The organism is Acinetobacter sp. FDAARGOS_559 (assembly GCF_003940475.1).
Lineage (GTDB): Bacteria > Pseudomonadota > Gammaproteobacteria > Pseudomonadales > Moraxellaceae > Acinetobacter > Acinetobacter baumannii.
The window spans coordinates 1-57,671 of the sequence record NZ_RKJG01000005.1; the positions used below are offsets into that span (position 1 = coordinate 1).

Genomic DNA, 57,671 nt, shown 5'->3' on the forward strand with positions numbered 1-57,671 from the left:
AAGTGAATTAAACCTCAACGTGAAAAGGGTGCAGTCATCCAAGGTGTTGTTGTAAATCGATAGTGACTGGTTACTGTTGACACTGCCTTAAATCTGAAGGCATTGTTGACCGTGCTGAATTTTTAAATGAACAACGTGAACTTGAAGTTCAGGTTGGCGATACTGTTGACGTAGTTGTTGAAGCTCTTGACAACGGTATGGGTCAAACAGTTTTATCACGTGAAAAGCTAAACGTGCTGAAACTTGGACTAAACTTGAAAAAATCTTTGAAGATGGCGAAATCGTTACTGGTGTTATCTCTGGTAAAGTTAAAGGCGGTTTCACTGTTGACATCGGTCCTGTTCGTGCGTTCTTACCAGGCTATTAGTTGACACTCGTCCTATCCGTGACACAACTCACCTTGAAGGTAAAGAGTTAGAAAGTATCAGCTTGATGCTAAACGTAACATTGTTGTATGTCGTTGTTATGGAAGCTGAATCTTCTGCTGACCGTGAAGCATTACTTGCTCAACTTGAAGAAGGTCAAAGTTACAGGTACTATCAAAAATCTACTGATTACGGTGCATTCGTTGATCTTGGCGGTATTGATGGTCTTCTTCATATCACAGATATGGCTTGGAAGCGTATCAAGCACCCTTCAGAAGTTGTTGAAGTTGGTCAAGAAGTTACTGTTAAAGTACTTAAGTTTGACCGTGAACGTAACCGCGTATCTTTAGGTCTTAAACAATTAGGCGAAGATCCATGGTTAGCGATCATGAGCCGTTACCCTAAAGGTTCTATCGTTAAAGCACGTGTTACTAACTTAACTGACTACGGCTGTTTCGCTGAAATCGCTGAAGGCGTTGAAGGTTTAGTACACGTTTCTGAAATGGACCACACTAACAAAAACATCCACCCATCTAAAGTTGTTCAGATCGGTGACGAAGTTGATGTTATGGTTCTTGAAGTTGACGAAGAACGTCGTCGTATCAGCCTTGGTATCAAACAAACTCGTGCTAACCCATGGGAAGAGTTTGCTAAGTCTCATGAGAAAGGCGAAAAAGTTTCAGGTACAATCAAGTCTATCACTGACTTTGGTATCTTCATTGGTTTAAATGGCGGTATCGACGGTCTAGTTCACTTGTCTGATATTTCTTGGAACGAACAAGGCGAAGAAGCTATCCGTCGTTACAAGAAAGGTGACACTGTTGAAGCAGTTATCTTGTCTGTAGACGCTGAAGGTAACCGTATCAGCCTTGGTATCAAGCAATTGAACAGCGATCCGTTCAATGATTTCTTAGCTGCTAACGAACGTGGTGCTTTAGTTAAAGGTACTGTAACTGCAGTTGATGCTCGTGGCGCAACTGTTAAGTTAGCTGACGAAGTAGAAGCTACTCTTAAAGCTTCTGAAATCAACCGTGACCGCGTTGAAGACGCAACTAAATTCTTAGAAGTTGGTCAAGAAGTTGAAGCGAAAATCATCAACGTTGACCGTAAATCTCGCTCTATCAACTTGTCTATCAAAGCGAAAGACGAAGCTGAAGAGAAAGAAGCAGTTGCTAACTTGCGTACAGCATCAGCTTCTCAAGACAATGGTCCTAAGACTATTGGTGACTTGATCAAAGCACAAATGAAGTAATAAGTTAACAAAGTACAGTTTCATGTAACGAAATTGTACTTTTTATACAAATTACTGTAAACGGTAGCGTAGTATTCAACATACTGCGCTACCGTTTTGTATTTAAACAGGTTATTATCAAACGACTTAGAGTAGTAATAAATAACGAGGTCGTAGATGACTACTGAAGCTCTTAATAAGTCTGATTTGATTGAACGCATTGCGCTAAAAAATCCACACTTGGCTGAACCATTGGTGGAAGAAGCGGTTAAGATTATGATTGACCAAATGATCGAAGCTCTTTCGTCTGACAATCGTATTGAAATCCGTGGTTTTGGTAGCTTTGCATTACACCACCGTGAACCTAGAGTTGGTCGTAACCCTAAAACAGGTAAGTCAGTAGATGTTGCAGCGAAGGCTGTTCCACATTTTAAACCAGGTAAAGCACTCCGTGATGCAGTGAATGAATCTGGAAAATAAATAAAACTCATAAGTGGGGTGCCTATGCGTTATATTCTAATTGCATTACTCATTATTGTATTTGGCTATTCTTTAGCACTTGTTTTGCAGAACCAACAGAACTTCCTGTTGATTTATTATTTACTCAAGTTCCTGCAATGCGTTTAGGTTTATTATTGTTGCTTACCTTAGCGCTTGGAATTGTGGTTGGGCTTTTATTAGGTGTACAAGTTTTCCGAGTTTTCCAAAAAAGCTGGGAAATTAAACGTCTCCGCAAAGATATTGATCATTTGAGAAAAGAACAAATTCAAAGTGCTCAATTGGCGGCAGCAGAAGCAGCTGCAAATGTAAGACATGAAAAAACTGTTGTAGATATTTATCCCCAAGATAAAAACTCTACTCCTTTATAATTTTTGGTACTACTCTTTATCTCGTCATAAAGAGTAGTATTTTCCCTTCTATATTCCTCATTATCCTTCTAGTTTAAAATCACTATTTCCTCATTTAAGAATTTGGTTCAATAGATTTCTTTATTACTGGCTGACTTGTCTATTATAATAGCGCTGATTTTGTGATGGAAGAAAGTCTCTTGAGTATCATTGTTGCGTTGGACGCTAAAAGCCAATATGACGCTTTAAAAATTGTTGAACAACTTGATCCTACTTTATGTCGCGTAAAAGTAGGTAAAGAGCTTTTTACTCATGAAGGCCCATCTGTTGTAAAAAAACTTCAAGAAGAAAATTTCGAAGTTTTCCTAGATTTAAAATTCCATGATATTCCAAATACGACGGCTCAAGCTGTATGTGCTGCCGCAGACTTAGGTGTATGGATGGTTAACGTACATGCATCAGGTGGCCGTAAAATGATGGAAACCTGTGTGGAGCGTTTAAAAGCAGGTAATTATCAAACACAATTAATTGCGGTAACAGTTTTAACTTCTATGGGGCGTGAAGATTTAAAAGATATCGGGTTAGATATTGAACCTGTAGAACAAGTTAAAGATTGGCGAAACTTACTAAGAAAGTGGTTTAGATGGTGTAGTTTGTTCTGCTCAAGAAGCTAAAATTCTTCGTGAGTTAATTGGACAAGATTCTCTTTAGTTACTCCGGGAATACGTCCTGAAGGTAGTAATGCAGATGACCAAAAACGTATTGTAACTCCGAAACAGGCAATGCTTGATGGGTCTACACATTTAGTTATTGGTCGTCCGATTACTAAAGCAGAAATCCAACTGAAATGTTGAAATCAATTCTTGCTTCAATTGTTTAAAAGTTTAAAACACAGTAATTAAAAGTGGAGCGAGTAGACTTAAGAGTAAGCCACTCATCATGGCATGTGGTACATAATGTGTGCCACATGACTGTTTTACCATTGCTAATGTTACATCCATTGAGGTAGCGCCAGCACTTGAAATCGCTGGACGTGGAAACCGCCAACCCATTGTATACATGAGTAAAATTGCAACTATCTCTCTAAATAGATCTGTGAGCAAGGCAATCCCACCTAACTCAGCTGAATGTAGCTGTGTAAATAAAATACTGACATTGGAATACCAACCATAGCCTTGGCCCAAAGCTAATATTTCATTAAGTGTAAACTCATGACCAAGTAAGGAATAGTTGAGAAGCCCAGCTAAGCACGAGCCTATAAAGGCGGCCAAAGGTACAATAAGAATTTCCAACTTAACCATGTACGATTAAAATGAGTAAAAGCAAGTTCGATTCCGATTAAAAAAATAAAAAGTAATAGTAAATACCAACTATTAAAGGGAATATGGGTATGTAATTGGGTAAGAAGAATGCTAAAATCACGCCTATTGTTAAAGCTAAAAATGCCTTGGCAATATTTTTTAATGCATTCATAAAAAGTTGAAGCGAAATTTTCCCTTTAACACTTTCTTTATCAAAAATTGTATAAGCGAATAAGCAAGTAAAAAAGAACCAAGAGAAGTGGTTAATGCAATTAATAGAGCAGGTGGAAGTATAGTTGAGGGATTATCAATTTGGTCAAGGGCGAGTGTTAGTTCTAAAGCTACACTGGTTAGTAAAATATAAGAAAAATAAGGCAGGATTTTAAAAATAAAATGCCGAATATTATTGAGAGTTTAGGACCTAGAAAATAACCAAATGCTAATACAAGAAAAATTTGAATAATGAGACTAATGGACTGCATATAATAATAGATAGATTGTTATCAACCTATCTATTATGTATTGAACATATTATGCTGCATAGCTCTGTGAGCATTTATTTAATAACAAATAATCTTTAGGATTAATTTTACGAGTGTCTAGCCAATATTTCCATGTATAAGTTGGCCATAAAGAAAAGTTCTTTCCATCGGCAGCTTGATACCAGCTGCTACATCCGCCAGCTTGCCATACAGTACCTTGAAGTTGTGTTTGTATTCTTTCATTGAAGGAATCCTGAACTTCCGGTTTAATTTCTATAGCGTGCTGTCCAGATTTTCAACTAGATCAATAAGCTGTAAAATATAATTAACTTGTGACTCAATCATAAATATAATCGAGTTATGACCTAAAACGGTATTTGGCCCGACCAGTTGAAATAGGTTAGGAAAATTCTTGGTCATAATTCCATAATAACTTTCTGCACCGTTTTTCCAAGCCTGTTTCAATTCAATTTGATTGCGACCAATACATGTAAAATGTTTTAAATAAATACGTGGATCGGTAACAAAACCAGTTCCATAGATTAAACAGTCAATTGGTCTTTCTTTTCCATCCTTTGTAATAATACTGTTCTCTTTAATTTCTTGAATACCCTCGGTCACTAATTCAACATTTTTACGGTTAAAAGTAGGGAAGTATTTATTTGAAATAAGAATGCGTTTACAGCCCATCACAAAGTCTGGTGTAAGTTTCTTGACTAAATCTTTATCTTTAACTTGGAAACGTATAAATGCCTCAGCTAATTTTTGTCCATATTTCATGATTTGCGGCTGAACTATAGGAACAACGCGGATTCATTACTCCAATAAAGGCGGCTGCGATGAATTTGTCGATAGAAGTTTGATTTTTTAAATAGAGCTTTGCTCAAATTAGAGTATTTACGCTCATCTCGTGGGATAACCCAAGCTGCTGTACGTTGGAATACATATAATTGCTTAACGTCTTTTGCGATTTCTGGAATATATTGAATTGCACTACCACCAGTACCAATGGAAGCAACTGATTTACCTTCTAGACTGTAGTCATGTTCCCATTGGGAAGAGTGAAAAACTTTACCCTTGAACTTTTCAATACCTTGAATATGAGGGATTTGTGGAATATGTAGTGGACCTGATGCAAAAACTACAAATTGTGCTTCGAGAGAAGGTTGGTTGCAAAATCTAGTGTCCATATATGGCGCACTTCATCATACTGTACATGAGTAACCTCATGGTTAAACTTACAGTAGTTTTTAATTTGATATTGATTGGTTATATCTTGGATATAATCGAAAATTTCAGGAGCTTCTGCATAACGTTTTGACCAGTCAGTTTTAGGTGCAAAAGACAAAGAGTACATATGTGATTGAACATCACACGCAGCTCCTGGATAGCGGTTTTCACGCCAAGTTCCACCGACATCATTAGATTTTTCTAAAATAAAAAATCTGATTGTTGGCTTTGTAACAGACGAATAGCCATGGCAAGGCCACCGAATCCAGCACCAATAATTGCGATTTTAGTTTTTTGAATAGCATGTTGTTTTGCGTTTAGCATTGGAAACCCTGCATATGCGGTAAAGAGGATTGCAGGCAAGACTAACGTTTTTTAAACAGTTTAAACATGATTGTATCGACGTGAAAATTGATAGATTCGGCAATTAATTTTATCACTTCTTTATAGTAAAACATTTCAGTCTAGGGAAATTGATAAAAGAATGAAACGATCGGCACTTGGTTTAATCTATTTAATTCAAGGAATGCGCAATGCGGGCATTGATGTCGACTCACGTTTGGCAGATATAGGTATTAAAGTAGATTCCTTGGACCCAAGCTCAACAATTCATGACAGTTTGGAATGGGATATACAGCAAATTATTAGTGAGAATGTTGACCCAGAGAAAGGATTATTTATTGGACAACATTACGCATTGGCAGGTTATGGTCCTTTACTCATGTTACTTGTGACCAGCCATGATATACAAACAGCCTTAGAAAAAGGCATACAGTATCAAAAGCTTACTCATTTATTTGGTACTTTGAGCTTACAAGAAACTGAAAATCACATTATTTTGAACTATTTACCGGTCGATTTAAAAACAGAAATCGGTTTACTCCGTGCCCAATGCGAAATTTCGGGTACTTATAAGTTTATTCAAGATATTTATACCATGATGGGCTTAAAAATGCCTGACATGCGTATAGATTTACCATTTCCGAAACCCTCTGATCCAGATACCGTTGCTCAATATTACGCATATTATGGAGATGATCTACATTTTAATTCTACACATGCAGCATTTAGCCTAAGTAAGAATGTGCTGGAAATAAAAATTCCTTCAGCAGATATTATTACTCATCGTATCTATGAGGCTAAATGTATCAAAGAAATAGAAAGATTAAATGAACAAGATCATCAAATACCGCCTATTATTCAATATGTGCAAGATTATTTAGAGCTACAACAAGGAATTATCCCGAGCATGGCGGAAACCGCTTTTGCTTTGAAAATGCCTGAAAGGACATTAAGGCATCAATTGCAGCAGCTTAATACGAGTTATAAACAAATTCGTGAACAGATTATTAAGAATAAGGCGCTTAAACTTATGGAATATAAAGAGTATTCAATAGAAGTTATTGCAGAAGCACTTGGTTATTCTGAACCTGCCGCTTTTAATCATGCATTTAAAAGATGGTTTGGACAGAGTCCTCGGCAATATGGAAAAGAGTTTTACTGAGTGTAACTCTTGATGCTAAAAGCTAATGTGGTCGGACAAAATGTTCGCTATACTCTCTTCAGTTAAAATTGAAATAAAATGATATGTTAAATTTAAAATCTTCTCATAGTACTGCATTTACTCCGTCTTCCCCAGCAGAGCGCTATGCTGAGGCATTGGCTTCAGGCCAGTTTATGGCAGATGAGGCACAAGCACAGGCAGTGCAAGAATTAGATCGTGTATGGAAAGAACTTTTAAATCGTTATAAGGCTTCTAAAAAAGCTTTCCGTCGTTTCCGCCGCCAAACTTCTCCAAAAGGTGTATATATGTGGGGCGGTGTAGGACGTGGCAAAACTTGGCTTATGGACCAATTTTATGAGTCTGTACCATTTCGCCGTAAAACACGTATGCATTTTCATCACTTTATGCAACATGTTCATAAAGAGTTAAATAAACTTTCGGGTCAACGTAATCCACTCGATATCGTAGCTGATCAAATTTATAAAGATGCTGTCGTTATTTGTTTCGATGAGTTTTTTGTCTCGAACGTAACTGATGCAATGATTTTGAGTGACTTATTCCAAAAGTTATTTGTTCGTGGTGTAACACTCATTGCAACTTCAAACATTGCACCAGACGGTTTATATAAAAACGGGATTCACCGTGATCGTTTTATTCCTACAATTGAAATGGTTAAAAAGAACTGTGTCGTTTTAAATGTAGATGCAGGGGTGGATTACCGTTTACGTGTTTTAAAACAGGCTCAATTGTTTAAATCACCATTAGGTAATGAAGCTCAAAGCTGGATATCAGAGCGTTATACTGCTTTAACTCATACTCAAACCAATTCTCATGAACCGATTGTGATCAATAACCGTGTTGTTGAAACACTAGGGCATACGGAAGATGTTTTATGGTGTGAGTTTTCTGAACTTTGCTTAAAGCCGCGTAGTCCAGCAGACTTTATTGAAATTGCCAATATTTATAATACGGTTTTAGTCAGTAATGTTCCTCACTTAACAGACTTCCTGTCTGAAGGCACACGTCGTTTTATTTATCTAGTCGATGAATTTTATGATCGTGGAGTGAAACTACTTTTAACCTCTCAAGATAGTATTATTGATATCTATCAAGGCGAGAAATTGGCTTTTGAAATTGAGCGTACTCGTTCACGTTTATTAGAAATGCAGTCAGATGAGTATTTGCATTCTGAACATCGACATATTGATGCGACTAAAACTTCTTAAGAAATCAGATATGAAGAGCGCTCTAAATTGAGCGCTTTTTTTACAACAAAAAAAGATAAATTTAGCGAAATAGTACTTTTTCATTGTGCAAAGTTTGATATAACTAAATACGCTTTAGAAAAAAACAAGATAGTGAAATTTTTTGTCTGTTAACAAAAAGTCTAGTTTCAGTATCTTTAAATATTGAATAAATTGTTGGGAATCCTAGTTAGAATTTTAATATTTTCCTATATAGAAAAATTTATCTTTGTCAATAGTTATGCAAGGGAAAATGCTTACTATTTAGGAATGTGATATTAGTATTCAGCTTAATTTAAATCGGTATACTAGGATTCTCTTGGTATAAAAAGTAGCAACTTCAGGAAAGACAATGACTGCACGTATTCAAAAGGCAAGTTAGCGATTGCTAAAGAACTTTACGATTTTATCGAAAATGAAGCTTTACCAGGTTCTGGTTTAGATAGTGAAACTTACTGGAAGAACTTTGAGCAAGTTGTTGTCGACCTTAGTCCAAAGAATAAAGCATTATTGGCTAAGCGTGATGAATTACAAGCAAAAATTGATGAATGGCACCGCAACAATAAATTTGAATTAGGTGCTTACAAAGCATTTTTAACTGAAATTGGTTATTTATTACCAGAAGTTGAAGACTTCCAAATTACTACTGAAAACGTAGATGAAGAAATTGCATTGTTAGCAGGCCCACAATTAGTAGTACCTGTACGTAATGCACGTTATTGCTTAAATGCAGCAAATGCACGCTGGGGTTCTTTGTACGATGCACTTTACGGCTTCGATGTAATTTCAGAAGAAGGCGGTGCAGAAAAAGGAAAAGGATATAACCCTGTACGTGGTGCGAAAGTTATTGAGTTTGCTAAAAACTTCTTAAATGAAATTTTCCCGCTTGCGCAAGGCTCACATGCTGATGCAACTAAATATGCAATCGAGCAGAATAAACTCGTTGTGAATTTAAAAGATGGTACTAAAACTGGCTTAGCTCATGAAGCTCAGTTTGTGGGTTTCAATGGTGAAGAAGCGAACCCTTCAGAGGTTGTTCTTTTGAGTAATGGCCTACATGTCATTATTGAAATTGATGCGAATAGCCCAATTGGCCAAACTGATTTAGCGGGTGTTAAAGATCTAACACTTGAAGCTGCGGTTACAACAATTCAGGATCTTGAAGACTCTGTAGCAGCTGTTGATGCAGAAGAAAAAGTTGAAGGTTATCGTAACTGGTTAGGTTTGATGAAGGGTACTCTTCAAGAATCTATCGAAAAAAATGGTAAAACAATTGTTCGCGCTTTGAATAAAGACCGTGAAATTAAAAATTTGATCGGTGGCACAACCAAACTACATGGTCGTTCACTTATGTTACTTCGTAACGTAGGTCATTTAATGACGAATCCAGCGATTTTAGTTGATGGTGAAGAAATTTTCGAAGGTATTATGGATGCGTTGGTAACACCATTGTTGTCAATTGCTGACATCCGTAGTGAAAACGAAAATAAAAACTCTCGTAAAGGGTCTATGTATATTGTTAAACCAAAAATGCATGGTCCTGAAGAGGTTGCTTTTGCTGTTGAGTTATTTGAGCGTGCTGAGCAAGCCTTAGGATTACCAGCGAAGTCTTTAAAAATCGGTATTATGGATGAAGAACGCCGTACATCTGTAAACTTGAAAAACTGTATTGCTGCTGCTAAAGATCGCACAATCTTTATTAACACTGGGTTCATGGACCGTACTGGTGATGAAATTCATACTTCTATGGAAGCTGCTCCAGTTGTTCGTAAAGAAGCGGTTAAAACACAAAAATGGATTGCTGCTTACGAAAACCGTAACGTTGCAATTGGTTTGAAATGTGGTTTACAAGGTAAAGCTCAAATTGGTAAAGGCATGTGGCCAAAACCAGATAGCATGAAAGATATGTTGGCAACTAAAGCTGCTCATCCAAATGCTGGTGCTTCATGTGCTTGGGTTCCATCACCAACAGGTGCTGTACTTCATGCGATGCATTACCATCAAGTAAATGTAAAAGCACGTCAAGATCAGTTAAAAGCTGAAGAAATGTTGTCATTAGATGACTTGTTAACTCCTCCATTTGCAACTGATACAAACTGGTCAGCAGAAGAAATTAATAACGAACTTGAAAATAACTGCCAAGGTATTTTAGGTTACGTTGTTCGTTGGGTTGACTTAGGTGTAGGTTGTTCAAAAGTTCCTGATATTAACAATGTGGGCTTAATGGAAGACCGTGCAACATTACGTATTTCTTCTCAACATGTTGCCAACTGGTTACGTCACGGTATCGTGACTCGTGAACAAGTTGAAGAAGTGCTTAAACGCATGGCAAAAATTGTTGATGAACAAAATGCGAATGATCCATTGTATAAACCAATGGCAGCTAACTTTGAAACTAGTATTGCTTTCCAAGCGGCTTCAGATCTTATCTTTAAAGGTTGTGAACAGCCTTCTGGTTATACTGAGCCATTACTACATGCGGCTCGTTTAAAATTAAAAGGTTATACAGGTGACTAATTTTAACCTGTTATAAAAAAGCCTCTTCGGAGGCTTTTTTTATTTTTGGTATATTTTGTGCTTATAGATAAGGCGTGAATTTATAAATAAAGGATTTCAAGTTTGATTAACTTAAAAAATCTTGATCGTGAGAATTGGCTTCTATGCGCAAAATTATCATTAGATGATTATCAAAAGGACTATGTCGCGCCAAATGTATACTCTATTGCTGAGTCTAATGTTGAGGAATACTTTAAAAAAACGCTAACTGAGAATTCAAGTTAGCGTTGAAGGAAATGGAATTAACTAAAGTTAAAAGCGATATTAATTGCTACTCACAATCCCAATTTTAGTTACACCTAAACGCTGCGCCATAGCCATGACCATCGCTACATTTTTATATTCAGCCATTTGGTCTGGTTTAAGTTTGATTTGGTCTTGATCTTTTTTGGCGACAACACCTTGAAATAAAGTCTCTAGTGCCTTGCGGTCAGAAACCTGTTGGTTATTCCAAAATACTTTGCCTGCTGCATCAATTCTTACATCAATGATTTCAAGTGGCTTTTCATTTGTTGGTGGCGGTGTGCCATTTGGCAAATTAATATTAATCGCATTGTTTGGTGCAGGTATAGTAATAATAAACATAATAATGAGTACCAGCATGACATCAATAAGCGGTGTCATGTTCACCTCTAGCATTACATCGTCATCATTATTTGAGCCAACATTCATACCCATAAAATTCTCCTTAAAATCATTACGGGGAGGCTGGAGGGGTAGTAACAAAGGCAATTTTGCCAATACCAGCTTGTTTGGTCGTACTAATGACCTGATCTATCGCTTCAAAATGGGTAAGCTGATCTCCTCGAATATGTACCTCGGGCTGCGGTCTTTTTTGTGCCACAGCTTGTAATTTTGCTAACAATATTTCTTTATTCGGTACATAACTCTCGTTCCAGAAAATATCGCCTTTCTTATTAACTGAAAGTTGGATGTTTTCAGGCGTGGTCGCGTACGGAGTATTTTTTTCTTCTGGTAGTTTCACCGGAACTGTATGCGTAACTACCGGAATAGTAATAAGAAAAATAATAAGTAAAACCAACATGACATCTACGAGAGGTGTCGTGTTAATCGTTCCAATCATTTCGTCATCATCTTCAGAACCAACACTCATACCCATAATGTCTGCTCCTGATTATTTAATGCTGCGATTAATTGAATTGTTGGTATTAATTTCTCCGCTTAATAAAACTGCATGTAAATCTGAACCAAATGAACGAACATTTTCCATCACTGCTTTATTACGACGAGTCAACCAGTTGTAACCCAGTACAGCAGGTACTGCGACCGCAAGACCAATAGCTGTCATAATGAGAGCTTCACCAACTGGGCCTGCAACTTTATCAATAGATGCCTGACCTGAAATCCCGATTGCAGTTAAAGCGTGATAGATTCCCCATACTGTTCCGAAAAGACCTACGAAAGGTGCTGTAGAGCCAACTGTTGCTAAAAAAGCGAGACCGCCGCCTAAATGGTTTTGTACTTTTTCGATAGCACGTTGTATTGAAATGCTCACCCAAGTATTAAAGTCAATGCGTTCAAGTAGTGAGCCGCCGTGTGATTTAGTCGAGTTAATGCCTTTTTCTGCAATAAAACGGTACGCGCTACTTTGTTCTAAACCTTCTGCAGCATTATCAAGCGAAGTTGCCTCCCAGAAATGTTTTTCAGCTTCTTTACCTTGGCGTTTGACTTTACCTTGTTGTAATAATTTAGAGATGATGATGTACCAAGTACCAATCGACATGAGTACTAAAATAAATAAGGTAGACTTAGCGACTAAGTCACCTTCACGCCAAAGGGCTTCTAGACCATATGGATTTTTAACAGTTTCACTTGTTGCAGGCTTTGGTGGTGGAGTTGGAGTAGTTGTATTTGAAGTAGCTTCAGTAGTTGCTGTTGCCACAGGAGCATTGCTCGTTTCTTCTGCGAAAACTGAGCTTAATGGAAGTAATGAGCAAGCTGCGATTAAACTTGCAGAAGCGAAATGTACTAGTGGTTGAGTTGATTTTTTCATCATATATCTCCAATATTTTTTAATTTCTTGCTAATTCAATTGTTTATTCAATTACGAATGGATATTCAATTTCATACCAGTCTTGCTGAGGTACGCCATCTTTCATTGCTGGTTTGAACGTACATAAGCTGTAGGCTTTAGTTGCTGCTTTATCTAAAATTTTGCTGCCACTCGATTTTTTTACTTTGGCATCAATGACTTTGCCGGATGTATCAACCAAAACACGTATACGCACTGTTCCTTGCTCTTCGTTCATGAGTGCTTCACGTGGATATTCTGGTTTTTCACAGCCCGCAGAGCCTTCTGAAACACCACGAGTTACACCAGCGGGTTTAGGTGCTGGTGCAGCCGCCGCCACTGGAGCGGGTGCAGCAACAGGGCTCGGAGAAGGAGTACTAGGTGCAGCAGGAGCCGGAGTAGCGACTTTAGTCGGTTGAGCTACTGGCGTCGTTTTTTGTACTGGTGTTGCTACTTTCTCTACTTCTTTTGGTGGCTCAGGAACCTTGGCAACTTTTTCTACCATTTTTGGTGGCTCAGGTGGTTTTTCCTTTGGTTTCGGCTCTTCCGGTTTTGGTGGAGGAGGTGGCTTAATATCCTGAATAATTTGTAATTCCACAGGTTTTTCTGCTGGTTTTTGAATATTGTTTGCTAAACCTGACATCAGAATATAGGCAACAAGAAGATGCAGAAAAATGACTGCAGCAATACCAATTAGGCGTTTGGCAGATTTATTTTCTATGTCTGTAAAAGTCATGCCCATAGTTACTCCTGAAACTGTAGACAAACAATTTTTAAATTAATGTTTGGCTAAGGATGAGTATTCGGTCTGCAAACACGATCTCTAAAGTCGTGTTTGCAAAATAACCACTTAGAACTTGTATGTACCACGTAAATAGTATGTACGTCCTGTTGGGTCACCATACCGAGGGTCATATCCGTATTGGAAATTATCTAAAACGTTTGAAGCAGATGGGTCTTCGTCGAAAATATTTTTAATACCCGCTGTTAGCTCAAGATTTTTAAAGCCTTTATAGGTACCAGAAATATTATAGAGGGTATAATCACTAACTTTGTGATGATCATATTGTTCTTCACCTATCTGATTTTGATCATCGTAACCACGTACAAACTGTTGTTCAAAAACTAATTTCCAATTTTCATATGCCCAGTTAATATTAGCTGTGTGTTTCCATCTGACGACAGCAGGGTCCTCATATAGACCAACCTGTCCTGTCCATGGCTCACCTTTTGAGTCGCGATAATCTAGTTTGGATACATAAGTCCCATCAATTCCAAAGCCAAAACGGCCAGTGGATGTCATTGGAGTTAAATAATTTAGGCTAATATCAAAACCTTCTGTTTTTATGCCACCAGAGTTGAATAAGTTGGTTTTTATATAGTCGATAGTACCATCAGCATTTCTTACAAAAAGAGCAGAGTATTTTTCAGGTTCCCCAAAGATGGTGGCTTCTCCCACCTGAGCAATTAGGTCGTCAATTTTAATATTGAAATAGTCAACCGTTAGTACAAGATTTTTAATTGGTTCAAAAACAAAGCCGGCAGTAAATGATTTTGATTCTTCTGGTTGTAAATCTTTTGAGCCTCCCTGTAATTTCATAAATTGAGTATTACAAAAGTCATTTTTATTTTTCCCTTCTACGACCTCACCGCCTGGGCAATAAAATGGGTCATTATATTTTGCACCAGTATAAGTTTTGCTTTGAGCAGCATTAATCTCATATAGGCTTGGTGCACGGAAACCTGTGCTATATGAAGTACGGAACATGAGTTGTTTTAATGGTTCCCAACGGATCGCGAATTTAGGATTAAAAGTATCGCCAAAGTCACTATAGTCATCGTAACGGGCTGCAAGTTGTGCTTCGATCGTTTTGGTTATAGGTATTTGTAATTCAGCAAATGCAGAGGTAATGTCTCGGTCACCGGAATTATCAGGTTTACTAGGGTCTGTACCACTACTAGGAGCTTGACGGACTAAATCTGCATTAATATGTTGTTTCCAATCTTGATTAGTAAAGCTGCCTCCTAAAGCAAAACCAACCTCACCAGCAGGTAAAGTAAAAATAGGGCGGCTAATACTGAAGTCAGCAGTAGTGGATTCTAAAGTTGCTTCATTATATTTCCCTTTAACTGATAAATTATTCCAGATATTAGGATCACTACTTTCACCAAATGGGTTTAATGTTCCGTTATTTAATGCATCTTGTAATTTAGTCTTATTTAATTGACCAGTAACGAAATTATCTGAGGCTTCACTTTTTGCATAGGTAACACCTGTGTTTAAATCCCAGCCCCATACGTCACCTTCCAAACCTGCAAAAAGCCGATGTGATTCATTAATTGATTTAGCTATACGGTTTCCTGCATGTGATCGTAAATAGAGTTCAAGGGGAGCACCACTTAACCCTTTAACGCTAGGAACAATACCATTGCCTGGATAATATGGACTATCACTTGGAAGGGTGACGCGAGTTGACAGATTACTGCGGCTAAATGGGTCAGGGGCAACAGAAGTGATAACTTCACTACGTGAATAAATATATTCACCAATAGCATTTAAATTATCGTTAACTTTGAATGTACCACGTCCTAAAACAGAAACGTTTTCTACATCTGGTTTGATACCTATCAAAGCTTGAGTATTTGCATAACAGAATCCTTCTTCTGCTGACTCTGCGGGACCCAAACATTGACCATTTTGAGCATAGGGATTTCCTGAAACTCCAGATATAGGGTCATAAAAATTTGAGGTAAAGGCATTAGCAGAGCGTCCATCAAGACCGAGTTCTGGTAATACTCCTCCACGTTCAGAAATTTTTCGGTCTTTCGCCATAATGCCGTTAGTACGACGATAATCTACAACACCGAAAATATTAAAACCATCTTCATCTAAGTCGCCGTAGCCACCAAAGATAGAAATATCTTGTTTATCACCACCTTTGTGTTCTGGTTGTAATAAACCTGCGCTAATACCTACACCTTGATATGTTTTTTTTGTAATGAAATTAATAACCCCTGCAACAGCATCAGCACCATAAACTGCTGAGGCACCATCACGTAAAACTTCAATACGATCAATCATTGCTAAAGGAATAATATTTAGGTTTACAGTGGAAGTACCAAAAGGGTTCGCTGCGAGGCGTCGTCCATTAAGTAAAACGAGTGTTTTATCACTACCTAAACCCCGAAGGTTAGCAGTAGAACCATCGGTATTACTGGCACCCACATTCTGGTCAGTTGAAAAACCTGCCTGATTTGAACTTACACGGGTTAATGCTTCTTCAACTGTAGTAACGCCAGCATTTGCGAGATCTTCGCCTTTAATAATGGTAATTGGCGAAGCACTTTGTGCCGCAACCCCTTTAATTGAAGAACCTGTAACGGCAACTTTTACGACTTTTGTTGGTTTTTCATCGGTACTTGATTGTTCGGTTTCTGCTGCTTGTGCCATGGTAAGACACATCATGCTTAAACTAAGGGTGCTTAATTTAAGAATTGTTTTGCCAATCTTGGGGGTTGCCTGAGATCGAACATTGTATTTTTTTTTCATCGTGGACTTGATCCCTTTTTGTTGTCGTTAGCGATATTGCTGGAAAGTTTTTAAGCAAAGCAAGTGCCAACTATATATTTTTCTTTTTTTAGTTTATGCAAAATGTTGATAAATATTGATTTTATTATGCTTGAGTATGATGCTTTAGCTTTTTTGATATAAAAATAAATTTTCCGTTTGGAAAAATTTTTGTTGTTGGCGAAAAGTTTCAAAATTATTTGTATAAAAAATATACATTACTGGACTCTTCACATGCTTATTAAATAAAAATGTATCGTTTTAGAGCCTTTAAATATGTAATGTTATAATATTTATCAATACATGGTTAAATTATATTTTTATTATTAATCAATATATTGTTTTAAAAATATCTGTAATTTAGGCTTGATCTAATGTGGATCATAATTAATTTTTAATGTATTTTATTTGTGCATTTAAGGTATTAGATGATTAACTTATATGAATATAATATTTGGCAAAAAGTTACTTTTATTTATATAGTTCAAAAGTTTTTAAGTATCTAATAAAAATATGAATTTTTAATGTTTTTAAATATTTTAATATGGATATTAATAAATGGCATGAAATTCGCTTTATATTCAATGGTTACAAAACACTAGGTATTTGAGTTTATTTTTCCATTTGATCAAATCGAAAGAGCATAAAGGAAAGCAAATTTCAAATCCTAAATAGGCCTATCTGTTGAAAAAGAACTTTTCTTATGCAGATTTAGATGTTACTCAAAAGGATAATATCTTTTAAAAAAACTAATTACGTGGGTATGAACTTGAAATTAAAATTTTTTAAGCTCGCCATTTTAAGTCTGGCTATTACATCAGTTCCTTGTGCTTACGCAATTACGCCAGCGCAACCAAACAAAATTTTGCATGTTGCCTATGAGGCCCCAGATGATGGCTTCGATATGGTCAAAACCACCAATTTCTATAGTGCTAATATTGCTGAGGCAATTTTTGAGCCTTTACTCAAATATGACTATCTAGCGCGTCCACTACAGTTAGTTCCCAATACTGTAGAAAGCCTGCCCAAAGTGGAACAAGACGGTAAAGTTTATATATTTAAGATTAAGCCGGGTATCTATTTTACCAATGATCCAGCTTTTAAAGGTAAACGCCGTGAGTTGGTGGCTGAAGACTACGTCTATACAATTAAACGTATTTTAGACCCTAAAAATAGAGCGCCTTCTGTTTCTTTTATTGATGGTAAGTTACAAGGTGCCGATGCGGTTGTAGCTCAAGCAAAGAAAACTGGAAAATTTGATTATGCTACCCCAATTGCTGGAGTTAAAGCTCTTGATCGATATACTCTACAATTTACTTTGACTCGCCAAGACTATAATTTTCCTTATATTCTTGCCTATATTGCATTTGGTGGTGTTGCTAAAGAGGTTGTTGATTATTACGGTGATCGTATTGGCATGCATCCAGTAGGTACTGGTCCTTATATGTTAAGTAAATATGTACCGAGAAGTAAGGTCGAGTTAGTTGCTAATCCTGATTATCGTGGTTTTGTCTGGAATTTTAAGTCAACAGGAACACCTTGGGATAACCAACTTGTTAAGGAAATGTTTGGAAAGAAAATGCCACAAGTTGGCAAGGTGGTGGTCAGTATTATTGAAGAAGAGCAGTCACGATGGTTAGCTTTTCAGTCTGGACAACTAGACTTTGATAAACTCACAGCGAATGCTGTTCCTCAAGCTTTAGATGGAAATCAGCTTAAAGCTTCTTTTAAGAAGAGAGGAATTAAGCACTATCCAAATAAGGATCCTGAGATTACCTATACTATGATGAATATGCGGGATCCGGTGATCGGTGGTTTTAGCCCAGAAAAAATAGCGCTTCGTAGAGCAATTACTCTGTCATACAATCAAAAAGAAAGCATACAACAAGCTTATAAAAGTCAGGCCGTTAGATCACAAATGTTTATACCTGAAGGTGTAAACGGATATAACCCGAAGTATAAAAGTAGCGTAGGATATAATCCGCTGTTAGCAAATAAACTACTTGATCATTATGGTTATAAAAAAGGGGCTGATGGCTACCGGACCTTACCAAATGGCAAACCTTTAATTTTAAAAATCAATACAGAAAATAGCTCAGCATCGGTTATTCATTCAGAACTCTGGAAAAAAAATCTAGATGCGATTGGCATTCGAGCTGACTTTAAGGTAAGTAACTTTGCAGATAACTTAAAAGCCGCTACTCAATGTAAATATATGATCTGGAGCGGTGCATGGATTGCTGACTATCCTGAAGGAGATAATTTTGCACAATTATTATATGGACCAAATGCTGGGCAGGGAAACCATGCTTGTTATCAGTCTAAAACATATGATGCTCTTTATACTCAGGCCATTCATTTACCACCTCAACAACGTCTACCATATTACGAAAAACTTAACCGTCAGATAGAAGCTGATAACCCTTGGATTATTCATGTAACACGAATTCGTAATTGGTTGATACAGCCTCAAGTTCAGGGGTTTAAAGCTCACCCAATGATGAATACAAACTGGCAATATCTTGATATTACCCCTATTAAAAAATAATTTTAGATAAAGATCATCATGACCGAAAATTTAAAACAAAAGCTTAAGCACTGTAGTGTCGGCCTATTCTTTGCCGGAATGGCTTTAACGGGTTCTATATCTATTTTTGCGAAAAGCCCAGCCGATCCAAATAAAGTTTTGCGTTATGTATTCCCAACAGCTGAAACAGGCTTCGACCCAGCTTATGTACATGACTTATATTCAGCGCATGTACTCACATCTATATTTGAAACTTTATATACCTATGACTATTTGGCAAGACCAGCAAAATTAATCCCACACGTGGCTACGGCTATGCCAGAAGTGAGTGCAGATGGTCTGACTTATACCATTCATATTAAGAAGGGTATTTACTTTACAGCCGACCCAGCGTTTAAAGGTAAACCTAGAGAGTTAACAGCTTACGATTATGCATATTCTTTTAAGCGGTTATTGGACCCAAATTTACGCTCACCCAATAGTTGGTTATTGGAAGATAAAATTGAAGGTATGAATGCTTTAGTCAAAGCAGCCAATAAATCCGGAAAATTTAATTACGATCAAAATGTAAGTGGTTTACAAACACCTGATAAGTACACTTTGGTGATTCGGTTAGTAAAACCAGACTATAACTTTCCTTTATTACTGGCCCATGATCCGACAGGTGCGGTGGCACGTGAAGTCATCGAGAAATATAAAGATAAAGCTGGTTTTGTTATGGGGCATCCAGTAGGAACCGGACCTTATATGCTCAGTAAGTGGATACCTGCCTCACGTATTGTTTTAAAAGCAAATCCTGAATATCGAGGTTTTACCTGGAACTTTAATGCCAGTAGCCCCGGGGATGAAGCAATTGTAAAGCGCCTTAAAGGTAAACAAATGCCTCAAATCGGCACAATTGATATTCAGGTGATGGAAGAAAACCAGTCACGATGGTTAGCATTCCAGCGTGGTGAGGTAGATATCATTCAGCTTGAAGGACAATTAGTTTCAAAAGCGATTAAAGACGGTAAATTAAGACCCGAGCTTGCAAAAGAAGGCGTGCAATTATCTCGTATTGTTGATCCAGAAATTAGTTATATCTATTGGAATCTCAAAGATCCCGTTGTTGGAGGAATGAGTAAAGAAAAAATTGCCTTACGCCGTGCTATTGCGATGTCCCGTTCAATAGATCAAGAGATTAAATTGGTAAGGAATAGTGATGCAGAACGTCTTCATTTCCCAGTTCCACCTGGTGTAGTGGGATATGACCCACAGTATAGAAGCAGTACACCATATTCAGTAAAAGCAGCCAATCTGCTGTTGGATCGATATCACTACAAAAAAGATGCTTCTGGTTGGCGTACACAACCAAACGGCAAGCCGCTCGTGGTCGAATATAAAGCGCGCAATGACAGTATTGGCCAACAAAGTGCTGAACTTTGGAAGAAAAACTTCGATAGCCTACATATTCGCATGGTGTATAAGCCAATGCTTTTTTCAGACTTACTTCGATCACAGAAACAATGTGAGGGAATGTTTGGTTCTTCTGCTTGGATCGCTGATTATCCGGATGGGGATAATTTTATGCAGAATTTTTATGGCCCAAATACTCATATGACGAACTGGTCTTGTGGTTCGATACCAGAGTTCGATGAGTTGTACCGCCAGTCTCAACAAGTGAAGCCAGGCCCAGAAAGAGATGTGTTATATCGAAAAATGACGCGTTTGTTAGAGGTTTATATGCCTGTGCAAATGTCTTATGCACGCTATCGCAATATGTTGGCCCAACCACGAATTATTGGATATAAGAAGCATCCGATTTTACATGCTGAATGGATGTACTTCGATATTGATACAAATACGAAATCTAATCATTAAATGAAAAAAATTGGAGATACGATGAAAAATAATACACTGAAAATGACTACATTATGTATGTTGACCATAGGTATAAGTCAATTTGCATCGGCTGAAGCGACGCGTGCGACATTACCATTACTCAAAGCAGAGCAACTCCCAGCATGGTGTGATTCTAATTTAAAAAAAATTCAGCAAGAGATTTCTAGTTTTGAAAAAACGCCTGTTAAAAACGATGCTGCCGCTGCTCCGATATTAGCCAAGTGGGATAAAATTTTTGCTCATCTTGAAGATTTTTCGGGGCCCATAGGTCTATATAGTAACGTCGACCCAGATGCGAAATTACGTAAGGCAGCCGAAGACTGCGAAATCAAAATTAATCAGTTTCATACTGATATCTTCCAAAATTCAAAACTATATAACGTAATTAAAAATACAAAAGCAACTGATCCAATAGATAAAAAATACCGTCAGGATATTCTCGATCAGTTTGAAGACACGGGGGTTCAATTAGAACCAGCAAAACGTGCAAGAATGAAAGTCATTCTGGATGAGTTGACTAAACTCGAACAAGAATATAACCGCAATATTCGTGATAACCCTGAAAAACTTGAATTTACTCCTGAAGAAATGAAAGGGCTGCCAGAAAGTTATATTTCAGGGTTAAAGAAAAATGCTAAAGGTAACTATCTATTAGGTTTTGAGTATCCGGAATATCGTCCATTTATGGAGCTAGCGGATAATGATGATGCCCGAAAAAGATATCAAATTGCCTTTACACGACGTGGGACTGAACAAAATTTAAAACTACTCAAACAGGCAATAGATTTACGTTATGAACTTGCACAGTTATTTGGAAAAGCGAGTTATGCAGATTGGGCTTTAAAAGACCGAATGGCAAAAACACCAGAGGCTGTAAACAAGTTCTTGGCAGAAGTACAAAAAACGGTAGCACCACTTGAACGTAAAGAAGTAGAAGAGCTTCGTGCATTTAAAGCACAAACCTTAAAAACACCGTTAGACAAAACCGAGATAACGCGTTGGAGTGAAGCTTACTGGAGCGAAAAACTTCGTAAGAGTAAATATCAAATTGATCAGGAAAAGCTTCGTGATTATTTTCCGACTTTAGCCGCACAAAAATGGTTATTTGCTATTTCATCTGATCTTTACGGTATTGATTTTAAACCTGTCAAAGTTAAAGCATGGCAGGATGAAGTTGAATATTACGATGTAGTTGATAAAAAGACAGGAAAACTCCTTGGTGGCTTATATATGGATAAATTCCCCCGTGAAGGGAAATACGGCCATGCAGCAGTTTGGGGAGTATATGGTGGCAGCACTTTAACCAACCGATTTCCGATTTCAGTATTGGTGACTAACTTTAACCGTAAAGGTTTAAATAGTGATGAGCTTGAAACTTTTGTACATGAGTTCGGTCATGCTTTACATGGCATCTTATCAAATACCCGCTATACCAGTCAGTCCGGAACTTCTGTAGAGCGTGATTTTGTAGAAGCACCTTCTCAAATGTATGAAGAGTGGGCACGCCGTAAAGAAACCTTATCTAAAGTGGCCGATTATTGTGATCCAGCTTGTCCACGTGTTGACGATGAATTAATTGCCCGTTTAAAAGCAGTACATAATTATGGCCGTGGCTTGCGTTATGCCCGTCAAACGCTTTATGCACAATATGACATGGCACTTCATACGGCAGATGCCTTAAAAGTAAAACCTTTAGAAACTTGGCAAAAAATGGAAGCTGCTACAGCCTTAGGATATGTGCCAACAACAGAGTTTCCTGGACAGTTCGGGCATTTAATGGGTGGTTATCAGGCAGGTTATTACGGTTATATGTGGTCTGAGGTTTTAGCGCTAGACATGCTTTCTGCTTATGGTGACAACCTGAATAACCCACAAGTGGGACAACGTTATCGTCAGACGATTTTATCGCAGGGTAGCCAAAAACCGGCAGCTGAATTGGTTAAAGATTTCCTTGGTCGTGAACCTGACAATAAAGCATTCTTTAACGAAATTACCGGACAACGGGTTAAATAAGGAATTATCACTATGCTGGCATATGTTATTCGGCGTTTATGGCAGATGATTCCAACCATGTTGGGAGTAGTGCTGCTTATTTTTATCTTATTTAATTGGGTCGGTGGAGATCCTGCCTATATTCTGGCAGGTAAGATGTCTAACCCTGAGCAGATTGAAAATATCCGTAAACAGTTAGGTGTTGATCAACCTTATTATGTTCAACTTTGGATTTTTATTAAGCAAATTCTTACTTTTGACTATGGCGCAAGTTGGAGCACAGGTGAATCCGTTTCACAAATTATCTTAACTCGATTAGGACCGTCGCTCACACTTTTAATTCCACTCACCATTTTACAAACAGTTATTTCAATTATTTTAGCATTGGCTGTAGCGGCGGTACGTGGCTCTCTAACTGATCGTATGGTCATGATGTTATGTACCATCGGTATGTCGATTAGTATTTTGGTTTACATTATTGTTTTTCAATATGTTCTGGCTTATCAACTGAGCTGGTTTCCAGTACAGGGATGGAGCGATAGTTTTACCGACAATTTATTTAAGTTTTCCTTACTACCAATTCTAATCATGCTGGTGGTGAGTATTGCACCTACTTTACGTTTATATCGTAGCTTTGTGCTTGATGAGGTAAATCAGGATTATGTGAGAACCGCACGTGCTAAAGGTGTAGGGGAAAGCCGAATTTTAAGCGTGCATGTTCTACGTAATGCCTCAATTCCGATTATTACCGATGTGATGTCAAATTTACCGGCATTATTGATAGGTGCATTTTTAATTGAACGCTTTTTTGGTATTCCCGGTATTGGTCGTGAAGTGATTATTGCTGTAGAGCGTAGTGATTTTCCTGTCATCAAAGCCATTACTGTATATATTGCAGCTGCAACCATGATTTTTAATTTGATTGCGGACTTGGTCTACAAAGTGGTTGATCCACGTGTACAGTTGAAGTAGGTGGGTTATGCTGAGTGTTTTATCAAAAAGAAAGTTAGAAACCCAGACAGCTCCTGCTTCAGCGGGGCTATGGCGACTTGCCATGCGTCGTCTCCGGGCCGATAAAATTGCAATGGCATCGCTCATTGTTGTGTTGTTCTATTTGATCGTATTAATACTATCTCTCACGGGTGTGATTGCATCTGATTGGAATAAAGAAGTTGCTGTCAGTTATGCGCCTCCTACATTTATAGGTGCAGATAAGACAACTGAAGCTTTGAAAAGTACAGCCGCTGTAGATGAGGAATTACCGGAAAATCCAGTCGATCCTTTAAAAGATGTAATTCACCAACTCAAGGCTGAAATCAAACAAGAAAAGAGCTCTGGAAGTGCAATTGATTATTATGGTGTAGTTGATCCATTAGCTGATGATATGAAAGCAATTGATCAGCAACTCGGTGGACATTTACTTGATCAGCAAAGTGAACTAAAAAGTACCCTAATTTTTGGTGCTGACAAATGGGGGCAAGACGTCCTTAAAAAAACCATTAAAGGCGCTGAAACTTCAATTATTGTAGGGCTTGTTTCTGCCTTACTGGCAGTCACATTAGGAACGCTTTTAGGGGCAATTTCAGGTTATTTTGGTGGTTGGGTCGATGATATTCTCAACTGGTTTTATAATATTTTTACTTCCATTCCATATTTATTATTAGTTCTTGCGATTGCTGCTGTACTACAACAAAAGGGCATTTTATCTATTGTTCTGATTTTAGGCTTAACGGGCTGGACAGGTGTCTATCGGTTAATTCGTGCTGAATATATGAAACATACGGCACGCGAATATGTACTTGCAGCTAAAGCGATTGGTGTCGGTCATTTTCGCCGTATGTTTATTCATATTTTTCCTAACGTCAGCCATATTGCATTGGTCCAAATGTCTATTTTGGTGGTTTCTTTTATTAAATCAGAAGTGATTTTGAGTTTCTTAGGGTTCGGTGTGCCAGTAGGTGTAGTGTCTTGGGGCAGTATGTTAAATGAAGCACAAAGTGAACTTCTTTTAGGTAAGTGGTGGCAGCTTGTCGCAGCCTCTGTCGCAATGGCTGTTTTGGTTACGGCATTTTCAATGTTTACTGATGCGCTACGCGATGCATTAGACCCGAAACTAAAATAAGAGGAAATCCAAATGTCAGAACAAGAAAAAAAGACCCCATTACTCCACATTGAAAACTTACGTGTAAGCTTTAAAGGTGAAGATAAACAATATATCGAAACTGTGAAAGGAATTTCCTTTGATATTCCGACCAATACGACTGTAGCTTTGGTTGGTGAATCGGGTAGTGGTAAGTCTGTCACTTCTTTAGCAACTATGGGTTTACTTCCCGTAGGTCAAAGTAAGATTGATGAAAAAAGTAAGATTATTTTTGAAGGTAAAGACTTGCTTGGCTTATCGCGTACAGAGATGCGAAAAATCTGTGGCAAAGATATTGCCATGATTTTTCAGGAACCGATGTCATCATTAAATCCGGTTTTTACGGTTGGCAATCAAATTGCAGAAGTTTTGTGTTTACATATGGGTATGAGCCGAAAACAGGCACGACAACGTGTTTTAGAGTTGCTTAAAGAGGTCGGTATACCGTCACCAGAAACGAAAATTGATGCTTATCCTAACCAGCTTTCGGGTGGTCAGCAGCAACGTGTCATGATTGCAATGGCAATTGCTTGTGAGCCCAAACTACTGATTGCCGATGAACCGACTACGGCACTTGATGTCACCATTCAAAAGCAAATTATTGATTTACTTGAATCATTGCGACAGCGCCGTCAAATGTCGATGCTTTTTATTACTCACGATTTGGCTTTGGTTGGTGAAATTGCAGATCAAGTGATTGTGATGCGACATGGTGAAATTAGAGAGCAAGGTACCGCAGAACAAGTTTTGGAACAGCCTAAAGATGTATATACCCGAGCCTTACTTTACTGTCGTCCTCAAATGTCACAAAGACCTTATCGTTTGCCTGTAACCAGTGATTTTATGCGACAAGAAAACAATATATTGGTTGAGCAAAGCTTTGATGTTTCAGAAATTCCTGAGCGTAAACGTGGTTTAAATGGCGATGAGCACATTATTTTAGAAGTAAAAGATCTGAAAAAAAGTTTTTATAGTCGTAAAGGATTGTTTGGCAAAGAAGAATTTCAGGCAGTAAAAGGCGTTTCTTTTAAATTGGCTAAAGGAAAAACGCTTGGTTTGGTAGGAGAATCGGGCTCCGGTAAAACGACTGTCGGGTTATTGCTCATGCGCTTACATCAAGCATCGGGGGGACAGGCTTTAATTGAAGGTAAAGATATTCTTTCTTTAACTGAAAAAGAGTTTGCCAAATATCAAAGGAAGATCCAAATCATCTTTCAAAATCCATATGCTTCACTAAATCCACGCTTTACGATTGGGCAGATCTTATTGGAACCTATGCAAATTCATGGAATTGGTAAAGATGATGCGGAACGTAAGCAAATTGCGCTTGGTTTACTTGAGAGAGTGAATCTGCCTGAACAAGCTTATTATCGATACCCACATGAGTTCTCGGGCGGTCAACGCCAACGTATTGCGATTGCGCGCTGCTTAACGCTAAAGCCTGAAATTCTAATTTGTGATGAATCTGTTTCGGCGTTAGATGTTTCAGTTCAGGCACAAGTACTTAATTTATTACAAGACTTACAAGATGAGTTTGGGCTTAGTTATATTTTTATTTCACATGACTTGTCGGTTGTGAAATATATCTCTGATCAGGTTATGGTCATGAATCATGGTGAAGTTGTTGAAATTGCCAACTCGGATGAGCTCTATGCACATCCGCAACATGACTACACCAAACGACTATTGCAGGCCATTCCACAAGGAATTCAGCACGTTTCTTAAGCGTAAAGTTATGTCGTTAAAGGCACTTTCGAGTGCCTTTTTATTTGGTTTATAGAATAAATACTTATAAAATAAGAGATGTAAAAGTACAGTATTTTATTCCTGCTATGTGTGCCAACTTTAAGCCTTTAACTCTTGCCCAATTGCAGCAACTTCAGTTGCCTGTGGTCGGCTTTAGCTATGCCGATGAGGTTTATCCGGGTGGGACAATGCCATTGTTATTCAAATCATCGCAAGGTTTTGAGTGGCGTGAAGTCATGTTCGGTTTGGTTCCTAAATGGGCAGAAGATACGAACATAGCAAAACATACTTATAACGCCCGTCATGAAACGATTTTCCAAAAACCGAGTTTTCAAGAAGCTGCTCTTAAATGTAAGTTCGGTGTAATACCCGTCACGGAGTTTTATGAGAGTAAATATATAAATGATAAATCTGAGCGGTGGGGCGTACACCGTAAAGATGGGCAGGCTTTTTTTATCGCAGCAATCTATGAAATTTGCAAAATGAATGAAACGATTGTCCGTTCTGCGAGTATGTTAACCATGGATGCGATTGATCATCCCATGATGAAAGACTTCCATGAACCGGGTGATGTTAAAAGATCAGTCATTGTGATTCCACATGACCGCTTAGATGAATGGTTAAGTTTAGAAACACCAGATATTTCAAGCTTTATTGAAGGTTTTCCTGTTGAGGAATTTGAATGTTTACATGTTCCTAAAGAGAAGATTATAAAACCTACACCTCAATTAAGTATGTTTGAATAACTGCATTGGAGTTAGGTTATTGGCTTAATTTTTAAGTCAATAACCTTTGATACTTAATCAATATTCTTACTTAAAGTTTGTACCTGCTCATCTTGCGCCAGATAAGCCAATTCAATCGGTGAGATTACAAAAGTTGAGTTATCTGAGGTTTGTTTAAAAACAAATCCATATTCAAAAGATTGCGTATTTTTACTTGGTAACCAGAATAAATAAGGACAGCCTGTATAGCTGCCATCCCAACCCATTTCTTTAGCTAAGGCCAAAGCTGTATCGGATTTAGCAATGATTTCTTTAAGTGATTCTTTATCTCTTTGGGAGACATCACCATCATCATCTGCAAATGTTTGTAAAAACTCATTTAATGGAGTTAAGTCTTCCCAGTTATTTTCAATTGTTGAGAAGTGATATCCATATAGCATCATATTTAGTCTTCCATTTTGTTATTGTGCTATTGAACATAGCAAGAAATGCGTGAAAAAGAAATGGTTGAATTTACTTTAAGTTGTTTATTTTTCATAAGTTATAGCATATTTTCTATACAAAAATTAACTGAGCTTTCTCTTGAGTAATAAGCGTCTAATCAAGTTAAAATATAAAGATTCAGCTGTTGAAGGAATAATAGTGTTCTTAATAAAAAGTTAAGTCTTTTTGTAAGGATACTAGACTGTTGGTGAATATTGAATTTGTCATAATTCACTTATAATGAAAAGGAAAGTAAATAGAGCTTATTTATGTTTATAACAACAACTCGCCCCAATGATGCTTTAATTGAACAGTTACTACCAATCTTGGAAGAAGCTAGCCAAATCTTATTACAAGAATATCAAAATTATTCGGCTGGATATGAATTTACGATTCAAGAAAAACATGATGATTCACCTGTAACGCAAGCAGATTTAAAGGTAAATCATTTTTTATTAAAGCATCTTGCAGAAATTACACCTGAGTTACCGGTTTTATCGGAAGAAAGTGACTATAGCGCTCGCCATGCTTGGACTTCTTGCTGGATGCTAGATCCACTTGATGGTACGAAAGAGTTTATACATGAGCGAGATGAGTTCACGATAAACTTGAGTTTGATTGAAGGGCGTGAAACGATTTTTTCGGTGATTGTTGTGCCATGTGAACAGGTCGTTTATTTAGGTTATTTAAAAGATTTACCTTTTAAATATAGCTTTAGCCAACAACAATGGTATCAATATCAAAAAACACCTTATTCAACACAAGCACCTGTACAAATTGGTTTAAGTCATAGTAGTAAAAATCCGAAATATCAGAAATTCATTGAACCTATTGAAAAGATTCGTACCGTAATTCGACGTGAAGCAGGTAGTGCTTATAAGTTTTGTATGATGTTAGAAGGAGAGATCGATATTTATCCTAGATTTCATCCGACATCAGAATGGGATACTAGCTCAGGTCAAGGATTATTAGAAAGTATAGGTGGTGGTTTACTCACTCTAACAGGTAAGCCCTTTGAATATAACCAGCGTGATACCGTATTAAATGGGGGCTTTATCGCATTTCGTGATCAGGAAAGCAAAAAAATAGCATTTGAAGCTTTAGCTCAATCAGGTGTTTTGGATTGAGAGTTATTGTAGACATGCTATAGTGGCAAAATATTGAGAAAAGATGACAAGATAAAAATGGCACTCGATTTATTGCCTAAAAGCATGTTTGAAGCAATTGATTTATTGCCTGATGCTTCGACCCCTGTAACCCTTTTTACACGTCACTCCTTAAGAGAGTTGGTAGATGGGCAAGGCTTGGCAGGATATGACCTTCAGCTTACACCGCAAGGACGTGAGCTTGCTCAGGAATGGGGTAGCTATTTAATTAAAAACACGGATCGTGTAATTCAACATTGCATTTCTAGCCCAATTCAACGTTGTGTAGACACTGCTGCACTTATGATTGAAGGAGCAGATGGAGTGAGCCCTGAACCGAATACGCATACAATTGAAATAGTTGAACAAGGTTTGTTGGTTGAACCTGGTAGCTTTGTACTGGATATTCAACAGGCGGCGCCTTATTTTCGTAAACAAGGGGCACTTGGTTTTATTAATAGCTTTGTGAACAATGCCTTACCGGGTATGAAACATCCAATTACTGGCGTATTAGATGTATTAGAGCTGATTTATCAAACTCATCCTAAAACAAAAAGTGGTCTAAGTTTAGCTGTAAGTCACGACACAATTATTGCAGCGATTGTTGCAGTAATTTCAGGCAATAACCAAATACAAAAAGCAGATTGGCCTGCCATGATGGAAGGGCTGTTTGTATGGTTTGAAGGTGATGAATTTCCAAATTGTAAATTAAAGTGGATTTGGAGAGGCAAAACTTACGAGTTAGATGTTTCTGAGTTCCATAAAGTACAGTAAACACAAAAACATAGACAATAAAAAAAGCCCTGTTGGGCTTTTTTTACATGCTTCAATTAGTTAGCTAAAGCTTTAACTTGAGCATTTAAACGGCTCTTATGACGAGCAGCTTTATTTTTGTGGATGATGCCTTTATCAGCCATGCGGTCGATTACAGGAACAGCTTTTTTGTAAGCTTCTGTAGCAACAGCATAATCACCACCAGCGATTGCACTTAAAGTACGTTTGATGTAAGTACGAACCATAGAACGCAAGCTTGCGTTGTGTTTACGCGCTTTAACGTTTTGGCGCGCACGTTTTTTAGCTTGAGCAGAGTTTGCCACTCTTGCACTCCTTGAAAATAAGTTGGTCTGGGCGGGCTGTGGTCAATCCAGTAAACTGGTGCAACCATCACCAGCCCGTAAACAAGTGCCATATTGTGATGAATCAATACCGTGAAGTCAAGCCTTGAGAGCATTTTAAGCGGTTTTAGGGGCTGCTAAAACCGTAAGAAAAGGTTAAATTTGATACAAACTTAAAGAGGGTTGGATAAAAAATGACTATAAGTACGAAAAAAGCAATTGTAGTAGGTGCTACAGGACTCGTTGGTTTAGCGCTTGTTGAACAACTTGAGCAAACACCAGAATTTGAGGCCATTACCGTTGTAGTAAGAAAAGAATCACAACTACTTAATACATATAAGAAAGTTACTCAGCTCGTTATAGACGATTTTTTATTGCTCAATGATGAAGATGTGAATGGTCATACTCATGCATTTAGTTGCTTAGGTACAACTTTAAAAATAGCGGGCTCAAAACAAGGCTTTTATGCAGTTGATTATGAGATAAATGCTCACTTTGCAGACTTAATCCAAGATAAACATATTCATTTTTTAATTGTTAGTGCACTTGGGGCAAATGCTAATTCGCCAATTTTCTACAATAAAGTAAAAGGCGAATTAGAAGATTATATTCAAAGTTTAGGAATCGAAAAATTATCTATTTTTAGACCTTCTCTACTGATTGGTAAGCGTAGCGATGTGCGTTTTATTGAAGATTTAGGACAAAGTCTATTTAAACTTATTGAAAATAAATGGACTAAGCCTTTCAAATATAAACCAGTTACAGCAGAGCAATTGGCTCATACCATGGTCGTAGCGGCACTAACGCAAATTGAAGCTTTTAAACGATATGATAATCTCAGCATACAACAAACTCGATAAGGGAGAATAAAAGTGTCGACAGTACCATTTGTGACATGTGATTTATTAGATGACAATCCGGAAAAAGATTTGCAAGTAGTCACGCCCTCAATGGACGGTAAGTTCTTTAAAAGCTATGGTGCACGTCAAACTTTTGGCGGACAAGTTGTGACTGTAAAGTGTTTTGAAGATAACTCGCGTGTAAAAGAGTTGCTGGCTACAGATGGTACAGGGAAGGTATTGGTTGTGGATGGTGGTGCTTCAATGCGCTGTGCACTTATGGGAGATATGATTGCTGAATCGGCAGTTAAAAATAACTGGAATGGTGTGGTTATTTATGGCTGTGTACGTGATGTTGATGCACTTGCAAGCTTAGATTTAGGTGTACATGCATTGGCTGCAATTCCGCAAAAAAGTAACCGTAAGGGCATTGGTGAAGTAGATATTCCTTTGTATTTTGGTGGAGTCACAATTCAATCTGGTGATTTTATCTATGCAGATAATAATGGAATTGTGATTGCTAAAGAAAAACTAGTCTAGCTCCACAATTAAATAAAGGAATGCATAATGGTGAATCATCAAATTAAAGTACTGCAAGCATTAGCGTCTGCAATTGCTGAAGGTGGTAGAGGTGTTACAGGTACAGCATTTCCTAAACAGCCTGTTAGAGCTCTTAAACTTTATGAATTTGAGGGTTCACCATTTTGTCGCCGCGTTCGTGAAGTGATTACACTTTTAAATTTGGATGTCGAAATTTATCCATGCCCGAAAGGTGGATTAAAATATCGCTCCATAGTTAAAGAAATTGGCGGTAAATTACAGTTTCCTTTTTTTATTGATGAAAATACAGGTGACAAATTATACGAATCACAAGATATTATTCATCATTTATTTAAATACTATGGTAAGACAGGCCAAACTCCTGATAAGTTTTCAAATTATCCAAAAATGCCATATCTGGCGTTTGCCGGAACATTATTAAATGGTGCTCGTGGGGTCTGGATTAATAAAAAAATAGTAAATAGAGCTGCGCCTGAGCATAAACTTGAACTATGGAGCTTTGAAGCAAGTCCGTATTCAAGAGTAGTAAGAAGTGTATTAAGTGAGCTTGAGCTACCTTACATTTTACATAGTGTTGCCAAAGAAAGATGGCAAGATATGGGGCCTGCGATTCTTCGGTTAAAACCGGGCAAATATGAACCTTTAAAAGAGGGAAAGCGAGAAAAATTGTTGCTGGTCATGCAAGGTAAAATGCAAGTGCCTTATTTAGTGGACCCAAATACAGGCGTTAAAATGTTTGAATCTGCGGAAATTGTAAAGTACCTAAAAAAACAATATGGCAGTTAAAATATAAATGAGAAAAACACACTAGAGATTGAGATAACTCAGTCTCTTTTAAGAAGCGACAACAATAAGAAATCATACGATAAAAACATGAATATGCTAAATTACTACCTTAAATTACCAAAATAAGGCCTGTTTTATGGAATGTATGAGAATTCAGCCTGTAACGAGTCATCCTGGAGAAAATGCTTTATTTATTGTATTAGGATTAGCTCAAGGTGATTCTGTTGTAGAAAAAGTAAAAGATTTTGCTGGTAAATTCTCAGCGTTAACCAGAAGTTTGTCTAACCGTTATCCTGAAACTAAATTTAATGCCATATTAGGTTTTAGCTCAAACGCGTGGGATATTTTATTTCCACAGCAAGCAAAGCCTCAAGAATTAGAAACATTTCAAGAAATCAAAGGCCCAAAATACACAGCCGTTTCAACACCCGGGGATTTATTCTTTCATATTCGTGCTGATCGACAAGCTTTATGTTATGAGTTAGGAAGTATCATCAATGAACAGTTAGGTAAAGTAACTTACCCAATTGATGAAGTGCATGGTTTTCGATATTTCGATGGGCGTGCGATTATTGGCTTTGTAGATGGAACAGAAAATCCTGAACCTGTAATTGCTGCACAATGGGCATTAGTGGGTAACGAAGATCCTGACTTTATTGGGGGAAGTTATGCATTTATCCAAAAATATACCCATGATATGGAAAAATGGCGTGCATTAAGCGATGAGGAACAAGAAAAAGTTATCGGGCGTAAAAAGTTCAACGATATTGAGCTTGATGATGAGGAGAAACCTTTAACAGCACATAATGTAGTAAGTAAAGCGCATGATGCAGAAGGCAATGAACTAAAAATTATGCGTGCAAATATGCCTTTTTCGAATCCATCCAAAAATGAATATGGTACTTTTTTTATTGGTTACTCACGTAAATTTAGTACGACACGTCAAATGCTTGAAAATATGTTCTTAGGAAATGAGCAAGGTAATCTTGATCGATTACTTGACTTTAGTACTGCCCAAACAGGAACTCTATTTTTCGTACCGACAGTAGATTTTCTAGATGGCTTGGGTGACGAGTAGGCATTAAAAATAAACTTAGATGGTAGAGGTGAGTAGATTACCTCTACTATATAAATTGAAATTAATATGATGTGATGAGATGTTTAAAAAATTAACCCAACTTTTTCAAGGTTCGAAAGAGACACCAGAACAAATTTATTTACAAGAGAATCAGCTCAGTTTTGATTCAGAGCGTGGTCCGGTTATTAAAGATGTCGTGATTAATGAAAAGTGGTCAGAGCACCTTGAGTATTTTTCAAATCGTAAATTACAGAATTTTGATAACTTACCTAAGCTATTTCAAATTACACCACAAATTAATGAAAAGATTGATTTAGAGATTGCAACGCAACGATATGTGGAAAGGTTAGGTAATACACAAGAAAAGTTACTTGAGCTTAAAGCAATCATACAGGTATTAAACCAATATTATGTGATGTTTTTACGAGACAAATAACTTCAAATGATTGTTTAAGAACTATAAAAAAGTATCACAAAGTAGTAGCTTGATTGCAGAAAAATAACTCAATTCACTAAAAACATCATGCTACTATTAACCTCATATCTTTTTAGCTCATAAAAGCCATATACATGTTTCAACAAGAAATCTCTCAATTGAATTTGCAACAGCTCAAGGCCGGTGAAAAGCGTTGGGTGGGGTCATTATTAGGTTCATCAGCAGCTTTATTGCTTAAAGAAATTGCCACTCAACATTCTTCTTTATTGGTATTAGTTGCTAGAAACAACCAACATGTTGCTCAATTAGAAAGTGAACTTGAGTTTTATGGAGTTAAGCCGACAATTTTTCCGGATTGGGAAATTTTGCCTTATGACCGTTTATCTCCCCATCAAGATATTGTGTCAGAACGTCTTGCTATTTTATCTAATATGCCTCAGCAAGGCGTATTACTGATTTCAGCAAGTACCTTGGCTCAACGGGTTGCACCTTACTCATGGGTATTGGGAGAACACTTTGATATAAAAGTGGGTCAAAAATTTGATTTAGAACAACAAAAATTAAGGTTAGTTCAGGCGGGCTACCACTTAGTAGATACAGTTTATGACCATGGTGAGTTTGCTGTACGCGGCAGTATTATGGATATTTTTGCATCTGGGCAAGAATCTCCAATCCGCATAGATTTATTTGACGATGAAATTGATTCTTTAAAATTCTTTGACCCAGAAACTCAAAGAACAACAACCACGCTAAAAAGTTTTACGGTTTTACCCGCGAAAGAATTCCCTTTAAAAGAAGGGCGTTCAGTTTTTAGAGACCGTTATTCTGAGTTTTTTCCTACTGCCAATCCTAAGAAAAATCCAATTTATCAGGACGTTTTAGATGGTATAGCATCGCCTGGTATTGAATTTTATTTACCGCTATTTTTTAATAAAGAACAAATGCAATCACAAAGTATGTTTACAACATACTTACCAAAGAATTGCATAGTAATTACAACTAATGATATTGATACTGATTTAACGAGTTTCTGGAAAGAAGTTATGCGTCGTTATGAAGACCGACGCCATAATATGGATCAACCTATTCTTGCTCCAGAAGAGCTATTTATTTCTCCAAATCATCTGCTAAGTGCTTTAAACCAGTTTCCACGAATGCTTGTAAGCGCAGAAACTATTGAAGAAAAAGCTGGTGCACTTAATCTTAAAACTGAACAACCACCCAAGTTGCCAGTCGATCCGAAAAAAGAAAAACCATTTAGTGCCGTAAAAAAATATATTGATGAAGCAAATCATCCCGTTCTATTGGTTGCGGAAAGTGCAGGACGTCGTGAAAGCTTAAAAGATGCGTTGCGTTCAAGTTTAGGTGAGATTCCGAATGTAGAGAATTTTGAGCAATTCCAAATTAGTCAATTCGCAATTGCTATTACTAATGCACCTTTAGATCGTGGTTTACTTTTAACTGATCAATTAACGGTTATTTCAGAAAATCAGCTTTACGAGCACCGAGTTATACAGCGTCGTCGCAAGCGTCAACAGGAAGTTTCAGAAGAGTTTCTGATCCGAAGCTTAACTGAGCTAAGCATTGGTGCTCCTGTTGTACATATCGATCATGGTGTGGGGCGTTATGCTGGTTTAATTACACTCGCGATTGAAGGACAAGACTATGAGTTCTTACAACTAGATTATGCCGAAGATGCAAAAGTCTATGTTCCAGTAACGAACTTGCATCTAATTAGCCGTTATAGTGGTGGCGACCCGGATTTAGCACCGTTACATAAAATCGGTACTGATGCGTGGAGTAAAGCTAAGCGTAAAGCATTAGAGCAAATTCATGACGTTGCAGCTGAGCTTTTACATATTCAGGCACGTCGTCAGTCAAAACCCGGCTTTGCTTTTGAACTGGACCAGTCGCTCTATATGCAATTTGCGAGTGGCTTTGCGTATGAAGAAACACTTGATCAGGCTAATGCAATTGAAGCCACACTCTATGATATGCAGCAAGCAAAACCAATGGATAGGTTGGTGTGTGGCGACGTGGGTTTTGGGAAAACCGAAGTGGCCATGCGTGCAGCATTTGTAGCGGTACAAAATGGCAAACAGGTCGCTGTTTTAGTTCCTACGACTTTACTAGCTCAACAACATTATGAGTCTTTTAAAGACCGTTTTGCTGATTGGCCAGTACGTATTGAAGTACTCTCACGTTTTGGTTCAAACAAAACACATTTGAAAAATATTGAAGACTTGGCAAATGGTAAAGTCGATATTGTGGTAGGTACACATAAGCTTCTACAAGAGAATGTTCAGTTTAAAGATTTAGGTTTAATGGTTGTAGACGAGGAGCATCGCTTTGGTGTGCGTGATAAGGAGCGTATCAAAGCTTTACGTGCCGATGTTGATATGTTGACACTTACAGCAACGCCAATTCCTCGTACGCTTAATATGGCTTTTTCGGGTATGCGTGATTTGTCGATTATTGCGACTCCGCCAGCCCGTCGATTAGCAGTAAAAACCTTTGTGCAAGAGCATACAGATGCTTCAATCAAGGAAGCGATTTTGCGTGAGTTACTTCGTGGTGGACAAGTTTATTTCTTACATAATGAAGTAGAGACCATTGAGCGAGCTGCTGAAAATATTCGTGTGCTTGTACCCGAAGCACGTGTAGCGGTAGCACATGGACAAATGCGTGAACGCGAACTTGAGCAAGTTATGCAGCAGTTCTATCACAAAGAATATAATGTGCTGGTGTGCTCAACCATTATTGAGACAGGTATCGATGTTCCAAATGCCAATACAATTTTAATTGAACGTGCGGATAAACTTGGTTTAGCGCAATTACACCAGTTACGTGGCCGTGTAGGTCGTTCGCATCACCAAGCATACGCCTATTTGTTAGTACCTTCGATTAAACACTTAAAAGGTGATGCCGAAAAACGCCTTGATGCGATTCAACGTGCTTCGACATTAGGTGCAGGCTTTATGCTCGCTACGGAAGATTTGGAAATTCGTGGGGCAGGCGAGTTGTTAGGCGAGCAACAAAGTGGCTCAATGCAGGCGATAGGATATAGCTTGTATATGGAAATGCTTGAGAAAGCGACTAAAGCAATTCAACAAGGTAAAACCCCGAATTTTGATGCTCCATTGTCGTTAACTGCCGAAATTAACTTACATATTCCTGCACTTATTCCAGATGATTACCTAGGTGATGTTCATCAGCGTCTATTATTCTATAAACGTATTAGTAATACCGATACACAGGAAAAACTAGATAACATCCGTATGGAGCTTATTGACCGTTTCGGTATTCCACCGCAGTCAGTTAAGCACTTATTTAGCGTGCATCAAATCCGTTTGAAAGCAGAACATTTAGGTATTACGAAAATTGATATTAATACTCAAGGTGGAAATATTGAGTTTTCACCAGATACGCCAGTTCAGGCCATTAGTATTATTCAATTAATGCAAAAAAATCCGACCTATTACCGTATGGAAGGCGGACAACGTTTGAAGGTGATGGTGCAGCTTGAAGAGTATGAAAAACGAATTCAATTTATCAATGATTTATTGCAAAAATTGATGAGTGAACTACATGTCTGAGACCTGTTTTTCTAACCAGCGCTAGCTAATTAGGACATTTGTTTTGATGTAATCGGATTTTATGTACTATTTATACTTTGAGATATGAATAAGTGCATAAAATCATTGTTATTTGTAAGCAAACGGGCTACTAATAATATTCACATCAAAACTGATGTGATAGTATTAGCCATTATTGTTTATTGTCATTTATAAAAGATATGTTTAGTTTGCATCCACAACTTGCTCAAGATACTTTTTTTGTAGGCGATTTCCCGCTTTCAACATGTCGTTTAATGAATGATATGCAATTTCCTTGGTTGATTTTAGTACCACGCGTACCAGGAATCACGGAACTATACGAATTGAGTCAAGCTGACCAAGAACAGTTTCTACGTGAATCAAGCTGGTTATCTAGCCAGTTATCTCGCGTTTTCCGTGCTGATAAAATGAATGTAGCAGCTTTAGGTAATATGGTGCCTCAATTGCATTTCCATCATGTTGTCCGCTATCAAAATGATGTAGCTTGGCCGAAACCTGTATGGGGTACACCAGCTGTGCCATATACAAGTGATGTTTTAGCTCATATGCGTCAGACTCTTATGCTTGCTCTACGTGGCCAAGGTGATATGCCTTTTGATTGGCGCATGGATTAAATCAATGTAATGCCACATATCAATGTGGCAACATTGAAATGTGGAGGATAGGGTGCAATTAGAGAGGTTTATAGATCGGGAACCTAAGCAGTTTGCATATTTTCATCGTTTGATGGGATATTCAATTCTGTCATTAATTTTAGTGATCTATGCCTTTACCTCACCAATTACTAATTATCAAATCTATATTCCTCCTTTTTTTCTTTTTTTGCTTTTTGTCAGTTCTAAACTAGAACACTGGTTGCAGTACCAGTTTGATAAGAAAACTCAAAAAAGTGTTTTTTTCGCAATAGATGCGATTGTAGTGGCTGTTACTCTGGCAGGAGTGCACCTTAATCTCGTTCCAACATTTATTGCACTTTTTGCATTGTTTTACTCAGCAATTAATAGTCGTATTTCCTTTGCAGTTATTTGTTTAACGAGTCTGCTTGGGGCGATTATTTTTTATTTAAGTACATTTTTCCTATTTGGTTTTCATCCATATTTCGAAGCCACAAGCCAAGAATTAACAGTAATTACCTTACTTGGTTTGGTAATGTTTATCACTATCGGAAATTATTACCAACACCGCTGGGTTAAAAAAATTAGTCAGCAACGTCAGCATTATTATGACCAGATGACACGTTATATTGCTTTTGCTAATCAGTTAAGCCGCTATGCTCCATTACAATTATGGCAGTCAATTATGCGTGGGGAAGCTGAAGCAAAAATCGAATATAAACGTAAAAAAATGACCGTATTCTTTTCTGATATTCAGGGGTTCACTGAACTATCAGAAACTTTAATTCCTGATGACTTAGCTTTCTTGCTTAACGATTATTTAAGTCATATGACTGAAATTGCAAAGCAATATGAGGCGACGGTCGACAAATTTATGGGAGATGCGATTCTCATATTTTTTGGAGATCCGAATTCACAAGGGGTTGAGCAAGATGCCAAATCCTGTGTAGAAATGGCAATTGCTATGCGTCAGCAAATGAAGCTGCTGCGCGAACGATGGAAGAAAATGGGATATTCGGCCTTACATATCCGTATGGGTATTAGTACGGGTTATTGCCACGTAGGGAATTATGGAGCAACCCATCGTATGGCTTATACGATTGTAGGTCGCGACGTAAATTTAGCGGCACGTTTACAGTATGCTGCTGAAATTGATGAAATACTCATTTCTGATGATACTTATCAATTGATCAAAAGTGATTTTCTATGTGCGCCTAAAACTCCAATTTATTTAAAAGGTATTCAAGGGGCAGTAAAAACATGGCAAGTCATGGAAAAATACACAGGAAATAAATCAGACCATCAACAATGGTTTGATTATGAATATAAAGGTTTCCATTTAGTTTTAAATTTAGAAGAAGTACAAAACTACGAATACCCTGAGTTGGTTGAAGTGCTTGAAAAAATGATTCAGCGCATTAAAGTTCAACAAAATTTGGTTAATACTCAAGGTGTTGCTCAGCTTAGACTTGAGGATGAAGTTAAGCCTATAAATATCGATGAAGAACAAGATCAGGTATAAATTTATATAAATAAAAAAAGCTGCCTAAGCAGCTTTTTTTATTATTTATTAGTGATTTTCCGAAGCATGGTTAATTGTGTATTTCGGAATCTCAATTTCAAGATCTTCATCTACAATTTTAACCTGACATGAAAGACGTGAGTCAGGTTCCAACCCCCAAGCACGGTCTAGAAGATCGGCTTCAACATCATTCATTTCTTCTAAGCTATCAAAGCCTTTACGAACGATCACATGACAAGTTGTACATGCACAAGACATATCACAAGCATGTTCAATTTTGATTCCTTTGTTGAGCAAACTTTGGCAAAGATTTGCATTTTGTTCAACCTCAAATTCTGCTCCTTCTGGGCAAAATTGAGCGTGAGGAAGTACTTTAATACGTGGCATATTGATCACCTATACCTTTTAATTTGATTTTGACCAATCATCGAGCTTCGTGCCTTTTAAGGCATGGTCAATATGTCGATTCATCCGTAGTGCTGCAAAAGCATCACTATGTACTTTAAGTTGTTGAACTGCGTGCTCAATTGCTTGAATATCACTGCCTTCAAGCTGAGCTTTTAATGATTCCTTAGCAGAGTTGAGTGCGTCAAGCTGCTTTTCATCAAGTAAATCCGCATCTACTTTTAATGCTTGCTCAAGAGCCTCAAGCTCACGTTCTGCTTCAACTTTAGTTTCTTTTAAATGACGAAGATTTTTGTCCTCTTCGGCATGTTGGAAACCTTCAATTAATAAGCGTTCCGTATCCGCCTCAGATAAACCATAAGATGGTTTGATATCAATATGAGCTTGCACGCCAGAAGTTGCTTCACGAGCAGAAACGGTGAGTAAGCCATCTGCATCAACTTGGAAAGTGACTTCAATACGAGCTTGGCCTGCAGTCATTGGTGGAATGCCATGAAGTACAAATCTACCTAATGAACGGCAATGTTCAACTAAATCACGTTCGCCTTGAACTACATGAATTAACATAGCAGTTTGACCATCTTGATAAGTGGTGAACTCTTGACGACGTGCAACAGGAATCGCTGTATTACGAGATATCAGGCGCTCAACCAGTCCTCCCATAGTCTCTAGACCAAGAGAAAGAGGAGTTACATCTAAAAGAAGAGAGCCATCTTGGCTATTACCGATTAACTGGTTGGCTGTAATAGAAGCGCCAATTGCCACCACTTCATCCGGGTTGATCGTGCAAAGAGGTTCTTGGGCAAAAACTTCCCGTACTGCTTTTTGAACAGCATAAGAGCGCGTAGAACCACCTACCAAAACAACATTTTGGATATCAGTTAACTCGAGTTTTGCATCACGCAGTACACGCTTACAAACACTAATCGTTTTGTCTAATGCTACTTGAATAATGCTTTCAAATGTAGGGCGATCTAGTGTGAGAGTTGCTTCGAGTAACTTTAATTCGACTGAATCTTGAGTTGATAATTGTTCTTTAGCTTGACGTGCTGCCACAATAAATGCGGCATAATCTTTATCACTTAATACATCAATATTAAGTTGTTTTTTAGCCCATTTTACGATTAGACGGTCTAAGTCATCACCACCTAAAGCAGTGTGACCGCCAGTCGCTAAAACCTCAAATACGCCTTGTGAAAAACGTAAGATAGATACGTCAAAAGTACCGCCACCTAAGTCATAAATTACATAATTACGGTCGGTCGCTAAATTACTTTCTTGATCTAATCCATAAGCTACAGCGGCAGCTGTAGGCTCATTTAATAAACGTAATACATTTAAACCTGCAAGTTGAGCTGCATCGCGAGTTGCTTGACGCTGAGCTTCATCGAAATATGCAGGAACGGTAATTACTGCTCCATTAACAGGATTTTGTAAGCTGTCTTCAGCGCGATCTTTTAATTGTTTTAAAATTTCAGCTGAGATTTCTACTGGTGTTTTGCGTCCAGCACGGGTTTCAAAAGCAGGCATTTCATTTTCTGAGCCTACTAACTCATAAGGGTGTTGAAATTTAATATCTGCCTTTGAACGGCCCATAAATCGTTTAACAGAAACAATTGTATTTTTTGGATCTGCAATGATAAACGGTTTAGCTTCTTCACCGTAATGAGTTGTATTGTCCCCATAATGAACGATAGAAGGAAGTAATCTTCTATTTTGAACATCATTGAGTACTTTAGGTTTGCCTGATAACACTGTCGCAACTAATGAGTGTGTTGTTCCTAGGTCAATACCAATCGCAATGCGATGTTGGTGTGGGGCACTGGATTGACCCGGTTCAGCAATTTGCAAAAGTGCCATGAGTTAAATCCCTTGAAAATAAAGTAGAGAAAGCAAAATTAAAAATCGTCGTCTAAATCAAAACTGTCTTCATCATCTAACAGTTGATCTTCTGCTTTATCAATATCGTTTAAAACACGTTGAAAGAAACGTAACTTACGTACGGTATCGCGTGCTTCTGCCCAATCTTCTTCACTGTAATCAATTTTGAATTCACGGACCAAACCATCAATCCATTGTTGTACTTCTAATCTTAAAGTACGTAAATGTTCAGATGATGTCGCTTCATCAAGTTGTTCACGAAGTTCTAAAGCGGATTGTAGAAATTCGAAATCACTAATAGATTGATCAAGATGATGATCCTGCTTTTTAAGAGCTAAAAGATAAGCAGCGCGGCTATCAACTTGAGAAAGCGTTTTAAAAGCTTGATTGATTTCACTTGATTTGATCAATGCTTGATCTTTATCTGCGGCTTTATCTGGATGATATTGTTGTTGCAAACTTAAGAAATTTGATTTCAAGCTTGCCAAATCGATATCGAGTGCCACAGGTAAATTGAACAACTCAAAATGATTCATTAGAAATGAGGTCCACATTAATTAAATACATTAAAACAGTGCTGTTAAAAGGCACTGTTTTAATGAGAAAAAGGAAAGGAGAGAATTAAACAGTGAATGACTCACCACAACCACATTCACCCTTTTTATTAGGATTGTTAAATTCGAACCCTTCATTAAGGCCATTTTTAACATAGTCCATTTCTAAGCCGTCTAAGTAAACTAAGCTTTTAGGATCTACAAAAACCTTAACGCCGAATTGTTCGAAAATTTGATCATGTTCATCGATATCATCTACAAATTCGAGAACATAAGCCAACCCAGAACAACCAGAAGTTTTCACACCAACGCGAATGCCTTCACCCTTACCTCGGTTTTTAAGGTAATTGCTAATATGAGTCGCAGCATTTTCAGTTAAATGAATCATGAAAACTCCAACGTTTATAATGGTAACAAATTAAGCTTTTGATTTTTTACTACGATAATCTTCAATCGCAGCTTTAATTGCATCTTCAGCTAATACAGAACAGTGAACTTTTACTGGCGGAAGAGCTAGCTCAGTTGCAATATCAATGTTTTTGATTGCTTGAGCTTCATCAAGTGTCTTGCCTTTTAACCATTCTGTTACAAGTGAACTTGATGCAATTGCAGAACCGCAACCATAAGTCTTGAAACGTGCTTCTTCGATTACACCGTTGTCATTTACTTGAATCTGTAAACGCATTACGTCGCCACATGCAGGTGCACCCACCATACCTGTACCAACATTCTCAGAGTTTTTGTCTAAAACACCAACATTACGTGGATTTTCGTAATGATCAATTACCTTTTCGCTATAAGCCATTTCGCTTCTCCAAACCTCGGGGTCAGCCTAATATTAATATGAGGGTTAAAACACTAATTTCAATAATTAGTGTTCTGCCCATTCAACTGTAGAAAGATCGATACCTTCTTTGTACATATCCCAAAGCGGAGAAAGTTCACGTAATTTCTCAACAGCGGCTTTGGTAATTGTAAGCACGTGGTCAATATCTTCTTCAGTCGTGTATTTACCAAAACTAAAGCGAATTGAGCTGTGTGCTAGCTCATCAGATAAACCTAATGCGCGAAGAACATATGAAGGCTCTAAAGTAGCAGAAGTACAAGCAGAACCACTTGATACAGCAGCGTCTTTAAGCGACATCATTAAAGATTCACCTTCAACAAAGTTGAAGCTGACATTTAAATAGTTAGCAACGTTTTGAGTTGGGTGGCCATTTAAGAACACTTGTTCAAGGTCTTGTAAACCGTTCCAAAGTTTGTCACGAAGTTTACGAATACGTTCTTGTTCTGCATGCATTGTTTTGCCTGCAAGTTCAAAAGCTTCACCCATACCAACAATTTGGTGAGTCGCTAAAGTACCAGAACGCATACCACGTTCATGTCCACCGCCATGAATTTGTGCTTTTAGACGAACACGTGGGCTACGACGTACATATAATGCGCCGATACCTTTTGGACCATAAATTTTATGAGCAGAGAAACTCATTAAGTCAATTTTCATTGTAGATAAGTCGATATCGACTTTACCAGCTGCTTGTGCTGCATCTACATGGAAAAACGTTTTATTTGCACGTGTTAATTCACCGATCGCTGCTACATCTGTAACTGTACCAATTTCATTGTTTACCATCATAAGAGAAACAAGAATAGTATCTGGGCGAAGGGCAGCCTTAACCATTTCAGGAGTAATTAAACCTGTTTGTGGTTCTGGCTCTAAATAAGTGATTTCAAAACCTTGTTCTTCCAATTCACGGCAAGGATCGAGAACAGCTTTATGTTCAATTTTACTTGTAATGATATGTTTGCCTTTAGATGCATAGAATTGAGCAACACCTTTAAGAGCAAGGTTGTCTGATTCAGTTGCACCAGAAGTCCAAACGATTTCACGTGGGTCAGCTTTAATTAAGTTTGCGACTTGCTCACGTGCATATTCAACTTTTTCTTCTGCCTGCCAGCCATAAGCGTGGGAACGAGATGCAGCATTACCAAAGGTACCGTCGAAAGTTAAACACTCCATCATACGTTCTGCAACTTGCGGATCTACTGGAGTGGTTGCTGCGTAATCAAGATAAATTGGACGTTTCATATCAAATACCTGTACCCGATAAAAGAGCTGAATCTGTGCCAGTTACATTTTGGCGTAATGCAACAGTTTGAACGTTGTCTCGGCTAATGAGGTTGGCAAGAGTGATTTTAGCTAAATAGTCGGCAATATGATGAGAGAGTTCTTGCCATAAATCGTGAGTAAGACACATTGCACCATTTTGGCAGTTGCCTTTATGGTCACAACGCGTTGCATCAACGGTTTCATTTACGGCTTCAATGATTTCTAACACAGTAATTTCATCAGCGTTTCGAGCCAAATGGTAACCACCATTTGCACCGCGAACACTAGAAACTAACCCATGACGCTTAAGTTTTGCGAACAACTGCTCTAAATAAGCAACTGAAATAGATTGACGTGCGGCAATTTCGGCGAGCGTGATCGTTTGTTCAGTTGGCTGCAAAGCTAAATCAAGTAGAGCAGTCACTGCGTAGCGACCGCGAGTTGTAAGGCGCATGATTCGATACACATGTTAAAACTAGATAATAGGATTTTATGAATCCCGACTAAAATAGTCAAGTTTTTTTATTTTTAATTCAAGTGCAGGATCAAATTAGAAAAAATAAGTTAAGCTACCCACAAATTATATATGAAATAAACAATAAATATTAGGCTAATTATACCAAAGCACAAGTTAATGTTCCGTTGGCGCTGTTGTAAACGTGCAATTCGGTTTTGATACTGTTTAATTTCGACATGCAACGAATTTATTTCTGAGCGTTGTTGGTCGATTTTTTCAAGTAATGGAGCAATTTTTTTGCGAGAGGCTAGGGCTTCGGCTTCATCATCTGGTGCGTTGAACCACTGTTTCCAGTCTGCTAGAAGCTTAGGTAAAGTGAGATGCGAAATTAAATCGATAAGTTCTTTTTTAGTCTCTGCATCCCCATCAATTCGCATGTTATTCAGGCTACGTTGATTTGAAAAAACAAAAATTTTGATAAGGTCAACGAGAGTACTATTAATTTCTAAATCAATCCGACGGTCATATGAGTGAATATCAAATAGCAATCCTTTTTCCGTAAACTGCACATAGAAATCGAAAAATGGCAAATAGCTATTAATACGGATTGTTATTTTATTGGCGATAAACTTTTTCGCTTGCAAGCGAAGAACACCATCGTGGGTGAGAATAAATGAGAAAAAAGTTTCTAAAATAATTAGAACAATATTCAGCAACAGACGTGGATGTTTTTGTCTTTGTTGCGTTTCACTCATAAAAGTTTATCCTTAAATATTAGAGATTAATTGAGAGAATGAGACATCCTATCTCAAACTTAACACAATGTCCTGTTAAATATATTTACATGACATGATTGTTTTGTAGAACAGTTTCATAAATGTATCAAGTCTTGACTTTGTTATTATAAGAATATTTTGTGGTTAAATAACACTTCGTCTCTCTCATCCGATCAGGAGCTTAGATCAATGGATAATGCAAACATAGAAACACAAGCAGAAGAGCAAGGAGAAAAAAATAAATCAAAATCAAAAAGTTCTAGAAAATCTGCATTAGATTTTAGAAAGTATACGAAACAAATCTGGTTGGCAGGTTTGGGTGCTTTTTCTCGTGCCGAAGAAGAAGGGAATAAACTATTTGACTCATTAGTCAAAGTAGGAGAAGAGTTAGAATCCAAAACAGGTGATTTAGCAGATACAACTGTTGGTAAAGTAACCGAAAAAGCAAAAGAGTCGGTTTCTGATACAAAAGACAAGGTCGAGAAAATTTTAGATACGAGTGTAAACCACTCTTTAAATAGAATTGGCTTGGTCACTCCGAAGGATTTACAGCACATTGAACAACTCCTAGTTCAACTGCATATAAAGGTAGATGCTTTAATTGAAGAAAATCAGAAATTGAAGGCAAAATTGAATGAAAAGTAAAAAAATGTAGGGATTTAGCAAATATATAACAGTTTTTTAGCATTTATTTTTGCTAAAAGCTCTGCTCTAGTATTGCGTTTTCCCCCAAAGCATTGCTATAAAGGCGTCATGGCCTTTTAAACTATAGCCTTGGACCTTAAACAAACGATATTAAGAGGATGTTTTATTCATGAATAAATCAGAATTAATCGATGCAATTGCTGAAAAAGGGGGAGTATCTAAGACTGATGCAGGCAAGGCACTCGATGCGACAATTGCGTCAATTACTGAAGCACTTAAAAAAGGTGACACAGTAACTTTAGTTGGTTTTGGTACTTTCAGTGTTAAAGAACGTGCTGCACGTACTGGTCGTAACCCTAAAACTGGTGAAGAGCTTCAAATTAAAGCAACAAAAGTACCTAGCTTTAAAGCTGGTAAAGGTCTTAAAGATTCAGTTGCTTAATCTTTTAAGATGATTAAACGCGCCAATATAGGCGCGTTTTTTATTAAAAATCTGAATTGACCAATATTGCTCATTCATTCATTGTGGTTTTTCAGTTAAAATTCTCCTCGAAATAAAATATTGGAATACTTATGGAATCGTTTCGTACAGTCATTAAGGGTTGGCTCGGCAAAGTCCTTTTAGTTTTGTTTTTGACCCCTTTAGCGCTTGTAGGTATTGAAGGATATTTTAATAGGGGAAACAAGGCAGATGTCGCAAAAACTGTAAATGGACAGGACATATCAAAAAAAGACCTTGAAACTTTAACGCAAAGGTATAAAGAACAATATTTAGCTGCTGTAAAGGGTGATGAAAGTTTACTTAATTTACCGGTAATTCAAGCCAAAGCTCTTGATATATTGGTATCCCGTAATTTGCTCATTCAACAAGCTGAAAAATTAGGTATTTCTTTAAGCGATGCTCAAATCGAGCAAATGTTAGCTCAGCAGCCAAGTTTGCAAGAAAATGGCCAGTTTTCACAAAAATTATATGAAAATTATTTGCGTTCGATTGGCATGACAAGTGAAGGTTTAATTGCTAGCTTACGTCAAGATCACGCTTTAAAAATGTTGACTTCAACTTTTGCAGATTATTCTTTAGTGAGTAAAGTTGATTTAATGCAAATTGCGAATTTGCAAACCGAACAGCGTACATTGCATTTGGCTAGTATTAAGTTAGACCCTTATAAAACTGGTTTAACTGCATCGAACCAAGAGGCTACTGATTACTACAACAAACATCAGAATGAGTTTAAACAGCCTGCTTCTGTTGATGTAGATTATGTTGTTTTATCTCCGTCTTTAATGGCTAAGCCAGCTCCAGCCACAGATGCCGAGCTTAAACAAGCTTATGCAAAGTTCGTAGAAACTCAGCAAAAAGATGCTAAACGCATAGTGAAACATATCCTTATTACGACAGACGCTCGTGATGATGCGGCAGCTCAAAAACTTGCTAAAGATGTATATGCAAAAATTCAGGGTGGACTTTCATTTGCTCAAGCAGCAGCTCAGTTCTCTGAAGATCCAACTTCTAAAACGAAAGGTGGATTAGTTGAAGCATATGCACCTGGTGTTTTCTCTGATGCATTTGATAAAACTGTTTTAAGCTTGAAAAATGGTCAAATTTCTCAGCCAGTAAAAACACAATATGGCTATCATATTATTGAAGCGGAGACTCAGGCGAACCAAATTCCTTCATTTGAAGCTGAGAAACCACGTTTAATTGCAGAAGTTGAAAAGAATAAAGTTGCATCTGTTTATTCAGATACCGTAAATAGCTTGAATGAAACGATTGTTGGTAATGATTCTTTAGACGCTGTTGTACAGCAGGTTAAAGGTACAAAAATCGAATCATTAAATGGTGTAACTTTAGCCACTCAAAATCCATATTTAAGTGATCCTAACGTAAAAATTAAATTGTTTAATGATGATGTGAAAAATGGCGATCGTAATGCTTCATCTAATATTCAATTAGCGAACGGAGATACTGTTTGGGTTAAAGTACGTGACTATCATGCGGCTGGTGTTAAACCACTTGCCCAAGCAATGAATGAAGTAAAAGCTAAAGTAATTGATGAGAAAGCACGTAAAGCAGCTCAAGCGAAAATCGCTACAATGCTGACAGAATTCAAAACTCAGCCAGCTGAACAAGTTGTCGCGAAAAATAAAGTTGCTTTTGAATCAGCGGGTGTATTTACTCGTTCACAAGGTTTAAAACGTGCAATTGAGCGTGCAGCATTTAGTGTTCCTGCGCCAAAACCAGGTATGTGGTCTGTAACTACCGCGAACTTACCAAATGAGTTAGTGGTTGTGGCTGTTTCTAATGTAAATTCAGCTGCTGTTAACGCTATGCCTGCTGATCAGTTGCAACAATTAAAACAGCTTTACCGCCAATCTCGTGGTCAACAGATACTTGAAGATTACAGCGAATACTTAAAGTCACACGCTAAAATCAAATAAAATCTATGTAATAAAAAAAGCGCTTCGGCGCTTTTTTTATTATTCATCGAGATTAGTACCAATATAATTTTGTCTATATTGTTTAGGTGATAAATCAAATACTCTTTTAAATGCCTGACTAAATGCGGTTTCGGAAGAATAGCCCACTTTATTTGAAATTTGTTGTATTGATAAATTACTTGTGCGTAGATATTGGCTAGCTAAGCGGAAGCGATAATGCTGTAAATAAGTAAGAGGTGGTTCACCAATAATACTATTAAAAAGATTGGCAAACTTAGATCGTGACATGCAGCATTGTTCAGCTAATGATTCAACAGTCCAGCTTATTTCAGGTTGACTATGAATTGCGGATAAAGCATTACTTAATTCAGGATGTGTGAGGGCACCTAACCAATTTTGTTGATCTGACATTTGTTGAATATGATCACGAATACATTCTATTAAAAGAATACTGACTAAGTGATCAATAATTTTGTCATGGCCTGGTTGGATTTTTTGTGTTTCGACCGCTAAAAAGTAGAGACCTATTTGCAACCATTCAGGAGGAGTGGCCTGGTTCTCATGTTGAATATGCATAATAGAGGGTAATGCATTAATAAGTGGCCCTGCCATATAAGTATCGACTTGACAGCGCAAGCAGAGTAATAGGGTATTTTCAGCTGTTGATGAGCCTAACTCAATTGGATCGTGGCGATGTCCATTAAATAATGGAGTAATATCGACTGGATCTACAAGTTTACTTGCAGTAGCTTTTGAGTCTGTAGCATGATGCGCTTTTCCAGAAGGAATTAAAATAATATCTCCAGCTCTTGCTGTTATTTTCTCTGACACATTTAATTGGATATATACAGAACCCGTTAAAACGATATAAGCCAGTAAAGCAGATTGATCTTGTGTTTTAAAAGCCCATTCACCTTGTGCTTTTATATAAATATATTCAGACTTATTTAAGTGGATATCATCAAAAAATTTACTTAGTGCATCCATGTTTACGTGATCAATCATTATTTTAATAAAATTATAGTGAGCTATAAGAATAGATCAACATGTGTTTTTAGGACAAAAAAGTGGAAGAAAATGCCAAAGACTTTGAAATAGGTTTTTTGGACGGTTACAACTGTTAAGAAAATAGTATTTCTTTAACTATATAGATATATAGAAAAAGGAAATATGACTATGAATGCACCAGTAAATGTTCAGCAAGAACTTATGCCAGTGCCAGCGTCTATGCGTGAGATAGATCGTAAGCGCTATTTATGGATGATTAGTCCGGCTCTACCTGTAATTGGTTTAGGTATTTTAGCTGGATACCATTTTGGTCCACGCCCATTAAAGAAAGTATTTGCTTTAGGTGGCCCACTTTTATTACATGTTGTGATTCCTGCAATTGATACAATTATTGGCAAAGATGCGCGTAATCCAACCGATGAAGAAATTAAACTTCTTGAGAAAGATCCATATTATTCGCGTTTGGTAAAAAGTTTTATTCCATTGCAGTATGCGGCAAATATTTATGCATGTTATTTAACAAGCCGTAAAGATACTTCATTTCTTGACAAAATTTTGCTTGGTATTTCGATGGGTGCCATTAATGGTATTGCAATTAATACAGCCCATGAATTAAGCCATAAACATGATCGTATAGACCATATTTTATCTCATCTTGCTTTGGTGCCTACAGGTTACAACCATTTCCGTATTGAGCATCCATATGGCCATCATAAACGTGCAGCTACTCCTGAAGATCCGGCATCTTCACGTATGGGTGAAACATTTTATGAATTTTGGCCACGTACTGTTATCGGTTCTTTTAAATCAGCAATTGAAATTGAGAAAAATCGTTTAAAACGTAAAGGTAAAGAGTTTTGGTCACTCGATAACGAATTGCTGCAAGGCTGGGGTATGAGTGCTGCTTTCCATGCTTCTATGGTAGGAATTTTTGGTAAAAGTACGATTCCTTATTTAGCAACACAAGCATTTTACGGGATTAGTCTATTCGAAATTATTAACTATATTGAACATTATGGCTTATTGCGTCAGAAAAAAGAAAATGGCCAATATGAACGTACAATGCCAGAGCATAGCTGGAATAATAACAATGTAGTGACCAACTTATTCTTATATCAGTTACAGCGTCACTCAGATCATCATGCTTATCCAACTCGTCCATTCCAAGCGTTACGTCATTTTGATGAAGCACCAGAGTTGCCAAGTGGCTATGCAAGTATGCTGCTACCAGCCATGATTCCTTCATGGTGGTTTAAAATGATGGATAAGCGTGTATTTGATCACTACAAAGGGGATTTAAATAAAGCAAATATTTCACCAAAACGTCGTGCAAAAATCTTCAAAAAATTTGGTGTAGTCGATAAGTCCTTAGAAGCTACACAGGCTGAATAATTAAAAAATATATTCCTGAAATACCGAACCCTCTAATCATGTGATTAGAGGGTTTTATTTTTGCCGATAAATCATAGTGCTAAAAAGCAAGGAAGTTAAAAAACTCCCTTGCAATATTTCTATTTTAGTTCACTTGAAGATTTTCCAAGCTCACGTCGAGCAATAATAAGTTGCTGGATTTGTTGAGTACCTTCAAAAATATCAAGAATTTTTGAATCACGTGCCCACTTCTCAAGTAGTTCATCTTCGTTATAGCCAACACTTGCAGCTAACTCGACACACTTCAAAGTGATTTCATTGCCTACACGACCAGCTTTTGCTTTAGCGATGGAAGCTTCTTTTGAGTTTGGTTTTTTGTTGTCTGCCATCCAGGTGGCTTTCAGCATAAGTAACCGTGCAGCTTCCCATTCGGCTTCCATTCGGTAAATTTGTGCAGCAAGGTTGGAAGTTTGCAAATATGGAGTCGAGTAATTGGGGTCTAACTGGTCTTTAAAAATTTCTTTAATACGCTCTAAAGAAGCCTTGGCACAGCCAATTGCCATTGCTGCGACTAATGGACGTGTATTATCAAAGGTTTCCATTACACCGGCAAAACCTTTTGCAACATCAATTTCAGGGTTACCGAGCAAGTTTTCAGCCGGAACACGACAGTCAGTAAAACTAATAACGGCTGTATCAGAAGCTTTGATACCTAACTTATGTTCAAGTCGCTCAACCTTCATTCCGGGTGTACCCTTAGGCACCACAAATGATTTGATTGCTGCGCGTCCAAGTTTTCGGTCAAGTGTAGCCCATACAACCACGGAGTCCGCACGTTCACCAGAAGTTACGAAAATCTTTTCACCATTTAAAATATAGTCATTGCCATCTTTAGTTGCCGTAGTACGGATCGCAGCAGAATCAGAACCACAACCTGGCTCAGTAATGGCCATAGCCGCCCAAGTACCTTTAAAACGTTCTAGTTGCTCATCATTTGCGACCGCGGCAATTGCAGAGTTTCCTAAACCTTGACGTGGCATGCTGAGTAATAGTCCAGTATCGCCATAACACATTTCAATGATGCCTAACGCTGTTGACATATTAGTTCCGTTACGGACTCCTTCATTATCAGTTTCACCACGTTTTCCTGCACCGGCAGCACCTGCATTAATTCCTTCACCACCTTCATTCATGCCATCAATGAGTGAAGCAAGCATATCCAGCTCTTTCGGATAAGCATGTTCTGCTTTATCGTATTTACGGGAAATAGGGCGTAATACATTGATCGCAACATCATGTGCCTGATCAATCATCATTTTGAATTTTTTTGGATTTTGTAAATTCATGGAAATATCCTCTGATTGATCTTAAGCATGTAAGCCAGAATATAAAATTGCGGTTGCACGTAAATCACGATACCAACGTTCAACAGGGTGCTCTTTTGTAAACCCATGACCACCTAAAATTTGTACGCCATCTGTTCCTATTTTCATGGATTTTTCTGCGCAAAGAATGCGAGCTAAATATGCTTCACGATGGAAAGGTTTACCTGCTTCGGCAAGACTTGCGGCATTTAGAATTAGCATGCGCATAGCATCAATTTCAATTGCCATATCTGCAATCATGAATGCGACACTTTGACGATGTGAAATTGGTTCTCCGAAAGCAGTTCGCTCATTGGCATATTTAATACAATATGCTTTTACAGCTTCACAGGTTCCTACAGCCATTGCACACCACATTAAGTTGCCTAAATCTAAAAAGGCGGTGTAATCAAAATCTGTTGCACCTAGTCGTAGAGCAGGCGTATTACTGAATTTTAAAGTAGCTGTCTCTGCTGCTTTGAGACCCATAGCAGGAGTACTTTTAATAGAAATGGTATCGCCAGCTTGTACTACAAATACATCCGGCTTGCCATTAAAGTCTGCACTTACCAAGAACACATCAGCCAAATCTCCTAAAATGACTAAGGTTTTTTCGCCCTCTATAAAATATTGATCATTTTCAAGAGAAGCTTTTGTTTTTAAAACATAAGGGTTAAATGCTGGAGTAGCTTCTTGTACAGCGAAAGTGGCGGTAATGTCGGAGTCTTCTGCAAAGCAAGGTAAATACATTGACTGAACTTCAGTAGAACCCCAACGTGTAATGGCATTAATAACACTAAACGTACTTAAGAGCCCTGCTGTAAGACTAAAATCACCTTCAGCTAGTTTTTCAGCAATCAATAAGTTACTTACAATATTTTGTTCAGCGGCGACACCACCTAGCGCTTCTGGAAGAGCGTAATAGTTTAATCCTAAATCTTCTACATATTGCCAAAGGCTTTCTGGAAATTGAGCTGTCTGATCAGCATCATGAGCTAATCCCAATAAAACTTCTTGAGCAAATTGAGACATTGCCTCTGAAGTCATTTGTTGTTCTTCAGTTAGGCTTAAATCAAATAGGTTTTTCTTCTGTTGAGGTAGACGTTGTTGGGGAATTTGCTTAGGTTTAAATGCTTTCTGAGTCTGACTTAATGCTCTAAAACCAGCTTTTGAACCTTGGTAAAGAGACCTTTCAAGAAATTTACGTAGTTTGAGTTGATCAAGTACATCGCTTCCAGCTAGTTTTGTGATCAGCGATAAACCCAACCCTTGGGCTTTATTGATCATATTTGTCATGATTATGGTGTCCTAACACATTGTTATTGTTTTATGCTGACACGCTGTATAAGAAAAAACTATGTCGTTGCTGACATTCAAAAAATGAGTAGATAAATGGTAAAAGCAAAATAGGTTTTGGTTTATGTTTCTGATTTCAAAAAATAAAATAAATTTTTAAAAAGAACTATTTTGATTGGATTGACTAGAATGACACGGAGTCATTCTAGTCTTAATAATATTAAGCAAAGTTACGAATCATACGTCGTACATTTGTTTTGGCATCAATAACAGTCATAAATGTATATGCGCCAATAAACTTACGGCTAATAAACATAAATTCTTTTGGAGGAACCGAGAAATATCGAGACGCCATTGATTTGCTTGCTTGCTGCATAACACGACTATGTAACTGGCTCTTTTTCCAGTCATAACGTTCATGTTCATCCATCAGCCCAGCTGGCATATCTGGATTATTTGCAGGGGTACTGAATGCTTCTGTCGCAAGTAAAAAGACATCGGCCATGCCAGGTTTAATACTTTCAGGCATTGCATCGAAAAACTCATATCCAGTCATTGCTTGAACCATCGCATGTTTATCATGCTGATAACCTGCTTGTATAAGATTACGCGCAACTGAGAGTAAATGTTCATCGAACTGACGGATCGCACCAAAGTCTAATAGTACAATTTTATCCTGAATATCTTGGCCATTACCTAAACGAACAAGGTAGTTACCAAAGTTAGGGTCAGTTTGCATTTCGCCCCATTCAAAAATCTCACGAACTGCAATCTCTAGTGAAGCTTCACCGAGCTGATTACGTCGTTCTTGAGGAAGGGAAAGCATGACTGGACTATTGATAGGCACGCCACGTTCAAAGGTCATACATAAGACTTGATCGGTACAGTATTCATCTACAATTGTAGGGACGATATAGCGCTCATCATCTTTTAAACGCTCAGCAAAGCGACGTGTTGTGGCTGCCTCTACGTGATAATTGACTTCACGATGCATCATTTCACGTACTTCATCAAACCACTGATCAAACTCACGAGTTTGAGGAACCATACGTGTAAGCTTAAGCATGTTTTTAAACAGACTCATATCGGAGTCAATTGCATTCGCAACACCAGGGTATTGAATTTTTAAAACTAACTCTAAACCGTCTGACTTACGTGTTGCGCGATGAACTTGTGCCAGAGAAGCCGTACCGATAGGTTCATGGTCAATTGTTAGATCATTTAACTTAGAACCTAGTTGTTCTTGTAAATGAGGTTTAATTGCTGGCCAGTCTAAAGCAACAGTTTGGTTATTTAAGGTATTTAAAGCTTGAGTAATTTCTTCTGGTAAAAAATGTTCACCATAAAGCGCCATCATTTGGCCAATCTTGACAATAGAACCTTTAAGTTTGCCAATTTCAGAAACAAGATAATTAGCTTGCTCGCTCATTGCCTTTTTACGCTTCTTCTCTTTTTCTTCTTCACTAGAAAAGAGGGAAGAGGCACTTGCAGTAGCCCAACGTGTTCCTGCCAGTAAAGAAGCTTTCGCGATTGATAAGCGTCGATCCATGGAAGAAGTTTTTAAACTCTTAAGCTTATCGTTCTGATTTGACATGAAAATAGAATCCTATGCGCATCATGCAGCCAAACGCTGGTGATCTAAAATTGTAACGAATATTACATGTTTTGAACGTATTAAAATAGTTCCCTCAGACTGAATGGTGAGTTGAAAGTCTCATTTTAGATTTTAATTTTCTAAAAATAGCCTAAGCGGTAGAGAGAAAATTAAAATATCTGCCATTCAGAAAAATAAACTACTACAAAACGTCGTATCAGATGCTAACCGTAAAATTACATTTTAAACTGAATTTTTAATTCAGCCTTTTGCATTAAATGCATACGATTAGCTTGAATATGTTGAATAACCATTTGCTTGACGGAATCATGCATAAAACCAAGCGCATGAGCCTTTACAATAATGATGCTAGGCAGTGTATAGAAAAAGTACTTAACATCATCAAAAGTCGCATTATTAAAAATGCCTTGTTCGATTAAGGTCTGCTGTAAAAATTGCTTTTCATTTAATACATGATCTGAAGACTCATCCCAAAAACGGTGACGCATTGCCATCAGATTATTGTGTTTGTAACTCATAAATTCGCCAGTTCAGACTTTAAATCTCAACTAAATATATTGGAGTCATCTACTCAATATCAAGTTTAGATTGTTTTTTGTTCGGTGAAGGTTTGATTTTTCATGTAAATGATGTAAATAGCCTAAGCAAATTTTAAACTTTTCTTAAAATAAATATAATCAATATCATTTCATTAAAATTTAAACTCCTATGACTCCTGCATGTAGACTGTTAAAAAGTAACAAAATCGAATTTTCTATCCATGAGTATGAACATGACGCAAATGCTAAAAGTTTTGGCTTAGAAGCTGCGGAAAAATTAATCCTTAATGTAAATGAGGTGTTTAAAACACTTCTGGTTACCGATGAGAAAAATTATTTTGTTGCGGTTATACCAGTTAACCATCAACTCAATTTAAAAAAAGTAGCTACGGCAGTGGGGTGTAAAAAATTACAGATGGCAAATCCTAAAGATGCCGAACGGTTAACAGGGTACTTAGTGGGCGGAATTAGTCCTTTAGGCCAAAAGAAACGTTTGAAGACAGTAATTGATGCCTCTGCGCAAGAGCTCAGCAAAATTTATGTAAGTGGTGGTAAGAGAGGGTTAGATATTGGTGTAAATCCTAAAGATTTAGCACAAATATTAACGGCGCAATTTGTAGACCTACTTGATTAAATTTATGAAAAGGTGACTACTTATTAATTTAAGCAGGAGTGGGTTGGCTCAAATCGGGTTTTATAATGAAAACCTATTGTAAATGAGAAGATTATCATTTAATACTATTGTTAAATTTAGTGAAGAAATTTACATTAAGTAATCACTCTTAGAATAAACATATTTAATTTCAAAAAGTTATTAAAAAAATAAAAATTATTCAGCATGTTGAATAATGAAATGATAATAATTATCATTAATATTATTCTTAGCCTTAACTTGGCTGAGTAGAAAAATCATAAACTAAATATGATTAAGCAGTTGTTTTTAACAAATTGTTAAAAAGAAATTTTTTTAAAACAAAAGCTTAAGATTCTGAATAGGATGTAGTCAGATGCAAGAACTTGCCAACCGATTGGCGATACAAAATTTCGTCAACGCTTATATGCAAGAGACTGGCAAAGGATATTTACTTTCTTTTGACCAACAAAGTTCAACTCAACAAGCGTTTAGCTCTGGTTTGACGCTGTTAACTCTTCCTCTTCCTTCTATACAAGCAGAATGTTCTGTACCTTTATCTTATGTAAGTCGTGTAGGACGCCATCGTCTCGCTGCTTTACCGAAAATGTGTATTGATGGTCAATGGCAAAAAATCAGTGCAGGAACCATTGTTAGTCTTTTACTTGAAGAGTTGGTTATTGAATCTCAATTCAAATTAGATGCTGCTTCATTGTTAGAGAAATGGATACAAAGCCGGGACGCGCTACTACAATTCTTAAAACAACGCCACAATGATTTCGATGATTTAGTAAAGGCTGGACAGAATTTTATTGAAAGCGAACAGGCATTAATTTTGGGTCATAGTATGCACCCAGCGCCTAAAAGCCGGAATGGTTTTGTTCATGAAGATTGGTTGAAGTTTTCACCTGAACATGCTGGAAAAACCCAGTTACATTATTGGCTTGTTCATCAGAATTATATTGCTGAAGGTTGTGCAACTGAGCAGCCAATTTCAGATCAAGTTAAAGAC

46 protein-coding genes and 8 pseudogenes (1 of these 54 running past the window's edge) are annotated in these 57,671 nt (G+C 37.5%); 31 read left to right on the top strand and 23 right to left on the bottom strand.

The genetic code is table 11. The features are described 5' to 3' along the window. From rpsA to pyrF, 4 genes and pseudogenes are all read left to right on the top strand, one after another. A pseudogene (gene rpsA, locus EGS71_RS01440) lies at positions 1 to 1,617 on the top strand (30S ribosomal protein S1); the annotation flags it as partial. A gap of 156 nt (positions 1,618 to 1,773) precedes the next feature. After that, positions 1,774 to 2,076, top strand: coding sequence for an integration host factor subunit beta (locus tag EGS71_RS01445; protein WP_000205997.1), 303 nt, complete (start codon positions 1,774 to 1,776; stop codon positions 2,074 to 2,076). A 24-nt stretch (positions 2,077 to 2,100) separates the two neighbouring features. Beyond that, positions 2,101 to 2,465: pseudogene (locus EGS71_RS01450) on the top strand (lipopolysaccharide assembly protein LapA domain-containing protein). A gap of 197 nt (positions 2,466 to 2,662) precedes the next feature. Further along, positions 2,663 to 3,298 (top strand): annotated as a pseudogene (gene pyrF, locus EGS71_RS01455) (orotidine-5'-phosphate decarboxylase). Positions 3,299 to 3,328: 30 nt separating this feature from the next. Here the strand turns inward: pyrF and EGS71_RS01460 are convergent. Beyond that, positions 3,329 to 4,227, bottom strand: a pseudogene (locus EGS71_RS01460) (lysine exporter LysO family protein). A gap of 49 nt (positions 4,228 to 4,276) precedes the next feature. Next, positions 4,277 to 5,820 (bottom strand): annotated as a pseudogene (locus tag EGS71_RS01465) (flavin-containing monooxygenase). Positions 5,821 to 5,941: 121 nt separating this feature from the next. Here EGS71_RS01465 and EGS71_RS01470 point away from each other — a divergent pair. The 4 genes and pseudogenes from EGS71_RS01470 to EGS71_RS01485 all read left to right on the top strand — a co-directional run. After that, positions 5,942 to 6,961: a helix-turn-helix domain-containing protein gene (locus EGS71_RS01470; protein WP_000830354.1), complete on the top strand. Its 1,020-nt coding sequence runs from the start codon at positions 5,942 to 5,944 to the stop codon at positions 6,959 to 6,961. 83 nt (positions 6,962 to 7,044) lie between these two features. After that, positions 7,045 to 8,187, top strand: coding sequence for a cell division protein ZapE (zapE, locus tag EGS71_RS01475; protein ID WP_000933387.1), 1,143 nt, complete (start codon positions 7,045 to 7,047; stop codon positions 8,185 to 8,187). 370 nt (positions 8,188 to 8,557) lie between these two features. Beyond that, a pseudogene (locus EGS71_RS01480) lies at positions 8,558 to 10,722 on the top strand (malate synthase G). Positions 10,723 to 10,824: 102 nt separating this feature from the next. Further along, a pseudogene (locus EGS71_RS01485) lies at positions 10,825 to 10,956 on the top strand (GNAT family N-acetyltransferase); the annotation flags it as partial. A 69-nt stretch (positions 10,957 to 11,025) separates the two neighbouring features. On the opposite strand, the gene EGS71_RS01490 reads toward EGS71_RS01485, so the two are convergent. The 6 genes and pseudogenes from EGS71_RS01490 to EGS71_RS01515 all read right to left on the bottom strand — a co-directional run. Next, positions 11,026 to 11,439: an ExbD/TolR family protein gene (locus EGS71_RS01490; protein WP_000525664.1), complete on the bottom strand. Its 414-nt coding sequence runs from the start codon at positions 11,437 to 11,439 to the stop codon at positions 11,026 to 11,028. Positions 11,440 to 11,458: 19 nt separating this feature from the next. Further along, entirely contained in the window at positions 11,459 to 11,881 is a 423-nt protein-coding gene (locus EGS71_RS01495; RefSeq protein ID WP_000525862.1) for an ExbD/TolR family protein, read from the bottom strand. 15 nt (positions 11,882 to 11,896) lie between these two features. Continuing rightward, on the bottom strand, positions 11,897 to 12,778 hold the full coding sequence (locus tag EGS71_RS01500; protein WP_002009183.1) for a MotA/TolQ/ExbB proton channel family protein: 882 nt from the start codon (positions 12,776 to 12,778) through the stop codon (positions 11,897 to 11,899). A 40-nt stretch (positions 12,779 to 12,818) separates the two neighbouring features. After that, positions 12,819 to 13,535, bottom strand: a complete 717-nt coding sequence (locus EGS71_RS01505; protein WP_000525879.1) for an energy transducer TonB — start codon at positions 13,533 to 13,535, stop codon at positions 12,819 to 12,821. Positions 13,536 to 13,643: 108 nt separating this feature from the next. Beyond that, a complete protein-coding gene (locus EGS71_RS01510) occupies positions 13,644 to 16,343 on the bottom strand; it encodes a TonB-dependent receptor (protein WP_000731480.1) in 2,700 nt (899 codons plus the stop codon). Positions 16,344 to 16,863: 520 nt separating this feature from the next. Then, a pseudogene (locus tag EGS71_RS01515) lies at positions 16,864 to 16,956 on the bottom strand (hypothetical protein); the annotation flags it as partial. Positions 16,957 to 17,118: 162 nt separating this feature from the next. On the opposite strand from EGS71_RS01515, the gene EGS71_RS01520 reads away from it, so the two are divergent. The 7 genes from EGS71_RS01520 (at position 17,119) to EGS71_RS01550 (ending at position 27,393) form a co-directional block, all read left to right on the top strand. Further along, entirely contained in the window at positions 17,119 to 18,909 is a 1,791-nt protein-coding gene (locus tag EGS71_RS01520) for an ABC transporter substrate-binding protein (protein ID WP_023060531.1), read from the top strand. Between the two features lie 15 nt (positions 18,910 to 18,924). Further along, positions 18,925 to 20,748 carry an ABC transporter substrate-binding protein gene (locus EGS71_RS01525; RefSeq protein ID WP_085946120.1) on the top strand — a complete coding sequence of 608 codons (1,824 nt, stop codon included), beginning with the start codon at positions 18,925 to 18,927 and terminating at the stop codon, positions 20,746 to 20,748. After that, on the top strand, positions 20,749 to 22,782 hold the full coding sequence (locus EGS71_RS01530; RefSeq protein WP_000719394.1) for a M3 family metallopeptidase: 2,034 nt from the start codon (positions 20,749 to 20,751) through the stop codon (positions 22,780 to 22,782). It begins immediately after the preceding gene. 12 nt (positions 22,783 to 22,794) lie between these two features. Beyond that, on the top strand, positions 22,795 to 23,733 hold the full coding sequence (locus tag EGS71_RS01535) for an ABC transporter permease (RefSeq protein WP_000881924.1): 939 nt from the start codon (positions 22,795 to 22,797) through the stop codon (positions 23,731 to 23,733). A 7-nt stretch (positions 23,734 to 23,740) separates the two neighbouring features. Continuing rightward, complete coding sequence (locus EGS71_RS01540) at positions 23,741 to 24,883, top strand: ABC transporter permease (RefSeq protein ID WP_000953840.1); 1,143 nt, start codon at positions 23,741 to 23,743, stop codon at positions 24,881 to 24,883. A gap of 12 nt (positions 24,884 to 24,895) precedes the next feature. Next, positions 24,896 to 26,626, top strand: a complete 1,731-nt coding sequence (locus EGS71_RS01545) for an ABC transporter ATP-binding protein (RefSeq protein ID WP_001295038.1) — start codon at positions 24,896 to 24,898, stop codon at positions 26,624 to 26,626. A 107-nt stretch (positions 26,627 to 26,733) separates the two neighbouring features. Continuing rightward, a complete protein-coding gene (locus tag EGS71_RS01550; RefSeq protein ID WP_000332560.1) occupies positions 26,734 to 27,393 on the top strand; it encodes an SOS response-associated peptidase family protein in 660 nt (219 codons plus the stop codon). 53 nt (positions 27,394 to 27,446) lie between these two features. On the opposite strand, the gene EGS71_RS01555 is transcribed toward EGS71_RS01550, so the two are convergent. Further along, the gene (locus EGS71_RS01555) at positions 27,447 to 27,815 is read right to left on the bottom strand and encodes a hypothetical protein (protein ID WP_000979740.1); all 369 of its coding nucleotides are present in this window, start codon (positions 27,813 to 27,815) and stop codon (positions 27,447 to 27,449) included. A gap of 309 nt (positions 27,816 to 28,124) precedes the next feature. On the opposite strand from EGS71_RS01555, the gene EGS71_RS01560 reads away from it, so the two are divergent. Then, positions 28,125 to 28,982 carry a 3'(2'),5'-bisphosphate nucleotidase CysQ family protein gene (locus EGS71_RS01560; protein WP_000471055.1) on the top strand — a complete coding sequence of 286 codons (858 nt, stop codon included), beginning with the start codon at positions 28,125 to 28,127 and terminating at the stop codon, positions 28,980 to 28,982. A 57-nt stretch (positions 28,983 to 29,039) separates the two neighbouring features. After that, positions 29,040 to 29,774, top strand: a complete 735-nt coding sequence (locus EGS71_RS01565; protein ID WP_001162376.1) for a histidine phosphatase family protein — start codon at positions 29,040 to 29,042, stop codon at positions 29,772 to 29,774. A gap of 56 nt (positions 29,775 to 29,830) precedes the next feature. On the opposite strand, the gene rpsT is transcribed toward EGS71_RS01565, so the two are convergent. Beyond that, complete coding sequence (gene rpsT / locus EGS71_RS01570; protein WP_000013652.1) at positions 29,831 to 30,097, bottom strand: 30S ribosomal protein S20; 267 nt, start codon at positions 30,095 to 30,097, stop codon at positions 29,831 to 29,833. A gap of 212 nt (positions 30,098 to 30,309) precedes the next feature. On the opposite strand from rpsT, the gene EGS71_RS01575 reads away from it, so the two are divergent. From EGS71_RS01575 to EGS71_RS01610, 8 genes are all read left to right on the top strand, one after another. Beyond that, positions 30,310 to 30,975, top strand: a complete 666-nt coding sequence (locus tag EGS71_RS01575) for an NAD(P)H-binding protein (protein ID WP_000156076.1) — start codon at positions 30,310 to 30,312, stop codon at positions 30,973 to 30,975. Positions 30,976 to 30,987: 12 nt separating this feature from the next. After that, positions 30,988 to 31,494 (top strand): ribonuclease E activity regulator RraA, encoded by a 507-nt coding sequence (gene rraA / locus EGS71_RS01580; protein WP_000108825.1) that lies wholly within the window; start codon positions 30,988 to 30,990, stop codon positions 31,492 to 31,494. Positions 31,495 to 31,518: 24 nt separating this feature from the next. Beyond that, complete coding sequence (locus EGS71_RS01585) at positions 31,519 to 32,301, top strand: glutathione S-transferase N-terminal domain-containing protein (protein ID WP_085944070.1); 783 nt, start codon at positions 31,519 to 31,521, stop codon at positions 32,299 to 32,301. Positions 32,302 to 32,446: 145 nt separating this feature from the next. Then, positions 32,447 to 33,379: a Dyp-type peroxidase gene (locus EGS71_RS01590; RefSeq protein WP_001222568.1), complete on the top strand. Its 933-nt coding sequence runs from the start codon at positions 32,447 to 32,449 to the stop codon at positions 33,377 to 33,379. A gap of 79 nt (positions 33,380 to 33,458) precedes the next feature. Further along, entirely contained in the window at positions 33,459 to 33,815 is a 357-nt protein-coding gene (locus EGS71_RS01595) for a hypothetical protein (protein ID WP_000473795.1), read from the top strand. Positions 33,816 to 33,949: 134 nt separating this feature from the next. Next, positions 33,950 to 37,411 (top strand): transcription-repair coupling factor, encoded by a 3,462-nt coding sequence (mfd, locus tag EGS71_RS01600; protein ID WP_000487584.1) that lies wholly within the window; start codon positions 33,950 to 33,952, stop codon positions 37,409 to 37,411. Positions 37,412 to 37,611: 200 nt separating this feature from the next. Further along, positions 37,612 to 38,046 carry an HIT domain-containing protein gene (locus EGS71_RS01605; RefSeq protein WP_000492048.1) on the top strand — a complete coding sequence of 145 codons (435 nt, stop codon included), beginning with the start codon at positions 37,612 to 37,614 and terminating at the stop codon, positions 38,044 to 38,046. Between the two features lie 52 nt (positions 38,047 to 38,098). Beyond that, positions 38,099 to 39,568: an adenylate/guanylate cyclase domain-containing protein gene (locus tag EGS71_RS01610; RefSeq protein ID WP_001175660.1), complete on the top strand. Its 1,470-nt coding sequence runs from the start codon at positions 38,099 to 38,101 to the stop codon at positions 39,566 to 39,568. 48 nt (positions 39,569 to 39,616) lie between these two features. Here the strand turns inward: EGS71_RS01610 and fdx are convergent, their stop codons facing one another. The 8 genes from fdx to EGS71_RS01650 all read right to left on the bottom strand — a co-directional run bounded on the left by fdx (position 39,617) and on the right by EGS71_RS01650 (position 45,730). Continuing rightward, positions 39,617 to 39,955 (bottom strand): ISC system 2Fe-2S type ferredoxin, encoded by a 339-nt coding sequence (fdx, locus tag EGS71_RS01615; RefSeq protein ID WP_001137382.1) that lies wholly within the window; start codon positions 39,953 to 39,955, stop codon positions 39,617 to 39,619. A gap of 18 nt (positions 39,956 to 39,973) precedes the next feature. After that, the gene (gene hscA, locus EGS71_RS01620) at positions 39,974 to 41,833 is read right to left on the bottom strand and encodes a Fe-S protein assembly chaperone HscA (protein ID WP_001196579.1); all 1,860 of its coding nucleotides are present in this window, start codon (positions 41,831 to 41,833) and stop codon (positions 39,974 to 39,976) included. A 38-nt stretch (positions 41,834 to 41,871) separates the two neighbouring features. Continuing rightward, the gene (hscB, locus tag EGS71_RS01625) at positions 41,872 to 42,390 is read right to left on the bottom strand and encodes a Fe-S protein assembly co-chaperone HscB (RefSeq protein ID WP_001015254.1); all 519 of its coding nucleotides are present in this window, start codon (positions 42,388 to 42,390) and stop codon (positions 41,872 to 41,874) included. 85 nt (positions 42,391 to 42,475) lie between these two features. Next, positions 42,476 to 42,796 (bottom strand): iron-sulfur cluster assembly protein IscA, encoded by a 321-nt coding sequence (iscA, locus tag EGS71_RS01630; RefSeq protein ID WP_000581597.1) that lies wholly within the window; start codon positions 42,794 to 42,796, stop codon positions 42,476 to 42,478. A 30-nt stretch (positions 42,797 to 42,826) separates the two neighbouring features. Beyond that, on the bottom strand, positions 42,827 to 43,213 hold the full coding sequence (iscU, locus tag EGS71_RS01635) for a Fe-S cluster assembly scaffold IscU (RefSeq protein WP_000331712.1): 387 nt from the start codon (positions 43,211 to 43,213) through the stop codon (positions 42,827 to 42,829). Positions 43,214 to 43,279: 66 nt separating this feature from the next. After that, the gene (locus EGS71_RS01640) at positions 43,280 to 44,497 is read right to left on the bottom strand and encodes an IscS subfamily cysteine desulfurase (RefSeq protein WP_000828390.1); all 1,218 of its coding nucleotides are present in this window, start codon (positions 44,495 to 44,497) and stop codon (positions 43,280 to 43,282) included. Position 44,498: 1 nt separating this feature from the next. Beyond that, positions 44,499 to 44,972: an Rrf2 family transcriptional regulator gene (locus tag EGS71_RS01645; RefSeq protein WP_001241480.1), complete on the bottom strand. Its 474-nt coding sequence runs from the start codon at positions 44,970 to 44,972 to the stop codon at positions 44,499 to 44,501. A 110-nt stretch (positions 44,973 to 45,082) separates the two neighbouring features. Next, positions 45,083 to 45,730, bottom strand: coding sequence for a hypothetical protein (locus tag EGS71_RS01650; RefSeq protein WP_000005343.1), 648 nt, complete (start codon positions 45,728 to 45,730; stop codon positions 45,083 to 45,085). A 210-nt stretch (positions 45,731 to 45,940) separates the two neighbouring features. Between EGS71_RS01650 and EGS71_RS01655 the strand changes: the two genes are divergently transcribed. The 3 genes from EGS71_RS01655 to EGS71_RS01665 all read left to right on the top strand — a co-directional run bounded on the left by EGS71_RS01655 (position 45,941) and on the right by EGS71_RS01665 (position 48,835). Then, on the top strand, positions 45,941 to 46,396 hold the full coding sequence (locus EGS71_RS01655; protein WP_000368000.1) for a phasin family protein: 456 nt from the start codon (positions 45,941 to 45,943) through the stop codon (positions 46,394 to 46,396). 169 nt (positions 46,397 to 46,565) lie between these two features. Further along, positions 46,566 to 46,838 carry an HU family DNA-binding protein gene (locus EGS71_RS01660; RefSeq protein ID WP_001043034.1) on the top strand — a complete coding sequence of 91 codons (273 nt, stop codon included), beginning with the start codon at positions 46,566 to 46,568 and terminating at the stop codon, positions 46,836 to 46,838. A gap of 131 nt (positions 46,839 to 46,969) precedes the next feature. Further along, positions 46,970 to 48,835, top strand: a complete 1,866-nt coding sequence (locus EGS71_RS01665) for a SurA N-terminal domain-containing protein (RefSeq protein ID WP_000443436.1) — start codon at positions 46,970 to 46,972, stop codon at positions 48,833 to 48,835. Positions 48,836 to 48,874: 39 nt separating this feature from the next. On the opposite strand, the gene EGS71_RS01670 is transcribed toward EGS71_RS01665, so the two are convergent. Then, complete coding sequence (locus tag EGS71_RS01670) at positions 48,875 to 49,822, bottom strand: AraC family transcriptional regulator (RefSeq protein ID WP_000339566.1); 948 nt, start codon at positions 49,820 to 49,822, stop codon at positions 48,875 to 48,877. A 189-nt stretch (positions 49,823 to 50,011) separates the two neighbouring features. Between EGS71_RS01670 and EGS71_RS01675 the strand changes: the two genes are divergently transcribed. Continuing rightward, positions 50,012 to 51,235, top strand: a complete 1,224-nt coding sequence (locus EGS71_RS01675; protein WP_000993553.1) for an alkane 1-monooxygenase — start codon at positions 50,012 to 50,014, stop codon at positions 51,233 to 51,235. Positions 51,236 to 51,354: 119 nt separating this feature from the next. Here the strand turns inward: EGS71_RS01675 and EGS71_RS01680 are convergent, their stop codons facing one another. The 4 genes from EGS71_RS01680 to EGS71_RS01695 all read right to left on the bottom strand — a co-directional run bounded on the left by EGS71_RS01680 (position 51,355) and on the right by EGS71_RS01695 (position 56,007). Further along, a complete protein-coding gene (locus EGS71_RS01680) occupies positions 51,355 to 52,560 on the bottom strand; it encodes an acyl-CoA dehydrogenase family protein (protein ID WP_001053243.1) in 1,206 nt (401 codons plus the stop codon). A gap of 21 nt (positions 52,561 to 52,581) precedes the next feature. Then, entirely contained in the window at positions 52,582 to 53,865 is a 1,284-nt protein-coding gene (locus EGS71_RS01685) for an acyl-CoA dehydrogenase family protein (RefSeq protein WP_171057415.1), read from the bottom strand. Positions 53,866 to 54,094: 229 nt separating this feature from the next. After that, positions 54,095 to 55,468, bottom strand: a complete 1,374-nt coding sequence (locus tag EGS71_RS01690) for an ABC1 kinase family protein (RefSeq protein ID WP_000070798.1) — start codon at positions 55,466 to 55,468, stop codon at positions 54,095 to 54,097. 236 nt (positions 55,469 to 55,704) lie between these two features. Next, complete coding sequence (locus EGS71_RS01695; RefSeq protein ID WP_000120630.1) at positions 55,705 to 56,007, bottom strand: hypothetical protein; 303 nt, start codon at positions 56,005 to 56,007, stop codon at positions 55,705 to 55,707. A gap of 190 nt (positions 56,008 to 56,197) precedes the next feature. Between EGS71_RS01695 and ybaK the strand changes: the two genes are divergently transcribed. Both ybaK and EGS71_RS01705 read left to right on the top strand, forming a co-directional pair. Further along, complete coding sequence (ybaK, locus tag EGS71_RS01700) at positions 56,198 to 56,662, top strand: Cys-tRNA(Pro) deacylase (RefSeq protein ID WP_002009205.1); 465 nt, start codon at positions 56,198 to 56,200, stop codon at positions 56,660 to 56,662. Between the two features lie 373 nt (positions 56,663 to 57,035). Further along, on the top strand, positions 57,036 to 57,671 hold the 5' end (the start) of the coding sequence (locus tag EGS71_RS01705) for an IucA/IucC family protein (RefSeq protein ID WP_001156892.1). Its footprint extends 1,149 nt past the window's final position; the window shows 636 of its 1,785 coding nt (coding positions 1-636); the start codon lies at positions 57,036 to 57,038; its stop codon lies beyond the right edge, outside the window.

Bases quoted from the DNA above. Each gene is read 5' to 3' on its own strand.
- EGS71_RS01645 (WP_001241480.1), bottom strand. From the start codon at position 44,972: ATGCGCCTTACAACTCGCGGTCGCTACGCAGTGACTGCTCTACTTGAT.
- EGS71_RS01495 (WP_000525862.1), bottom strand. From the start codon at position 11,881: ATGGGTATGAGTGTTGGTTCTGAAGATGATGACGAAATGATTGGAACG.
- iscU (WP_000331712.1), bottom strand. From the start codon at position 43,213: ATGGCTTATAGCGAAAAGGTAATTGATCATTACGAAAATCCACGTAAT.
- EGS71_RS01685 (WP_171057415.1), bottom strand. From the start codon at position 53,865: ATGATCAATAAAGCCCAAGGGTTGGGTTTATCGCTGATCACAAAACTA.
- EGS71_RS01640 (WP_000828390.1), bottom strand. From the start codon at position 44,497: ATGAAACGTCCAATTTATCTTGATTACGCAGCAACCACTCCAGTAGAT.
- EGS71_RS01665 (WP_000443436.1), top strand. From the start codon at position 46,970: ATGGAATCGTTTCGTACAGTCATTAAGGGTTGGCTCGGCAAAGTCCTT.
- zapE (WP_000933387.1), top strand. From the start codon at position 7,045: ATGTTAAATTTAAAATCTTCTCATAGTACTGCATTTACTCCGTCTTCC.
- EGS71_RS01660 (WP_001043034.1), top strand. From the start codon at position 46,566: ATGAATAAATCAGAATTAATCGATGCAATTGCTGAAAAAGGGGGAGTA.
- EGS71_RS01595 (WP_000473795.1), top strand. From the start codon at position 33,459: ATGTTTAAAAAATTAACCCAACTTTTTCAAGGTTCGAAAGAGACACCA.
- EGS71_RS01590 (WP_001222568.1), top strand. From the start codon at position 32,447: ATGAGAATTCAGCCTGTAACGAGTCATCCTGGAGAAAATGCTTTATTT.
- EGS71_RS01545 (WP_001295038.1), top strand. From the start codon at position 24,896: ATGTCAGAACAAGAAAAAAAGACCCCATTACTCCACATTGAAAACTTA.
- EGS71_RS01655 (WP_000368000.1), top strand. From the start codon at position 45,941: ATGGATAATGCAAACATAGAAACACAAGCAGAAGAGCAAGGAGAAAAA.
- EGS71_RS01445 (WP_000205997.1), top strand. From the start codon at position 1,774: ATGACTACTGAAGCTCTTAATAAGTCTGATTTGATTGAACGCATTGCG.
- EGS71_RS01500 (WP_002009183.1), bottom strand. From the start codon at position 12,778: ATGATGAAAAAATCAACTCAACCACTAGTACATTTCGCTTCTGCAAGT.
- EGS71_RS01470 (WP_000830354.1), top strand. From the start codon at position 5,942: ATGAAACGATCGGCACTTGGTTTAATCTATTTAATTCAAGGAATGCGC.
- EGS71_RS01650 (WP_000005343.1), bottom strand. From the start codon at position 45,730: ATGAGTGAAACGCAACAAAGACAAAAACATCCACGTCTGTTGCTGAAT.
- EGS71_RS01555 (WP_000979740.1), bottom strand. From the start codon at position 27,815: ATGATGCTATATGGATATCACTTCTCAACAATTGAAAATAACTGGGAA.
- hscA (WP_001196579.1), bottom strand. From the start codon at position 41,833: ATGGCACTTTTGCAAATTGCTGAACCGGGTCAATCCAGTGCCCCACAC.
- EGS71_RS01560 (WP_000471055.1), top strand. From the start codon at position 28,125: ATGTTTATAACAACAACTCGCCCCAATGATGCTTTAATTGAACAGTTA.
- EGS71_RS01575 (WP_000156076.1), top strand. From the start codon at position 30,310: ATGACTATAAGTACGAAAAAAGCAATTGTAGTAGGTGCTACAGGACTC.
- hscB (WP_001015254.1), bottom strand. From the start codon at position 42,390: ATGAATCATTTTGAGTTGTTCAATTTACCTGTGGCACTCGATATCGAT.
- EGS71_RS01670 (WP_000339566.1), bottom strand. From the start codon at position 49,822: ATGGATGCACTAAGTAAATTTTTTGATGATATCCACTTAAATAAGTCT.
- ybaK (WP_002009205.1), top strand. From the start codon at position 56,198: ATGACTCCTGCATGTAGACTGTTAAAAAGTAACAAAATCGAATTTTCT.
- EGS71_RS01535 (WP_000881924.1), top strand. From the start codon at position 22,795: ATGCTGGCATATGTTATTCGGCGTTTATGGCAGATGATTCCAACCATG.
- EGS71_RS01690 (WP_000070798.1), bottom strand. From the start codon at position 55,468: ATGTCAAATCAGAACGATAAGCTTAAGAGTTTAAAAACTTCTTCCATG.
- EGS71_RS01675 (WP_000993553.1), top strand. From the start codon at position 50,012: ATGAATGCACCAGTAAATGTTCAGCAAGAACTTATGCCAGTGCCAGCG.
- EGS71_RS01680 (WP_001053243.1), bottom strand. From the start codon at position 52,560: ATGAATTTACAAAATCCAAAAAAATTCAAAATGATGATTGATCAGGCA.
- mfd (WP_000487584.1), top strand. From the start codon at position 33,950: ATGTTTCAACAAGAAATCTCTCAATTGAATTTGCAACAGCTCAAGGCC.
- EGS71_RS01530 (WP_000719394.1), top strand. From the start codon at position 20,749: ATGAAAAAAATTGGAGATACGATGAAAAATAATACACTGAAAATGACT.
- iscA (WP_000581597.1), bottom strand. From the start codon at position 42,796: ATGATTCATTTAACTGAAAATGCTGCGACTCATATTAGCAATTACCTT.
- EGS71_RS01605 (WP_000492048.1), top strand. From the start codon at position 37,612: ATGTTTAGTTTGCATCCACAACTTGCTCAAGATACTTTTTTTGTAGGC.
- EGS71_RS01565 (WP_001162376.1), top strand. From the start codon at position 29,040: ATGGCACTCGATTTATTGCCTAAAAGCATGTTTGAAGCAATTGATTTA.
- EGS71_RS01550 (WP_000332560.1), top strand. From the start codon at position 26,734: ATGTGTGCCAACTTTAAGCCTTTAACTCTTGCCCAATTGCAGCAACTT.
- EGS71_RS01695 (WP_000120630.1), bottom strand. From the start codon at position 56,007: ATGAGTTACAAACACAATAATCTGATGGCAATGCGTCACCGTTTTTGG.
- EGS71_RS01510 (WP_000731480.1), bottom strand. From the start codon at position 16,343: ATGAAAAAAAAATACAATGTTCGATCTCAGGCAACCCCCAAGATTGGC.
- EGS71_RS01505 (WP_000525879.1), bottom strand. From the start codon at position 13,535: ATGGGCATGACTTTTACAGACATAGAAAATAAATCTGCCAAACGCCTA.
- EGS71_RS01490 (WP_000525664.1), bottom strand. From the start codon at position 11,439: ATGGGTATGAATGTTGGCTCAAATAATGATGACGATGTAATGCTAGAG.
- fdx (WP_001137382.1), bottom strand. From the start codon at position 39,955: ATGCCACGTATTAAAGTACTTCCTCACGCTCAATTTTGCCCAGAAGGA.
- EGS71_RS01540 (WP_000953840.1), top strand. From the start codon at position 23,741: ATGCTGAGTGTTTTATCAAAAAGAAAGTTAGAAACCCAGACAGCTCCT.